Origin of the sequence: Burkholderia sp. SRS-25 (assembly GCF_004343765.1) — a bacterium.
GTDB lineage: Bacteria > Pseudomonadota > Gammaproteobacteria > Burkholderiales > Burkholderiaceae > Burkholderia > Burkholderia contaminans.
Genome location: NZ_PTXM01000033.1, coordinates 1 through 57671, shown reverse-complemented (window position 1 = coordinate 57671; position 57671 = coordinate 1). Strand labels below are relative to the sequence as shown.

The 57671-nt window shown below is 67.3% G+C and carries 48 protein-coding genes and 2 pseudogenes (1 of these 50 running past the window's edge); 25 read left to right on the top strand and 25 right to left on the bottom strand.

All coding sequences use genetic code 11. From position 1 onward, the window contains the following. Window positions 1-267: the 3' portion of a 5-methyltetrahydropteroyltriglutamate--homocysteine S-methyltransferase gene (metE, locus tag C5O79_RS34705; protein WP_122476860.1), read on the top strand. Its footprint begins 2028 nt before the window's first position; only the last 267 of its 2295 coding nucleotides appear in the window; the start codon falls outside the window, past its left edge; its stop codon occupies window positions 265-267. 89 nt (window positions 268-356) lie between these two features. On the opposite strand, the gene C5O79_RS34700 is transcribed toward metE, so the two are convergent. The 3 genes from C5O79_RS34700 to speB form a co-directional block, all read right to left on the bottom strand. Beyond that, on the bottom strand, window positions 357-905 hold the full coding sequence (locus C5O79_RS34700) for a hypothetical protein (RefSeq protein ID WP_226238295.1): 549 nt from the start codon (window positions 903-905) through the stop codon (window positions 357-359). 171 nt (window positions 906-1076) lie between these two features. Then, window positions 1077-2402: an MFS transporter gene (locus C5O79_RS34695; protein WP_046549765.1), complete on the bottom strand. Its 1326-nt coding sequence runs from the start codon at window positions 2400-2402 to the stop codon at window positions 1077-1079. 54 nt (window positions 2403-2456) lie between these two features. Next, entirely contained in the window at window positions 2457-3413 is a 957-nt protein-coding gene (gene speB, locus C5O79_RS34690) for an agmatinase (RefSeq protein ID WP_047849445.1), read from the bottom strand. A gap of 138 nt (window positions 3414-3551) precedes the next feature. Between speB and C5O79_RS34685 the strand changes: the two genes are divergently transcribed. Beyond that, entirely contained in the window at window positions 3552-4463 is a 912-nt protein-coding gene (locus C5O79_RS34685) for a LysR family transcriptional regulator (RefSeq protein WP_046549796.1), read from the top strand. 131 nt (window positions 4464-4594) lie between these two features. On the opposite strand, the gene C5O79_RS34680 is transcribed toward C5O79_RS34685, so the two are convergent. Then, the gene (locus C5O79_RS34680; protein WP_122476857.1) at window positions 4595-5059 is read right to left on the bottom strand and encodes an Lrp/AsnC family transcriptional regulator; all 465 of its coding nucleotides are present in this window, start codon (window positions 5057-5059) and stop codon (window positions 4595-4597) included. A 134-nt stretch (window positions 5060-5193) separates the two neighbouring features. On the opposite strand from C5O79_RS34680, the gene C5O79_RS34675 reads away from it, so the two are divergent. The 3 genes from C5O79_RS34675 to C5O79_RS34665 all read left to right on the top strand — a co-directional run bounded on the left by C5O79_RS34675 (window position 5194) and on the right by C5O79_RS34665 (window position 9416). Then, the gene (locus C5O79_RS34675) at window positions 5194-5820 is read left to right on the top strand and encodes a LysE family translocator (protein ID WP_122476855.1); all 627 of its coding nucleotides are present in this window, start codon (window positions 5194-5196) and stop codon (window positions 5818-5820) included. Between the two features lie 248 nt (window positions 5821-6068). Beyond that, complete coding sequence (locus C5O79_RS34670) at window positions 6069-7664, top strand: S53 family peptidase (RefSeq protein WP_122476853.1); 1596 nt, start codon at window positions 6069-6071, stop codon at window positions 7662-7664. Window positions 7665-7739: 75 nt separating this feature from the next. Further along, a complete protein-coding gene (locus C5O79_RS34665) occupies window positions 7740-9416 on the top strand; it encodes a peptidase S1 (RefSeq protein WP_122477525.1) in 1677 nt (558 codons plus the stop codon). A 75-nt stretch (window positions 9417-9491) separates the two neighbouring features. Here the strand turns inward: C5O79_RS34665 and nadE are convergent, their stop codons facing one another. From nadE to C5O79_RS34650, 3 genes are all read right to left on the bottom strand, one after another. Then, window positions 9492-10340: an ammonia-dependent NAD(+) synthetase gene (gene nadE / locus C5O79_RS34660; RefSeq protein ID WP_039339729.1), complete on the bottom strand. Its 849-nt coding sequence runs from the start codon at window positions 10338-10340 to the stop codon at window positions 9492-9494. Window positions 10341-10580: 240 nt separating this feature from the next. Further along, window positions 10581-11450 (bottom strand): DMT family transporter, encoded by an 870-nt coding sequence (locus tag C5O79_RS34655; RefSeq protein ID WP_122476850.1) that lies wholly within the window; start codon window positions 11448-11450, stop codon window positions 10581-10583. 180 nt (window positions 11451-11630) lie between these two features. Further along, window positions 11631-11816, bottom strand: coding sequence for a hypothetical protein (locus tag C5O79_RS34650; RefSeq protein WP_006480515.1), 186 nt, complete (start codon window positions 11814-11816; stop codon window positions 11631-11633). Between the two features lie 208 nt (window positions 11817-12024). On the opposite strand from C5O79_RS34650, the gene C5O79_RS34645 reads away from it, so the two are divergent. Further along, window positions 12025-12783: a DeoR/GlpR family DNA-binding transcription regulator gene (locus tag C5O79_RS34645; RefSeq protein WP_122476848.1), complete on the top strand. Its 759-nt coding sequence runs from the start codon at window positions 12025-12027 to the stop codon at window positions 12781-12783. Between the two features lie 105 nt (window positions 12784-12888). Beyond that, window positions 12889-14670: a phospholipase D-like domain-containing protein gene (locus C5O79_RS34640; RefSeq protein WP_122476845.1), complete on the top strand. Its 1782-nt coding sequence runs from the start codon at window positions 12889-12891 to the stop codon at window positions 14668-14670. Between the two features lie 75 nt (window positions 14671-14745). On the opposite strand, the gene C5O79_RS34635 is transcribed toward C5O79_RS34640, so the two are convergent. From C5O79_RS34635 to C5O79_RS34625, 3 genes are all read right to left on the bottom strand, one after another. Then, window positions 14746-15420: a TetR family transcriptional regulator gene (locus C5O79_RS34635; RefSeq protein WP_039339701.1), complete on the bottom strand. Its 675-nt coding sequence runs from the start codon at window positions 15418-15420 to the stop codon at window positions 14746-14748. 116 nt (window positions 15421-15536) lie between these two features. Beyond that, a complete protein-coding gene (locus C5O79_RS34630; protein ID WP_122476843.1) occupies window positions 15537-16805 on the bottom strand; it encodes an FAD-binding oxidoreductase in 1269 nt (422 codons plus the stop codon). A 156-nt stretch (window positions 16806-16961) separates the two neighbouring features. Next, complete coding sequence (locus C5O79_RS34625) at window positions 16962-18542, bottom strand: amino acid permease (protein ID WP_046549756.1); 1581 nt, start codon at window positions 18540-18542, stop codon at window positions 16962-16964. Window positions 18543-19174: 632 nt separating this feature from the next. Here C5O79_RS34625 and C5O79_RS34620 point away from each other — a divergent pair. Further along, the gene (locus C5O79_RS34620) at window positions 19175-20686 is read left to right on the top strand and encodes an aldehyde dehydrogenase family protein (protein WP_039339689.1); all 1512 of its coding nucleotides are present in this window, start codon (window positions 19175-19177) and stop codon (window positions 20684-20686) included. Between the two features lie 163 nt (window positions 20687-20849). After that, complete coding sequence (locus C5O79_RS34615) at window positions 20850-21344, top strand: hypothetical protein (RefSeq protein WP_082139589.1); 495 nt, start codon at window positions 20850-20852, stop codon at window positions 21342-21344. A 117-nt stretch (window positions 21345-21461) separates the two neighbouring features. Here the strand turns inward: C5O79_RS34615 and C5O79_RS34610 are convergent, their stop codons facing one another. Next, window positions 21462-23906, bottom strand: coding sequence for a DUF3772 domain-containing protein (locus C5O79_RS34610; RefSeq protein WP_039339686.1), 2445 nt, complete (start codon window positions 23904-23906; stop codon window positions 21462-21464). Between the two features lie 450 nt (window positions 23907-24356). On the opposite strand from C5O79_RS34610, the gene C5O79_RS34605 reads away from it, so the two are divergent. From C5O79_RS34605 to C5O79_RS34585, 4 genes are all read left to right on the top strand, one after another. Further along, window positions 24357-25775 carry an MFS transporter gene (locus C5O79_RS34605; RefSeq protein ID WP_122476837.1) on the top strand — a complete coding sequence of 473 codons (1419 nt, stop codon included), beginning with the start codon at window positions 24357-24359 and terminating at the stop codon, window positions 25773-25775. Window positions 25776-26163: 388 nt separating this feature from the next. Next, window positions 26164-27453, top strand: a complete 1290-nt coding sequence (locus C5O79_RS34595) for a hypothetical protein (RefSeq protein WP_122476831.1) — start codon at window positions 26164-26166, stop codon at window positions 27451-27453. Window positions 27454-27613: 160 nt separating this feature from the next. Beyond that, window positions 27614-28726: a porin gene (locus C5O79_RS34590; RefSeq protein WP_047849456.1), complete on the top strand. Its 1113-nt coding sequence runs from the start codon at window positions 27614-27616 to the stop codon at window positions 28724-28726. Window positions 28727-28736: 10 nt separating this feature from the next. Further along, window positions 28737-29789, top strand: a complete 1053-nt coding sequence (locus C5O79_RS34585) for a nucleoside hydrolase (protein ID WP_046549749.1) — start codon at window positions 28737-28739, stop codon at window positions 29787-29789. Between the two features lie 6 nt (window positions 29790-29795). On the opposite strand, the gene C5O79_RS34580 is transcribed toward C5O79_RS34585, so the two are convergent. Next, window positions 29796-30707 (bottom strand): LysR family transcriptional regulator, encoded by a 912-nt coding sequence (locus tag C5O79_RS34580; RefSeq protein ID WP_071331953.1) that lies wholly within the window; start codon window positions 30705-30707, stop codon window positions 29796-29798. A 94-nt stretch (window positions 30708-30801) separates the two neighbouring features. Between C5O79_RS34580 and C5O79_RS34575 the strand changes: the two genes are divergently transcribed. From C5O79_RS34575 to C5O79_RS34565, 3 genes are all read left to right on the top strand, one after another. Continuing rightward, complete coding sequence (locus C5O79_RS34575; protein WP_131932163.1) at window positions 30802-32151, top strand: NCS2 family permease; 1350 nt, start codon at window positions 30802-30804, stop codon at window positions 32149-32151. A gap of 46 nt (window positions 32152-32197) precedes the next feature. After that, a complete protein-coding gene (add, locus tag C5O79_RS34570; RefSeq protein WP_122476825.1) occupies window positions 32198-33298 on the top strand; it encodes an adenosine deaminase in 1101 nt (366 codons plus the stop codon). Between the two features lie 151 nt (window positions 33299-33449). Then, complete coding sequence (locus C5O79_RS34565) at window positions 33450-35357, top strand: WG repeat-containing protein (RefSeq protein WP_122476823.1); 1908 nt, start codon at window positions 33450-33452, stop codon at window positions 35355-35357. A 46-nt stretch (window positions 35358-35403) separates the two neighbouring features. On the opposite strand, the gene C5O79_RS34560 is transcribed toward C5O79_RS34565, so the two are convergent. Together C5O79_RS34560 and C5O79_RS34555 are read right to left on the bottom strand one after the other, a co-directional pair. Next, complete coding sequence (locus C5O79_RS34560; RefSeq protein ID WP_122476820.1) at window positions 35404-37632, bottom strand: transglycosylase domain-containing protein; 2229 nt, start codon at window positions 37630-37632, stop codon at window positions 35404-35406. 193 nt (window positions 37633-37825) lie between these two features. Then, window positions 37826-39340, bottom strand: coding sequence for a PLP-dependent aminotransferase family protein (locus tag C5O79_RS34555; RefSeq protein ID WP_122476818.1), 1515 nt, complete (start codon window positions 39338-39340; stop codon window positions 37826-37828). Between the two features lie 122 nt (window positions 39341-39462). Between C5O79_RS34555 and C5O79_RS34550 the strand changes: the two genes are divergently transcribed. Further along, window positions 39463-40101: an FMN-binding negative transcriptional regulator gene (locus tag C5O79_RS34550; protein ID WP_046549743.1), complete on the top strand. Its 639-nt coding sequence runs from the start codon at window positions 39463-39465 to the stop codon at window positions 40099-40101. A 55-nt stretch (window positions 40102-40156) separates the two neighbouring features. Here C5O79_RS34550 and C5O79_RS34545 read toward each other — a convergent pair whose 3' ends face one another. After that, window positions 40157-40738: a thioredoxin family protein gene (locus tag C5O79_RS34545; RefSeq protein ID WP_122476815.1), complete on the bottom strand. Its 582-nt coding sequence runs from the start codon at window positions 40736-40738 to the stop codon at window positions 40157-40159. Between the two features lie 221 nt (window positions 40739-40959). On the opposite strand from C5O79_RS34545, the gene C5O79_RS34535 reads away from it, so the two are divergent. Beyond that, the gene (locus C5O79_RS34535) at window positions 40960-41700 is read left to right on the top strand and encodes a response regulator (RefSeq protein WP_122476812.1); all 741 of its coding nucleotides are present in this window, start codon (window positions 40960-40962) and stop codon (window positions 41698-41700) included. Further along, a complete protein-coding gene (locus tag C5O79_RS34530; RefSeq protein ID WP_122476810.1) occupies window positions 41697-43019 on the top strand; it encodes an ATP-binding protein in 1323 nt (440 codons plus the stop codon). Before C5O79_RS34535 ends, C5O79_RS34530 begins: the two co-directional genes overlap by 4 nt. A gap of 120 nt (window positions 43020-43139) precedes the next feature. On the opposite strand, the gene C5O79_RS34525 is transcribed toward C5O79_RS34530, so the two are convergent. Then, entirely contained in the window at window positions 43140-43751 is a 612-nt protein-coding gene (locus C5O79_RS34525) for an alpha/beta fold hydrolase (protein WP_122476807.1), read from the bottom strand. 53 nt (window positions 43752-43804) lie between these two features. Beyond that, window positions 43805-44539, bottom strand: coding sequence for a metallophosphoesterase family protein (locus C5O79_RS34520; RefSeq protein WP_046549739.1), 735 nt, complete (start codon window positions 44537-44539; stop codon window positions 43805-43807). Window positions 44540-44628: 89 nt separating this feature from the next. Between C5O79_RS34520 and C5O79_RS34515 the strand changes: the two genes are divergently transcribed. Next, a complete protein-coding gene (locus C5O79_RS34515) occupies window positions 44629-45681 on the top strand; it encodes an RNA-guided endonuclease TnpB family protein (RefSeq protein WP_122476804.1) in 1053 nt (350 codons plus the stop codon). A 141-nt stretch (window positions 45682-45822) separates the two neighbouring features. On the opposite strand, the gene C5O79_RS34510 is transcribed toward C5O79_RS34515, so the two are convergent. Together C5O79_RS34510 and C5O79_RS34505 are read right to left on the bottom strand one after the other, a co-directional pair. Further along, on the bottom strand, window positions 45823-46359 hold the full coding sequence (locus C5O79_RS34510; protein WP_047850992.1) for a GNAT family protein: 537 nt from the start codon (window positions 46357-46359) through the stop codon (window positions 45823-45825). Between the two features lie 12 nt (window positions 46360-46371). Further along, window positions 46372-47004, bottom strand: coding sequence for a LysE family translocator (locus C5O79_RS34505; protein WP_046549737.1), 633 nt, complete (start codon window positions 47002-47004; stop codon window positions 46372-46374). A gap of 305 nt (window positions 47005-47309) precedes the next feature. Between C5O79_RS34505 and C5O79_RS34495 the strand changes: the two genes are divergently transcribed. From C5O79_RS34495 to C5O79_RS34485, 3 genes are all read left to right on the top strand, one after another. Beyond that, complete coding sequence (locus tag C5O79_RS34495) at window positions 47310-48503, top strand: porin (RefSeq protein ID WP_122476802.1); 1194 nt, start codon at window positions 47310-47312, stop codon at window positions 48501-48503. Between the two features lie 100 nt (window positions 48504-48603). Beyond that, the gene (locus tag C5O79_RS34490; protein ID WP_046549735.1) at window positions 48604-49035 is read left to right on the top strand and encodes a GFA family protein; all 432 of its coding nucleotides are present in this window, start codon (window positions 48604-48606) and stop codon (window positions 49033-49035) included. A 457-nt stretch (window positions 49036-49492) separates the two neighbouring features. Further along, a complete protein-coding gene (locus tag C5O79_RS34485; protein ID WP_122476799.1) occupies window positions 49493-51415 on the top strand; it encodes an SMP-30/gluconolactonase/LRE family protein in 1923 nt (640 codons plus the stop codon). A 43-nt stretch (window positions 51416-51458) separates the two neighbouring features. On the opposite strand, the gene C5O79_RS34480 is transcribed toward C5O79_RS34485, so the two are convergent. The 4 genes from C5O79_RS34480 to C5O79_RS34465 form a co-directional block, all read right to left on the bottom strand. Beyond that, window positions 51459-52394, bottom strand: a complete 936-nt coding sequence (locus C5O79_RS34480) for a c-type cytochrome (protein WP_122476796.1) — start codon at window positions 52392-52394, stop codon at window positions 51459-51461. Then, window positions 52391-53074, bottom strand: coding sequence for a c-type cytochrome (locus tag C5O79_RS34475; RefSeq protein ID WP_122476793.1), 684 nt, complete (start codon window positions 53072-53074; stop codon window positions 52391-52393). The genes C5O79_RS34480 and C5O79_RS34475 overlap by 4 nt, the downstream gene beginning before the upstream one ends. Before the next feature lie 68 nt (window positions 53075-53142). Continuing rightward, window positions 53143-54201, bottom strand: a complete 1059-nt coding sequence (locus C5O79_RS34470; RefSeq protein WP_122477523.1) for a substrate-binding domain-containing protein — start codon at window positions 54199-54201, stop codon at window positions 53143-53145. Between the two features lie 8 nt (window positions 54202-54209). Further along, complete coding sequence (locus C5O79_RS34465; RefSeq protein ID WP_122476791.1) at window positions 54210-55001, bottom strand: transcriptional initiation protein Tat; 792 nt, start codon at window positions 54999-55001, stop codon at window positions 54210-54212. A gap of 386 nt (window positions 55002-55387) precedes the next feature. Between C5O79_RS34465 and C5O79_RS34460 the strand changes: the two are divergent. Together C5O79_RS34460 and C5O79_RS34455 are read left to right on the top strand one after the other, a co-directional pair. Further along, window positions 55388-55822: pseudogene (locus C5O79_RS34460) on the top strand (LysR family transcriptional regulator); the annotation flags it as partial. 82 nt (window positions 55823-55904) lie between these two features. Then, window positions 55905-56362 (top strand): annotated as a pseudogene (locus C5O79_RS34455) (transposase); the annotation flags it as partial. A gap of 106 nt (window positions 56363-56468) precedes the next feature. On the opposite strand, the gene C5O79_RS34450 reads toward C5O79_RS34455, so the two are convergent. Both C5O79_RS34450 and C5O79_RS38890 read right to left on the bottom strand, forming a co-directional pair. Beyond that, entirely contained in the window at window positions 56469-56957 is a 489-nt protein-coding gene (locus C5O79_RS34450; protein WP_131932161.1) for a DUF6714 family protein, read from the bottom strand. Next, a partial coding sequence (locus C5O79_RS38890; protein ID WP_276321209.1) for an RHS repeat-associated core domain-containing protein occupies window positions 56936-57671 on the bottom strand: 736 nt, incomplete at its 5' end. The genes C5O79_RS34450 and C5O79_RS38890, both read right to left, overlap by 22 nt.

The following is a 57671-nucleotide window of genomic DNA, read 5'->3' as shown; positions in this document are numbered from 1 at the left end:
CGCTCGGACATGGAGCTGCTCGATGCGTTCGACGATTTCAAGTATCCGAACGAAATCGGGCCGGGCGTGTACGACATTCATTCGCCGAACATCCCGACGCAGGAGCACATCGTCGGCCTGATGAAGAAGGCGGCCGAGCGGATTCCGGCGGAACGCCTGTGGGTGAACCCGGACTGCGGGCTGAAGACGCGCCAGTGGGCGGAAGTGATTCCGGCGCTGACGAACATGGTCGCCGCCGCGAAAACGCTGCGCAACCCGGTGCAATAACGCGCGACGGTCGCGTGCCGGCCGCGGCGATCGATGATCGGGCGGGGCGGCCGGCGGCGTGATTCATTCCGTGACGGGCTGGCCCCGTGTCACGGGCAATGCGCGATGATCGATGCACCGCGCGCGCGGCGCGTCGGCCGGATCGGCACGATCGAATCGGCGTCGGTCAGTACGGTCAGCATCGCGCCGTACGTGTTGAGCGCGATGATCGGCAGGAAGCCGACCAGCGAGACGATCGCGATCAGCTTGCCGAGGCCCGGCATGAGTGACGTGCCGACGTCGTTCATCGCGACCAGCGCATCGGCCGCGTGCAGCTTCTGCGCGAGCCACGTGCCGAGGCCGATCATCCAGGTGCCCGATAGCGACGCGCCGGCGAAGATCACTGCGATCAGCTTTGCACGGTTCGGGTTTTTCGCAGATAACGCGAATGGTCCGACACATACGGTGCATACGAAATGTTGTAGCTCGAAGCCGATCGAGATCGTGAAGAAATGGAAGTTGCCGAGGAACCAGAACGGCCCCTGGCTCGCGAGTTTCGCGTGGCGCTCGTGTTCGGGAATGTAGTCGATCGAGTGGTGCTCGATCGCGAGGCCAGCCGATTCGGTGCGGCCGAGATCGAGGGTGTCCGGGCGGGGCATGATGGCTTGTCTCCTTGGTCGTGCGCGGTTCGGCAGTGCGACCGCGTGCGCCGGCCTGCCGCGACGCCTTCGTGGCAAGCGATGAATGGATTGGAGCGGGAGGCGGTGCGACGCACCGCCGGGGCGCGCAATGAAAAACGGGCAGGCGAGGTGCCTGCCCGTTGCGGGACGTTACGCGGCGCGTACGCCGCGCGGCAGTGTTTCTTCCGTCCGGTTCGCGGACCCCGCATCGTCGATGCTGACGCGGCGCGAGATCAGCCACACGCACAACGACGACAGGATCGCGGCGCTCGTGTACTGGAGCGCGAGCGGCCACCATTGCGGTGCGGTGTTCTGCGCGATGATGGTCGCGACGAGCGGCGTGAGGCCGCCCGCGAGCGCGCCGCACACCTGATACGCAATCGAAATCGCCGTGTAGCGGATGCGTGCGACGAAGATGCCGCTGACGAAGCCCGCGACCACCGAGTAGTAGCCCGATTCCGCGAGCGTCGCGAGGCCGACGCCGACCGTGATCGACAGCGGCGTGCCCATGTGAACGAGCGGCAGCATGACGAACGGGACGATCGCGGCCCATGCGCCGGTGATCAGCAGCACGCGCGTGGTGCCGAAGCGCTGCGCGAGGAACGCGGCCGCGAGCTGCACGACGAACTGCAGCACGGCGACGATCGTCATGCAATGCAGCACCATCGACCGGTCGAGCGACAGGAACTGCGTCGCGTAGCTGATCATGAAGATGTTGCTGAAATACACGCCGGCGATGCCGTACACGTTCGCACCGATCGCGAGCAGCAGCAGCGGCCAGTACTTGAGCGCTTCGCGCAGCGGTTTCTGCGCGATGTTGCCGCTCTTCTTGACTTCCTCGAACTCGGGCGATTCCGACACGCTCGCGCGGATCACGAAGCCGACGATCAGCAGTACGGAGCTTGCCAGGAACGGCACGCGCCAGCCCCAGCTCATCATGTCGTCCTTCGACAGCGTGCTGATCGCGCCGAATGCGAGCATCGACAGGATCAGGCCGCTCGCGCTGCCGAGCTGCGCGAACGACGCGAAGAACGTGCGCTTGCCTTCCGGCGCGTGCTCGCCGGCGAGCAGCACCGCGCCGCCCCATTCGCCGCCGACCGCGATGCCTTGCAGCACGCGCATCAGCACGAGCAGGATGGGGGCGATCACACCGGCTTGCGCATGAGTCGGCAGCAGGCCGATCGCGACGGTCGACACGGCCATCAGCATCAGCGTCGCGAGCAGCGAGCGCTTGCGGCCGAAGCGGTCGCCGAGGTAGCCGAACATCACGCCGCCGAGCGGCCGCGCGAAGAAGCCGACCGCGAACGAGCCGAACGACGCGAGCAGGCTGATGAAGCGGTTTTCGCCGGGGAAGAACAGCGGCCCGAACACGATGGCGGCGGCGGTCGCGTAGCTATAGAAGTCGTACCACTCGATCGTGGTGCCGACGAACGACGCGAGCGCCGCCCGCTTGGGTTGCTTGACGGAAGTCCCCATCTTGATTCGTGCTCCTCTGAATTCTCTGATTTGGAATAGATGTCGGCGCGGGGATCAGTCGCGGTATGCGACGCCCGGCAGCACGCACAGCAGCTCGTACGCGAGGTTCGCGCCGAGCAGCGCCGTGGTGCCGAACGGGTCGTACGGCGGCGCGACTTCGACGAGGTCGCAGCCGACGATGTTCAACCCCTTCGCGCCGCGGATGATCTCGAGCGCCTGCGGCACCGTGAGGCCCGCGATTTCCGGCGTGCCGGTGCCCGGTGCGTAGGCCGGGTCGATGCCGTCGATGTCGAAAGTGATGTAGACGGGCGTGTCGCCGATGCGCGCGCGCACTTCTTCCATCAGCGGCGCGAGCGACTTGTTCCAGCATTCCTCGGCCTGGACGACGCGGAAGCCCTGCTCGCGGCACCAGTCGAAATCCTCGGCGGCGTAGCCCGTGCCGCGCAGGCCGATCTGCGTGACCTTGTCGCCGTGCAGCAGGCCTTCCTCGACCGCGCGGCGGAACGGCGTGCCGTGCGCGATCTTTTCGCCCATCATCGTGTCGTTCACGTCGGCGTGTGCATCGACGTGGATCAATGCAACCTTGCCGTGCTTGCGGTGGATCGCGCGCAGGATCGGCAGCGCGATCGTATGGTCGCCGCCGAGCGTGATCGGCTTGCAGTCGTGCTCGAGAATCGCGTCGTACGCGGCTTCGATGCGTGCGATGGAATCGTGCAGGTTGTACGGATTGATCGCGACGTCGCCGACGTCGGCGATCTGCAGCGAGTCGAACGGTGCCGCGCGCGTGGCCATGTTGTACGGGCGCAGCAGCACGGATTCGGTTCGGATCTGGCGCGGGCCGAAGCGCGCGCCGGTGCGGTTGGAGGTGCCGAGATCGAACGGCACGCCGACGAAACAGGCGTCGAGGCCTTCGGCGCTCGCCACGTGCGGCAGGCGCATCATCGTCGCGATGCCGCCGCAGCGCGGCATTTCATTGCCGCCGAGCGGCTGGAAATGGGTGTGGTCGTTCATGGGCTGTCTCTTCCGATGTGGGGTGCCGTATCATGCGACGCGGCTTGGCGCACAGTTTTACGCGCTCCGCCGGGAAAGAAGAATGCGAAGATATCGACGTAAACATCGATTTTCATCGATGTATGGAAGGGGATGAGCGTGCTGGGGAATCTGTCGACCCTCGATCTGCGGTTGATCCGCGTATTTCTCGCGGTCACGGAAGCGGGCGGCGTATCGGCCGCGCAGGCCGTGCTGAACGTCGGGCAATCGACGATCAGTGCGCAGCTGTCGTCGCTCGAGACGCGGCTCGGCTACCGGCTCTGCGAGCGCGGCCGCAGCGGTTTCCGGCTCACGCCGAAGGGCGAGCGGTTTCACGCGATGAGCCGCAAGCTGCTCGCGGCGCTCGACGAATTCGGGATGGCCGCGCGGCACATGGACCGCCAGCTGGTCGGCACGCTGCACATCGGCCTGATCGGCCACACACCGGTGAGCCAGAACGCACGGATCGCCGAGGCGATCGCCGCGTTCCGCACCCGCGACGAGGCCGTGCGTTTCTCGATTTCCGTGCGCGCGCCGGGCGATCTCGAGGAGAAGCTGCTGAGCGACGAGATCCAGATCGCGGTCGGCTACTTCTGGCACCGGGTGCCGACGCTGCACTACACGCCGCTGTTCATCGAGCGCCAGGTGGCGTACTGCGGGCGCGGCCATCCGCTGTTCGACGGCGCCGGCGCGCTGACGCCGGCCGACGTCGCGGGCTTCGAATGGGCGTGGCGCTCGTATCCGCTGCCCGAAGCGCAGATGTCGACGACGCCCGACCGCGTGACCGCGACCGCCGACAACATGGAGGCCGTTGCGCTGCTGATCCTGTCCGGCCACCACCTCGGCTATCTGCCGCAGCACTTCGCGGCACCGTACGTCGCGCAAGGGCTGCTCACGCCGCTCAATCCGGAGCAGCTGCGCTACGACGTGACGTTCCACATGGTCGTCGCGCGCAACGGGCGCGGCAATCCGCTCGTGGAAGCGTTTCTCGAGGATCTCGAACACGCGCACCAGCCGCCCGACCTCGCGTAGGCCGCCGGCTTCAACAACGTGAACGAGTGTTTCGGCGGCACGGCTCGACCCAACGCGGCCCACATCGATCGGCATCGAAGTGACGAACCGGGCGACGCGTTCGGCTTGCGCGTGCCGTCCGCCCGCCGGCATCAAGGCATCGGCAGCCCCGCGTCATGCTTGACCTCGCGCAGCGACAGCGCGGATTCGATCGACGTCACGCCCGGCAGCATCCGCAGCGACTCGCGCAGGAACGTGCCGTAGTCGTCGAGATCGCGCGCCACGACCTGCAGCAGATAGTCGGCCGTGCCCGCCACGTTGTGGCACGCGAGGATCCGCTCGATGCCGAGCACCTCCCGCTCGAAGCGGTCGGCGGTCTTGCGATCGTGCGTCGCGAACCGCACGAGCACGAACGCGACGACACCGAAACCGAGCGCCTGGCGCGACAGCTGCGCGCGATAGCGCTCGATGTAGCCGTCGTTTTCGAGACGCTTCAGGCGCCGCGCGCACGGGGTCTCGGAGAGGCCTACGGAATCGGCGAGGCGCGCGATCGGCAGGCGGCCGTCGCGCTGCACCGCGGCAAGGATGGCGCGGTCGGTTTTATCGAGTTCGGTCATGTTGGCGGAATCCGTTTGTGGATTCAGTAATTGTGGCGGATTCCCCTACTGATCGCCAATCCTGAACCAAAGATGGCCAATAATCCCTCGCACTCCGGCGGCAACATATCGCCGTAGGAGGAGAGGGGCAGACCATGATTTCCACGCATTTGCTGTTGATTTATCTCGCCGCGCTGGCGGCCATTTACGCGGTGCCGGGGCCGGACATGGCGCTGGTGCTGCAGACCAGCATCGGCCGCGGCGTGCGGCCGGGGATGGCGGCGGCCGCCGGCCTGTCGCTCGCGCGCACCGCGCACGTGACGCTGTCGGCCTGCGGCGTCGCGGCGCTGATCCGCAGCGCGCCGTGGCTGTACGAAGTGATCCGCTACGGCGGCGCGCTCTATCTCGCCTATGTCGCGATCCAGGTGTTCCGTTCGCCCGTGTTCGCGCTCGGCGACGGCGATGCTGCAGCGACGGCGGGCGAGCTGAGCCAGTCGTTCGTGAAGGGCCTGCTCACCAACCTGTTGAACCCGAAGGCGCTGCTGTTCTGCTCGGTGCTGCTGCCGCAGTTCGTGCGTCCCGAGGCCGGGCCGGTCGTGCTGCAGATGTTCGAGCTGGGCGCGCTGCTGGTGGCGGCCGGCGTGTGCTTCGACCTCGCGTGCGTGTTCGGCGCGTCGCGGATCGCCGCGTGGATGCGCGCGCACCCGCTCGCGCAGACGGTGCAGCGCTGGACGTTTTCCGCGGCGCTGATCGGCTTTGCGCTGCGCCTGTCGATGGACTGAGTGCCGATGCGGCGGCGCGCCGGCGCAGGTTGCGCGGCGCGTCGCCGCGCCCGAGGCAGGCCGCGCACAACGCCGGCCCGCGCGTGCGCCCCGTCGCAGAAGGGCGTGCGCGCAAATCGTCTGACTGTTCTAAACTCCCTGTTACTTCGCGCTGCGCGAACCCGACCGACCGAACGGAACCGTCTCCCGCCGGCCCTGTCCGATTTCCTGGCTGTTCCGTGCAACGCGGTACCAAGGAGGGTCTGAACATGGCAAGGCATCTTCACGCCGACCGTGAACCCCGAATCGTCGCCGAGTCCAAGTGCCTCGGCCCGTGCGATCCGGCAGAACGCATCCACGTCACGATCATGTTGCGGCGGCAGGAAGAAGGGCAACTCGATACGCTGCTTCACCAGCTCGCCACCGGCGACGCGCAAGCGAAACCGGTGTCGCGCGCAACTTTCGCGCAACGCTTTTCCGCCGATCCCGACGACATTCGCAAGGCCGAGGACTTCGCACGTCGTCACCAGCTGACGGTCGATCGCGTCGATCCCGTTGAAAGCGTCGTCGTGCTGTCCGGCACGATCCAGCAGTTCGAGGCGGCATTCAGCGTCAAGCTCGAGCGCTTCGAGCACAAGTCGATCGGCCAGTATCGCGGCCGCTCCGGCCCGATCGCGCTGCCCGACGATCTCGGCGACGCCATCACGGCCGTGCTCGGCCTCGACAGCCGTCCGCAGGCGCGGCCGCACTTCCGGCTGCGACCGCCGTTCAAGCCCGCGCGCGGCGGCGTGGCAGGCGTCACGTTCACCCCGATCCAGCTGGCATCGCTGTACGGCTTCCCGGCCGGCGACGGCGACGGGCAATGCATCGCGATCGTCGAGCTCGGCGGCGGCTACCGCGCGGCCGACATCCAGCAGTATTTCCGTGGGCTCGGCATCACGACGCCGCCGACGCTCGTCGACGTGAACGTCGGCACCGGCCGCAACACGCCGACCGGCGACCCGAGCGGTCCGGACGGTGAAGTCGCGCTCGACATCGAGATCGCCGGCGCGATCGCGCCCGCCGCGAAGATTGCCGTCTACTTCGCGCCGAACAGCGACGCGGGCTTCATCCAGGCCGTCAACGCGGCCGTGAACGACACGACCAACAAGCCGTCGGTGATCTCGATCAGCTGGGGCGGCCCGGAGGCGATCTGGCAAGCGCAGTCCGCGCAGGCGTTCAACCGCGTGCTGCAGGCGGCGGCCGCGCAGGGCATCACGGTGTGCGCGGCATCGGGCGACAGCGGTTCGGGCGACGGGCTGCAGGACGGCGCCGATCATGTCGACTTCCCGGCATCGAGCCCGTACGTGCTCGGCTGCGGCGGCACGCAGCTCGATGCGCTGCCTGGGCAGGGCATCCGCAGCGAGGTCACGTGGAACGACGAGGCGGCCGGCGGCGGCGCGGGCGGGGGCGGCGTCAGCACGCTGTTCGACCTGCCTGCGTGGCAGCAGGGGCTGAAACTCACGCGCGCCGACGGCAGCAGCACACCGCTCGCGAAGCGCGGCGTGCCGGATGTGGCGGGCGATGCGTCGCCGCAGACCGGCTACGAAGTGTCGATCGCGGGCACGGCCACGGTGATGGGCGGCACGAGCGCAGTCGCGCCGCTGTGGGCTGCGCTGATTGCACGGATCAATGCGGCGGCGGGCGGTGCGACTGCCGGCTGGATCAATCCGGTGCTCTACAAGAATCCGGGTGCGCTGCGCGACATCACGCAAGGATCGAACGGTACGTACGCGGCCGCGCAGGGCTGGGATGCGTGCACGGGCCTCGGCAGCCCGAACGGCGCGCAGCTCGCCGCGATCCTGACGCGCAAGCCGTCGAGCTGACGGCCGCGGTACACGTCTTTCCGTATGGCGCGGGCTTCCTGCCCGCGCCTTGTTCTCACCTCCAGGAGCAGCATGATGGGCATCGATTCCGCATCTTCCGGCGGCGTGTATCCGCTGCATCACGGCGACCACAACTCGCATGGCGTGCCGCCGACCGTCAACCCGGTCGCGCTCAGTCATGGCCGCGACCAGCCGTTCTTCGATCCGGTCGCGTACGGCAACGGTCCCGACGACTCGGTAACCGACACGACCGAGGCGGCCGCGATCACGCATCACACGATCCTGATCGACGGGAAGCGCATCGCGTACACGGCGACGGCCGGCCACCTCGTGACGGTCGACCCGAGCAGTTCGCAGCCGGCCGCGAAGCTCTTCTACGTTGCATTCACGGCCGACGGCGCGAAGGAAGAAACGCGTCCCGTGACTTTCTTTTATAACGGCGGCCCGGGCTCGTCATCGGTGTTCGTGCTGCTGGGGTCGTTCGCGCCGAAGCGCATCAAGACGTCGATGCCGGGGTTCACGCCGCCCGCGCCGTACCAGATCGAAGACAATCCGGACAGCATGATCGACCATAGCGATCTGGTGTTCATCAACCCGGTCGGCACCGGCTATTCGGCGGCGGTCGCGCCGAACAAGAATCGCAACTTCTGGGGCGTCGACCAGGATGCGGATTCGCTGAAGCAGTTCATCAAGCGCTACCTGACGAAGAACAACCGCTGGAATTCGCCGAAATACCTGTTCGGCGAATCGTACGGCACCGCGCGCAGCTGCGTGCTCGCGTACAAGCTGCATGAGGACGGTGTCGACCTGAACGGCGTCACGCTGCAATCGTCGATCCTCGACTACCGGCAGGCCGGCAACCCGGTCGGCGCGCTGCCCACCGCGGCGGCCGATGCGTGGTATCACAAGAAACTCGGCGTCACGCCGGCGCCGACCGATCTCGGCGCGTTCGTCGAGGAAGTCGCGCAGTTCGCGCGCACCGACTACCTGACCGCATTGCGCAACGTGCCGCATGCCGACCCGGCCGCCGTGAAGAAGCTGTCGCAATACACGGGTATCGACGCGGCGACGCTGCAGACGTGGGGGCTCGACATTGCGGGTTACAACGCGCGCGGCAATTCGCTGTTCCTGACGACGTTGCTGCAGGCACAGGGGCTGGCGCTCGGTTCGTACGACGGCCGCGTGACCGGGATCTCGTCGGGCATCGCCGGCAAGATCGACCCGAACTCCGGCGGCAACGATCCGACGATGACGGCCGTGACGGGCGTCTATACGGCGATGTGGAACAGCTACCTGAACGAGCAGTTGAAGTTCACGTCGAGTTCCGCGTTCACCGACCTGAACGACCAGGCGTTCCAGAACTGGGATTTCCACCACATCGACCCGACCGGCGCGCAGCAGGGCATCGACGCGCAGGGGAACGTGATCCTCTATACGGCCGGCGATCTCGCGGCGGTGATGGCGTTGAACGTCGACCTGAAGGTGCTGTCGGCGAACGGCCTCTACGATTTCGTCACGCCGTTCTACCAGACCGTGATCGACCTGCAGCAGATGCCGCTCGACGATCAGAAGGTGCGGCAGAACCTGTCCGCGCGTTTCTATCCGTCGGGGCACATGGTGTATCTCGACGGCGGCTCGCGCACCGCGCTCAAGCGCGATCTCGCGGCGATGTACGACGCGACGGTCAGCGATACGGGCGCACGGATGCGGATTCGCGCACTGCAGGCGACGAAGAAGGGCGGGCACGCGTAGCGGCGCCCGTCGGCAGGACGCCGCGCGCAGCCGTGACGGTGCGCGCGGCGTTGTTTTTCAGCGTGGGCGGCTGGCTTATGCGGCCGGCCAGTCGAACATCGTGTACGGCAGCGCGCGCTTGTGGCGCGACGCGTCGTAGAAGCGCAGCACCGTTTCGTATACGTGGTCGGCGACGGGCTTGCCTTCGAGGAAGTCGTCGATCTCGTCGTAGGTGACGCCGTACGCATGCTCGTCGGGGCGCAGCGGACGCAGTTCCTCGAGGTCGGCCGTCGGCACCTTCATCACGATCAGTTCGTCGCCGCCAAGCGCACGGGCCACCGCACGCACGCGACGCTTGTTCAGCCCCGCGAGCGGCAGGATGTCCGCGCCGCCGTCACCGAACTTCGTGAAGAAACCCATCAGCGACTCGGCCGCGTGATCGGTGCCGATCACGATGCCGCGCCGCGCACCGGCCACCGCATATTGCGCGATCATGCGCTCGCGCGCCTTGACGTTGCCGTGCACGAAGTCCTGCTGCGCCGGCGTCTCGAATGCATGGCCGGACGCGACCAGCGCGCCGAGCATCGCGTCGGCGGCCGGCTTCACGTTGACGGTCAGTTCCTCGTCCGCGCGGACGAACGCGAGCGCGCGCTGCGCATCGGCTTCGTCGTTCTGCACGCCGTTCGGCAAGCGCATCGCGATGAAGCGGGCGTCGTAGCCACCGGCGCGCAGCTTTTCGACCGACAGCTGTGCGAGCCGGCCGGCCGTCGACGAATCGACGCCGCCGCTGATGCCGAGCACGTAAGTCCGCAGGCCGGTCGAACGAAGGTATTGCGCGAGGAACTCGACACGGCGGGCAATCTCGGCCTCGGCGTCGAAGTGCGTGGCGACGTTCAGTTCGGCAATGATCGCGCGTTGGCGGCTGGCGTAATCGGCGGATGTCATGAAGAAAGTTCCGGAACGAAATCAAGGCGCCCATCATAAGCGCAATCGCGGCGCGGCGCCGCGCCGGGCGTGCGATCCGGCGATTTCGCGTTGCTTCGGCGAGACGGGCTGCGTCGCCGTGGTGCACGGTGCGCCGGCCGGGTGCAACGATGCCGCGTAACGGGTGTTCGCACGGCCGGCATTCGATGCGCGTGGCGGCCGGCGTGCATGCACCCGCGACCGCGCACACGGGCGGGCACGTCAGCGCCGCGCGAGCACGACGCCCACCAGCGCGAGCGCGAAGCCGGCGAGCTGGATCGCCGCGAGCGTCTCGCCGAACAGCCAGTAGCCCTGCAGTGCCGCCAGCGGCGGCGCGAGAAACAGCAGCGACGTCGCGCGTGCGGCATTGCCGCGCCGTAGCATCCACATCAGCATCGTGACCGCGCCGCCGGACAGGAACACGACACCCCACACGAGCGACACCCACAGCGCCGGTGCGCCGATCCAGCGCGTCTCGTGCAGCAGCGCGACGAAGACGGCCGCGACGATCGCCGCACCGAAGTTCTGGATGGCCACCGCCGTGCGCAGGTCGCTCTGCGCGAGCTTGCCTTTCTGGTACAGCGAGCCGGCGGTGATCGACCCGACCGCGAGCACCGAGACGGCGACGACGAGCCACGCCGGCGCGGCGCCCGGCGGCGGCGCCACACCGCCCATGACCTTCGGCGCCAGCACGAGTGCGACGCCGGCAAGCCCGAGCGCCATCCCGACCCAGCCGCGCGCGGGCAGGCGCTCGTTGAACAGCGGGACGGCGAGCACGGCGGTGACGAGCGGTTGCAGCGCGCCGAGCAGCGCCATGACGCCGGCGTTCAGCCCTTGCGCGACGGCCCAGTAGCTCGCGCCGAGATAGACGCCCTGCAGCAGCGCGCCCGCGATCAGGTGGCGTGGCCATTCGCGCCGGGCCGGCCACGGCGCGCGAGAAACGAGCGCCACCGCGCCGAACAGTGCGGCCGTGCCCGCGAAACGCGCGAGCAGGAACAGGTTGGGATCGGCGTAGGGCTTGATTGCCCGCGCAACGATGAAGCCGGTGGACCAGAGGGCGACGAAAGCGGCGGCGACGAGCGAGGTCAGCATGCGTGGCGGGCCGCGACGCGGCCGGACGGAATCGTGAAGTCCGCCAGTATCGGGGGAAGCGATGCGGGCGTCTTGTCGAATCCTGCACTCATGCTGCGTGCCGCGCAGGCGGTTGCCTGTGCCGGGAGAGGCGGGGCGCCGCCCCGGGATGCGGCGCGGGCGAGCGTGAGGCCGCGGGGATCAGTCGATCGAGAACGTGTCGAGCGGCTGGTTGGCGCGTGCGTCGGTCGCGAAGCGCGCGGCGAGCTGTTCGTAGAGCCGGCGGGCCTCGTCGAGCGTCAGGTCGATCCAGTACGGATCGCCGGCCGCGTCGTTGAGACGTTCGGGCGGAAACTGGATTTCGATCACACTGCCTTTGCGGTACATGGCGCGAGCCCCTTTGCTTGGTCTGTCGTTCGGCGAAGCGCAAAGTGTAGCAACGGGCGCCGCGCCGATTCGCGCGCATCAGGCAATACAGAATTTCGCTTTCGTGAAACGCGGCCCGGCGGGTTTCCCGGCGCAGTCAAATGCCCGTCAAACGGCCGTAATACAATGGTCGGCTTAGCCATTACCAGTCGCCTCGGGCGCACACGCGATGCTGGCGGAACAACGTCATCAATTCATCCTGTCGGAACTCGGACGGTCGGGCGCATTGTCGGTCGCGGAACTCGTCCGCTCGCTCGACGTGTCGCGCGAGACCGTGCGGCGCGACCTGAACGCACTGGCCGCACGCGGCCTGCTCGTGATGACGCACGGCGGCGCGCTGGCCGCGGATCGCCGCGAGCCGAGCCTGTCCGAGCGCGAAGCCGCGAACGCGGAAGCGAAGCGCACGATCGGGCGGCGCGCAGCCGAGTTCGTGCCCGACGATGCATCGGTGCTGATCGATTCGGGCAGCACGCCGCATGCGGTGGCGCTCGCGCTCGCCGACCGGCATCGGCTGTCGATCTACACGAACGACTGGCGCACCGCGTTCGTGCTCGCGCGGCGCAACGGCAACCGCGTGACGCTGCTCGGCGGCGAGCTGTCCGACGACGAAGATGCGACCTTCGGCCTCGACACGATCCAGCAGCTCGCGCAATACCACGTCGATTTCGCGTTCGTCGGCGCCGGCGGCATCACGCCCGACGGCGAATGCACCGACTACTCGCGGCTCGCGGCAGAGGTGCGCAGCCGGATGATCGCGGCGGCCGGCACCGCGATCATCGTCGCCGACCATTCGAAATTCGGCCGCGTGACGCCGGTGCGGATCAACGGCACGGCCGCCGCCCGCTATCTCGTGACCGAGCGGGCGCCCGACAAGGCCGTGCGCCGTGCGCTGACCGCGCGCGGCATCGAGCTGCTCGTGTGCGACTGACGCGCGTCCGACATACAAGGTTCATCGAACCGTCATCCGCAGGGAAGAACTGCCGTCAAGACTGACCCATTCACCTCGACCGGCCGCCAGGCCAGGGAGCAACGAATGACCGTCAGCGTGCGCAGCTATCTTTCCCCCACCTTGGTCCTGCTGGCCTTCGACTGGCCCGACGCGGCGTCGCGGTCCGATTTCCTCGGCTTCGCGATCCGGCGCACGCCGGGCTTCTGGTCGGCCGACGGCAAGACGCGCGCGCCCGACAGCTGGCTGCCGAACCGCCTGACGTTCGATGGCCCGGCCGCGCACACGCAGGGCGATGCGCCGACCGACCAGGCGCCGATCCAGAAATTCATGTGGTGGGACGCGCGCATCGATCCGCAGGATCGCGGTGCGGCGTTCCGCTACGACGTGTATCCGGTCGTCGGCACGCCGGCGAACCTGCAGGTGCTCGACGCGCAAGCCGGCGTGTGCGATGTCGTGCTGCCCGCGCACATCGAGGACGGCATCGGCACGTGGTTCAACCGCGCGGTGGTCAGCTCGCAGGCCTTCGCGAAGCAGGTGGCGGCGCTGGGCCTCGCGCCGAATGCGGCGCCGAGCGCCGCGCAGGCGCTGAAGCTGCGTACGTGGCTCGCGAACGACATGGAGCAGGTGTTCGCCGAGATGCTCGACCCCGCGTCGCGCGCGGCATCGGCCGTCTATCACCTGACCGACACGCTGTGGGCGTTGCCCGCGTTCGAAGCGTTCGGGCGCCAGCACGGCGAAGCGTCGCTCGCGATCGTCTACGACGCGCACACGACGGCGCGCAAGGGCAAGCCACCGCTGCCGTCGCCGAACCAGCCGGCCGTCGACGCGCTGCAGGGCCTCGCGACGCTCGCGCCGCGCGACAAGACGCACATCATGCACGACAAGTTCATCGTGACCGATGCGTCGTCGAGCGCGGTGCCCACGCGCGTGCTGACCGGCTCCGCGAACTTCACGACCGAGGGGCTCACGGAGCAGGCGAACGTGTTGCACGCGTTCGATTCGCCCGCGCTCGCCGCGCTGTACAACGATCGTGCGCATGCGCTGGCCGGGAATCCGTCGATCGCGGACACGGCGAAGCTGTCGCCGGGCTGGTCGGCGCCGATGACGATCGGCCGTGCGCAGGTGCGGCTCGCGTTTTCGCCGGAGCCGGCGGGGCAGCGCACCGAGATCGACACGATCGTCGCCGCGATCGCGGCCGCGAAGCATTCGGTGTGCTTCTGCCTGTTCATGCCGACCGACGCGGCGCTGCGCGACGCGTGTTTCGCGGCCGGCGACCGCGGGCTGATGATGTTCGGGCTGGTGAACAAGATCAACGTGGGCAGCGCGACGAAGGCCGACGCCGGCCAGCAGGCGGGCCAGACGCTCGATGCCGCGACGCTCGCGAACCTCGAGCTGTATCACCGCAACCGCGACAACCACGACGTGATCGACGCCGAGTACTTCTCGCCAGCCACCGTGCCGCAGGGTTTCGAGCCGGAATTGCGGTTGTTTCCGGGTGAACCGGCACCCGCCTTCCCGCCCGTCGTGATCCATCACAAGTTCATCGTGATCGATGCGGAGGGCGCGAATCCCGTCATCTATACGGGTTCGGCGAACATGAGCCGCAACTCGGAGCAGTACAACGACGAGAACCTGCTCGAGATCCGCGACCAGCGGATCGCGGCGATCTATCTCGCGGAATTCCTGCGGCTTTACGAGCACTATCGCACGCGGGCATTGACGATCAATGCGAAGCAGCACGGCACGGGCGCGCATGCGCAGCTCGCGCTTGCGCCCGATTCGAGCTGGGCGAAGAAGTATTACGTGGCGGGAAGCCCGGAAGAGAAGGCGCGGATCGCACTGGCGTCGACCGCGCCGACGGATTGACCCACGAGAGAATGACGGGCGCGGAGGTCGCGCGCCCGGCGTGAGTCCGGCAGGGAAACCGGCTGCTGCCGCTGCTTACGCGGCGACGTAGCGCAGCACGGCGTCGGCAATCGTGTCCCGGTGCCGTGCGCGCAGGCGCGGCGCCGACGGATCGCGGCCGAATGCGGCGCCGAACGTGTAGCGGTTCGACACGCGGTGGAAGCAGAACGAGCTGATCAGCAGGTGCAGGTCGAACGCGTCGATGTCCTTGCGGAACGCGCCGCTCGCCGCGCCGCGCTCGACCAGTTCCTCGAGCGTCTTGATGATGCTGACGTTGCGGTTCTTGAACGACTTCAGCTGTTCGAGATACTTCGCGCCGTGGATGTTCTCGATCGACACGAGGCGAACGAAGTCGCGATGCTTGTCGTGATAGTCGAACGTGAATTCGACGAGGCGGCGCATGCCCTCGCGCGGCTCCATGTCGCCGACGTGCAGCTCCTGCTCGAGCGCGCGGATATCGCCGTACACCTTCTCCAGCACGGCCTCGTACAAGCCTTCCTTGCTTTCGAAGTAGTAGTAGAGCATGCGCTTCGTCGTGTTCGTGCGCTCGGCGATGGCATCGACGCGCGCGCCGGCGAGGCCCATCGCGGAGAATTCCTGCGTGGCGACGTCGAGGATGTTGCGCTTGGTTTGCTCGGGATCGTATTTGCGCCGCGCATCGGACGGAAGCGCGCGGGTGTCGGGCGTGGCGGCCTTGCTTCCTGCTTTCATGTGGACTTATTGTGGCTTCGGCGGCTTGGAAAAGCCATTCTAGCATGTGGGAAATCACCGCCCGGCAGACCTTCCGCTCTAATCGGCAGGGCGGTTTCGGCCGCCGTGGCCGCCGCTCAGCGGCGGCAGGACGCGAGCGCGTCGCGGGCCTGGTACGCCGTGTACGTGAGCTGGGCGGCAGCGAGGCCCGCCAGCCCGAACGTGCGCGTGAGCCCGAACGCGTTGAAGCCTTCCGGCACCGGCCGGCCTTCGGCCAGCGTGGCCGCGAGCACTTCGCCGGCAACCGTGGTCGGCGCCATCCCGTGGCCGCCGAACGCGATCGCGTGCCACACGCCGTCCGCGTCGCGGCCAATCTGCGGCATTTTGTGCCGCGCATAGCTCATCAGCCCGCCCCACGCGTAGTCGACCTTCACGCCTTCCAGTTGCGGATACACGCGCAGCAGGTCGCGCCGCAGCAGGCGCGCGATCGCATCGGGGCCGCGGTCGAGCACGGAGATCCGGCCGCCCCACAGGATGCGCGTGTCCTTCAGCGGACGGTAATAGTCGAACGCGAAACGGGTGTCGTAGATCGGGTACGGCGCGTCGATCGCGTCCGGCAGGCGCGCGCCGAGCGGTTCGGTCGCGATCACGTAGGTCGCGATCGGCAGCACCGCGCGCTCGATGCGCGGCGACACGCCGCGCGCGTAGCCGCCGCCCGCGAACACGACGTCCTTCGCGCGCACCGTGCCCTGCGCCGTGCGCACGACGTACCCGGCACCTTCTCGCGCAATGCCGAGCGCGGCCGAGCGTTCGTACACGCGCGCGCCGCCGCGCGATGCGGCCGCCGCGACGCCGAGCACGTACTTGAGCGGATGGAAGTGGAAGGCGTTCGGCTCGAACAGGCCGCCGTAATAGCGCTGCGTCTTCAACCGCTTGCGCAGCGCGTCCGTCGAAACGGGTTCCCAGTCGACGCCGAGTTCGTCCTTCATCAGCGTGCGCACGCTGTCGAGCCGGGACGGATCGTCGAACCAGTTCGCCAGCATCACGCCCTGGTCGACGATGTCGCAGTCGATGCCGTAGCGCGCGATCCGCGCGCGGATCAGGTCGACCGCGTCGACGGTGAGCCGGTACAGCCGGCGCCCTTCGTCGCGGCCGAGCGTGCGCAGCAGGTCGGCGTTGTCGAGGCTGTAGCCGCCGAAGACGAAGCCGCCGTTGCGGCCCGATGCGCCGAAGCCGACCCGTTCGCTGTCGAGCACGACGACGTCACGCACGCCGCGCTCGACGAGGCCGAGCGCCGTGCACAGGCCGGCGAGGCCGCCGCCGACGATGCAGACCTGCGTGTCGATCGTGCCGGTCAGTTGCGGGTAGGGCTGGCGGGTAACGGTGGCTTCGTAGAAGTTCTGCATGCGATTTCGTTGACTTTTGACGGCGGAAAAACAGACGGCGCGCGTCGATCTTGCCTGAACGTGCGCGCCGCGTCGAATGGCGGTTGTCCGGGCGCCGGCCGCCGCACTCGCGTGGCGGCCGGCGCGGTCCGGGGTGATCCGGGCCGAGCCGCGCGATCAGGCGCCCGGCGTCGGGTTGGCCGGGCGGGCGACGTAGCCCGCGTAGCCGGGTTCAGCTTGGGCGGCGGGTTCGGGCGTCGCGTTGCGTTCGATCCATGGTGCGATCTCCATGTCTTCGTAGCGCACGAGGCGGCATTTGCGCACGATCGCGTAGCCGAGCCAGATCGCGAGGAAGAACGGCAGGCCGATGTAGGTCGCGGCGACGCCGACCCAGTCGATCTTGTCGGAGAGGAACGCCTGGTAATCCTGGCCGAGCGCGATAACCGCGCATAGCGCGAACGCGAACAGCGGGCCGAACGGGAACCACTTCGACCGGTACGGCAGCTGGTCGAGCCGGTAGCCCTGCTTCAGGAAGCCCTTGCGGAAGCGGTAGTGGCTGACCGCGATGCCGAGCCACGTGATGAAGCCGGCCATGCCCGACGTGTTCAGCAGCCACAGGTACACGGTCTTGTCGCCGTACAGCGACGTGAGGAAGCACAAGGCGCCGACGGCCGTCGTCGCGTACAGCGCGTTGCGCGGCACGCCGCCGCGCGACAGCTTCGCGAAGATCCTGGGCGCACGGCCTTCGACGGCGAGGTTGTAGAGCATCCGCGTGGACGCATACATGCCCGAGTTGCCGGCCGACAGCACGGCCGTCAGGATCACCGCGTTCATCACGCCGGCCGCGAACGCGAGGCCCGCGTGGCGGAACACGAGCGTGAACGGGCTCACGCCGATGTCGGTCACGTCGCTCTTCAGCAGGCTCGGGTCGGTATAGGGAATCAGCACGCCGATCACGAAGATCGCCAGCACGTAGAACAGCAGGATGCGCCAGAAGATCTGGCTCACCGCGCGCGGAATCGTCGTGCGCGGATTTTCCGATTCGCCGGCCGCGACGCCGATCATTTCGGTGCCCTGGAACGAGAAGCCCGCGATCATCGCGACGCCGAGCATCGTCGCCCAGCCGCCGGCGAACGGCGCGTCGCCGATCGTGAAGTTGCTCCAGCCCGCGCTCGGGCCGCCCTGCATGATCCCGAAGATCATCATCAGCCCGACGCCGACGAACGCGAGCACCGTCAGCACCTTGATCAGCGCGAACCAGTATTCGGCTTCCCCGAAGCCGCGCACCGACAGCGCGTTGAGCGCGAAGATCAGCGTGAGGAACAGCGCGCTCCACCAGACGCCCGGCACATGCGGGAACCAGTAGTTCATCACGAGTTGTCCGGCGACGAGCTCGACGGCCAATGTCACGGCCCAGCTGTACCAGTAGTTCCAGCCGAGTGCGAAGCCGAAGCCTTCATCGACGAACTTCGCGCCGTAGGTCGCGAACGAGCCCGACACGGGCATGAACGCGGCCATCTCGCCGAGGCTCGTCATCAGGAAATAGACCATCAGGCCGATCACCATGTACGCGAGCATTGCGCCGCCGGGGCCGGCCTGCGAGATCGACGCGCCGGATGCGACGAACAGGCCCGTGCCGATCGAGCCGCCGATCGCGATCATCCGCAGATGGCGTGCCTGCAGTGCACGGTGGAGGGACGGCTTCGCCGGCGGCGAGCCGGAGGGGCGGGGCGAATCGGGGCGGGCATCTGAATGCATGGCGGGCGCTGGGCACTGTCTCCGGGATTGTTTTTCGGTGACGAAGCGCGACGCGTTGCCGGCCGCGGGCCGGGCAGCGGTGATGCGGTGCTGAAACGGACCGGATGAACCGGGCCGCGATGCGTGCGCCTTCGTCTGTCGTCCGACAGCCGTGATGGCGGCCGGCGGCGCGCCGGGTGCGTTGCACCTCGACGTCGCAACGATTGTGTGTGCCCCGTGCGCGGGCGGCAAACGATATTTCCGAACAGGGTGATGCGGGTTTGTCATCAACTTGTTCCCCGTCACGACGTGGCGAATGGCTTGGTCACGGGCCTTGGACAAGTCCCATATCCGCGACGAAACGCACTGTGTCATCCCGCCCGGGTGTTGCGTTTTCGGAATGAAGTCGTGAGTTAATATCAATAGCGGCCCGACTTGTGGCCACCGACAATGTGTTTCATGGATCGTGCCCTGCGAGGCGGGAGCGCGCCGTCCGGCGGGCTTCCGGCGGCGGCGCAGCGCGATGCGCCGCACGGCGCACCGGGCCTGCCGCGCGGCGCATCCGCTTGCACAGGGCGCGCGAACGCGCTCCAATCGAATCACGCGGGCGGCGTTGCCGCCGCACCGATCAATCTGTCCCTGAAGAGGAAGTGATGCAATTCAACGACATTCTTGCCGCGCTCGATATCGATCTCGCCCAGTGGAAAGGCAATGCGCTGACCGCGCGTTCGCCGCTCGACGGCGCGACGCTCGCGACGCTGGCCGTCGACACGCCCGCCGACGCCGAGCGCAAGATCGACGCCGCGCACGACGCATTCCTCAAGTGGCGCACGGTGCCGGCGCCGGTGCGCGGCGAACTCGTGCGCGTGTTCGGCAACGTGCTGCGCGAGCACAAGGCCGAGCTCGGCCGTCTCGTCACGCTCGAAGCCGGCAAGATCACGTCGGAAGGCCTCGGCGAAGTGCAGGAAATGATCGACATCTGCGATTTCGCGGTCGGTCTGTCGCGCCAGCTTTACGGCCTCACGATCGCCTCCGAGCGCCCGGGCCACCGGATGATGGAAACGTGGCACCCGATCGGCGTGTGCGGTGTGATCTCGGCGTTCAACTTCCCGGTCGCGGTGTGGGCGTGGAATGCGGCGCTCGCATTCGTGTGCGGCGATTCGGTCGTGTGGAAGCCGTCCGAGAAGACGCCGCTCACCGCGATCGCATGCCACGTGCTGCTGCAGAAGGCGATCCGCGAATTCGAGAAGACCCACCCGGGCGTCGCGCCGGCGGAACTGAGCCAGCTGGTGCTCGGCATGCGCGATGTCGGCGAGGTGCTGACGGCGTCGAAGAAGGTGCCGGTGGTCAGCGCGACGGGCAGCGTGCGGATGGGCCAGGAAGTCGCGAAGGTGCTGAGCCAGCGTCTCGCGCGCGGCATCCTCGAACTCGGCGGCAACAACGGGATGATCGTCGCGCCGAGCGCCGATCTGGATCTCGTGGTGCGCGCCGTCACGTTCGCGGCGGTCGGCACGGCCGGCCAGCGCTGCACGACGCTGCGCCGCCTGATCGTGCATCGCAGCCTGGTCGACCAGCTGCTGCCGCGCATCGAGAAGGCCTACACGTCGGTGAAGGTCGGCAACCCGCTTGAAGAAGGCACGCTGGTCGGCCCGCTGGTCGATCGCGCGTCGTTCGACGCGATGCAGAAGGCGCTGGGCGATGCACGCGAGCAGGGCGGTGAAGTGAAGGGCGGCGAGCGCGTCGACGTCGGCCACGCGGATGCGTACTACGTGCGTCCGGCCATCGTGCGGATGCCGAAGCAATCGGCGGTGGTCGAGCGCGAGACGTTCGCACCGATCCTGTACGTGATGGTCTACGACAACTTCGACGACGCCATCGAACTGCACAACGCGGTGCCGCAAGGCCTGTCGTCGGCGATCTTCACGAACGACATGCGCGAGGCCGAGCAGTTCATGTCGGCAGCGGGCAGCGACTGCGGGATCGTCAACGTGAACATCGGCACGAGCGGCGCGGAGATCGGCGGCGCGTTCGGCGGCGAGAAGGAAACGGGCGGCGGCCGCGAGTCGGGTTCGGATGCGTGGAAGGCCTACATGCGCCGCGCGACGAACACGATCAACTACAGCCGTCAGCTGCCGCTGGCGCAGGGCGTGAAGTTCGACGTTTGATGCGGAGCGCCCGGGAGGGCGCTGCGTAGAGGGAGAAAGGGCCGGCTGCCGCGTTGCGGTGCCGGCTCTTTATGTTTGGAGCTGGGAATACGGTATCGTGTGCGTAGGCGTCGATTGGGGCGATTGGCGCGGGTGATTAATCGATGACCGGCCGGGAACGCGTATGGGCGACACGTCGACAGACTCTTTCTCGGGCAAAACGGATCAGCCGGCCCCGGTTGATGGTACCGAGATCGTGAACGGAAAAGAGCTTCTCGAGAGGCTGGCGATGTTGTCGCCGGTCGGGATGCAAGTCTATGCGTCTTCGTGTTTGCGTCGCTATTGCGACGCAAACGGGTTTTCGCACGCGGCCATCGACGCGCTTCTCGCTCATCTCGATTCCATCGCTGTCGCCGGAAGCTTGCCCGAGTGGGAGTGCAGCGGAGCTTTGCTCGAACTCAACGGCAGAGGCGATCCCGTTCCGGCAGGAATCGAATCGGCACTGCCGGAGGGCGAGTTGCAAAGATTCATGACGTTGGTCGAAGCCGTCGTCGAAGTCGGGATCGTCGATTTGTACGGCACGAGAACCGATCAGCCGCTGGCCTTTCTTCGCAAGACCATCGCCGTCCTGGAGCAGGGCGAGATTCCCTTGCCGCCATTGACGAATGCGTCAGGTTGATTGGCATCCGGCCAAATACCGGCAAACCAACCGCAGGCGAGCGGGACGATATCGCGAACCTTCGCACCGCCTGCGGACAGCTCGCCTAGCGTGAATGCGCGCGGCGCGGAACGTGCATCACTGCTCCGCCGCCGGCATGTTCTGCACGACCAGCATCTGCGGGCTCGACAGCGTGATTCCTGCCGCGCGCAACTGCTTCAGGATCTCGAACAGCAAATCGCTCTTCGTCGAACCGGCGATCCGCGGGCTCGACACGTAGCCCGTCACGCTCAGCGTGATGCCGTCCGGCGTGAGCTGGCTGAACGTGACCGACGGCGCCGGCTTCTCGAGAATCGCCGCATGCGAACGATAGGCGTCGAGCAGCAGGTCGCGCACCTGCTCGGGATCGGTGTTCAGCGGGAACGTCAGCACCAGCGTCGCGACGCCTTGCGTGCTGTTGCCCATCGTCACGTTGCGCAGGTTCTGCGAGATCAATTGCGAGTTCGGCACGATCACGGTCGAGCGGTCGCTGAGCTGGATCTCGGTCGCGCGCACGTTGATGCGGCGAATGTCGCCTTCGACGCCCGCGATGCTGATCATGTCGCCCACCTTCACCGGGCGCTCGGTCAGCAGGATCAACCCCGACACGAAGTTCTTCACGATCTCCTGCAGGCCGAAACCGATACCTACCGACAACGCACTGACGATCCACGCGAGGTTGTTCCACCGGACGCCGAGCAGCCCGAGCGTCATCAGCACGAGCAGCACGTAGCCGACGTTGGTGAACAGCGTGATCAGCGACACGCGCATCCCGGTATCCATGCCGAGCGCGGGCATGAACTCGCTGTCGAGCCAGCGGCGCAGCGAGCGCAGCAGGTAGAAGCCGATCGCGAACCCGATCACGGCGTTCATGATCCGGTCGGGCATGATGTTCAGGCTCTGCAGCCGCTGGCTGCCGATCATCGCGACTGCACTGTCCATCAGGTCGCCCGGCGTCGTGCCGAAGCCGCCCGTCAGCAGCGCGATGGCCGCGATCAGCATCAGCAGGCTCGTGCCGAAGCCGGACAGGACCGTGCGGGCCTGGTCGAGGTGACGATCCTCGAGTGCGAACAGGTGCTTGATCTGCTGGCCCGTCGTCAGGCTCGACGAGAACAGGCTTTCGCTCGCGTCGCGCGTCAGCTGGATCAGGATGTAGGTGGCGCCCAGCACGATCTCGAACCACACGAGCTCATAGGTGATGAAGCGCGCGACCGTGATGTAGCCGATCAGGAGTGCGATCAGGGTCGCGATGATGGCGAGCGTGACGGCGGCATGGATCAGCCCGGCGAGCGTCGAGCGCTGCTCGGGCGCTTCGCCGGCGGCCGCGAGCGCGCTGCGCGCGCGGTTCGAGCGCAGCAGCGACGCACCGACCGTCACCGCGACGACGAGCGATACGATCCCGCGGCCGAACAGCGTGACCGACAGGCTGGTGTCGACGATCCGGTTGATCGATTCGAGCGTGCCGGACACCAGCAGCAGTGCGGCCAGGATGCCGGGAAACGGCTTCATCGCGAGCGCGACCGGATCGGCGAGTGCGGGCAGGCGCCACGACGGATGCTTCGTGCACAGCAGCGCACGGCCGAGCCCGGCGATCAGGGCACAGGTTGCGGCGAGCTTCGCGAACTGGTCCCACAGATCGTTCAGCGCCGGCGTGAGGTCGTAATGGCGCGCGACGGCGAGGTAAAAGATCTGGACGGCGATGGCGGTTGCCAGCAGCGTCGCCAGCGCGGTCGACAACGCCAGCGCGCTGCGGCGCAAACGGGTGGCCGGCAGGCGGTTCACGCAGAACCACGCGAGCCCGCGCTCGATGAGCCGGCGGCCGCCGATCCATGCCGCGAATGCGGCAACCAGCAGCAGCACCGTGATCGCCTTTTGCCCGGGCACCCACGACGAGCGCAGCATGTCGAGCATTTCCTCGTCGAAATCCCCGAGCCGCTGGGCGTCGTCCGGTGAAAGATGGAACAGCGGCAGCCAGAACTGCGCGCTGAAAATGCCGCCCGAACGGAACGCGAGCTGGTTCTTCAGCAGGCCGCGATGCAGCTTCGCGAACTGCTCGTTCAGGTTCGTGAGGCTGGCCTTCTGGTCGGCGGCCTGCTTCAGCGCTGCATCGATCTGCGTCTTGCGCGCGTTCAGCGTGGCCCGCTGCTTCGCGACGGCAGGCGTTTCCGGGGCGGCACCCTCGGCAGGCGGGGGGCCGAGCACGTCGAGCTGCCCCTGGATCTGCGCACGCTGAGGAACGAGGTCGCTCTGCAGCTTCTCGACATCGGTGCTCAGCTCCTGCGTCGAGTCGCTGAGCCCGTCCAGCTCCTTGCTGTTGGACGCGTTCGAGGTCTGCTGCTTGATGCGGTCGAGTTCGGCCTGCATCTGCTTGAGCTGCGCGACGGCGTCGTTCAGCGAGATGGCCGGGACGGGCGCGCCGACGCCGCTCGCGTTCGGGGCCGACGCGGCCGCCGGAAACGCCGACGCAGTCGCGATTGCCGCGAACTGCAGCAACGCGATCAGGGCGATCCGGCGAGCGTAGGTGGATAGTCGTTGTATGGACATGGAATGCTTACGATTTGCCGACAATTCAGGTCGCCGAAAGGCGCCCGGAAGCCGGTGGTTGGCCCGGTAGCATGTTACCGGGGTGTGGAACGCGTGGTTGTCCCGATTGCGTACCCCGTTTGTGGCGATTCCGGCGCTGCGTGCCCGCCCGAAACGGCGCACCAGGCCCGGGCGGTGGGGCCGGCGCCGCCGCAGCATGGCGACAGATTGCGGTTCTGGCGCGTTTTCAGTACCCGACAGACGGTTACGCAAGTTACACATTATCTGGCGCAAAAATGGGGTGTCCGAAGCGGTTCCGGGCCGGTGCGTGGCCGGCCCGTCGTCGCGTTCCGGATATCGGGGCCGTGTGCGCGCGCCGGACGGACGCGCCGGTACAATGCACCGATTCGCCCGACGGCGGCTCGCCGGCCGCCGGACAACAACACGACACGATCAGGAGACGCGCCCACGATGGCCTCAACGGACAGCCTTTCGCAGGCATCTGCCCAATCCTCACCCGTCGACCCCGGCTCCATCTCGGCCCGTCTCGACCGCCTGCCGCCAACCCGCACCGTCTGGAAGCTTGTCATCCTGCTGAGCCTCGGCTTCTTCTTCGAGCTCTACGACCTGCTCTATAGCGGCTACGTCGCCCCCGGCCTCGTGAAAAGCGGGATCCTGTCGGCGACGACGCACGGCCTGTTCGGCACCACGGGCGTCGCGAGCTTCATCGCCGCGCTGTTCTCCGGGCTCTTCATCGGCACGATCGCGTGCGGCTTCCTCGCCGACCGCTTCGGCCGCCGCGCGATCTTCACGTGGTCGCTGCTGTGGTACACGGCCGCCAACGTCGTGATGGCATTCCAGGACACCGCGGCCGGGCTGAACTTCTGGCGCTTCGTCGTCGGTCTCGGCCTCGGCGTCGAGATGGTGACGATCGGCACGTACATCTCCGAGCTCGTCCCGAAGCAGATCCGCGGCCGCGCATTCGCGTGCGAGCAGGCGGTCGGGTTCGTCGCGGTGCCGGTGGTCGCGTTCCTCGCGTACCTGCTCGTGCCGCATGCCCCGTTCGGCCTCGACGGCTGGCGCTGGGTCGTGCTGATCGGTGCACACGGCGCGCTCTTCGTGTGGTGGATTCGCCGCGAACTGCCGGAAAGCCCGCGCTGGCTCGCGCAGCAGGGGCGGGTCGAAGAAGCCGATCGCATTATGCGCACGCTCGAGGCGAAGGTCGAAGCCGAATTCGGGCGGCCGCTGCCGCCGCCCGCGCCCGCCGAGCCCGTACCGCCGCGCGGCAGCTTCCGCGACATGTGGGTGCAGCCGTATCGCAGCCGCACGATCATGATGACGATCTTCAACGTGTTCCAGACGGTCGGCTTCTACGGCTTCGCGAACTGGGTGCCGACGCTGCTGATCAAGCAGGGCATCACGATCACGTCGAGCCTGATGTATTCGAGCGTGATCGCGCTCGCCGCGCCGATCGGCCCGCTGATCGGCCTCGTGATCGCCGACCGCTTCGAGCGCAAGTCGGTGATCGTCGCGATGGCGGCGGCGATCGTCGTTTGCGGGCTGCTGTTCAGCCAGACGACGGTGGGCGCATTCCTGATCGTGCTCGGCATCGGCCTCACGCTCGCGAGCAACATCATGTCGTACAGCTTCCACGCGTATCAGGCCGAGCTGTTCCCGACGTCGATCCGCGCACGGGCGGTCGGCTTCGTCTATTCGTGGAGCCGCTTCTCGGCGATCTTCTCGTCATTCGTGATCGCGGCCGTGTTGAAGGGCTTCGGTACGTTCGGTGTATTCGCGTTCATTGCGGGCGCGATGGTGATCGTAATGGCCGCGATCGGATTCATGGGGCCGCGCACTAAGGGCATCGCGCTCGAATCCATCTCGAAGTAATCGGTGGTCGCGCACGCGTGTCGCGCCGTTCAGGCGGCATGCGTGCGATGCTATGGCGATTGCGTCGCGCGTACGGCGTGTGCCGCATATCTCGAATGATCCGGTATCCGAATCGATTTGAAGATGCAGTCGTGCCCTGGCGAAACACACCGCAATCTGAATCGATCTCGAACGCCCAACCAGCAAGCCTGCCACGCAATGAAAACGCGAGCGGAAACGAGTTGAAACAAAGCGTGACGAAGCGCAAAACCACGACTTTCCGCCCTGCCGATTCCTGTACGGACGCGTAAAATGAAGGGCCTGACGACTCATTAGCCGCCATCGGACCGACCGCGTTGCAACAGCGCCCGGCTCCGCCGCGAAGAGGCGTCGGCGCCGGGCGCACTCGATGCGCCGGACGTGTCGATGGCTCGCGCGGAAGATGCGCCGCTCGCAACAGCAGCATGCGGCGGCCGGATCGGCCGATGGCTTCGAACATATGATGCCTTCCAGCTTCACGCGGCGATTTGCGAAACCGCGTTGTCTTTCCCGTGCCGCCGCTGCATGTATCTGGCTTGCTGCGACACTGCCGATCTCCGTGCTGGTCGAGCGGTCTGCGTTTGCGGCGTCCGACGCATCGTCGCCCGTCGCTACTTCATCCTCATCAGTCGAATCACCCGCATCGGCAGCTTCTCGAGCGCATCCCGCGTCGGCGGCCCAGCCCGCGCCTGCCGCATCGCACACGCATCCGGAGCCTGCCAGCCCAGCATCGGGCGCATCGAGTGCATCGGGCACATCCGCAGCCTCCGCAGCTTCCGCTGTCGCACCTGCATCAGCCGCTTCCGCCACGCCCGCCAGCGAGGCCGAAGCCCCCGCACCGACACCGCCGCGCCAGCATCCGCCCCTGTCCGCCGAAGAGGCGAAAAATGCGACGGCGCGAGCGATCGACATGCGCAAGCGCTTCACGCAGGAAGTCACGCGGCGCCTGACCGTACCCGCGAGCGAACAGCGCGCGTACGGCGAGCGGCTCCAGAAGGCGCTTACCGATGCGGACCTCGGCAACCTGGCCGGCGAATACGTCGCGATGGTCGACCGCGCACCGAACGTCCAGGCGCTCTTCATCTATTTCCGCGCGACGCCAGCCAACGCATGGCTGATGATCGGTGCATCGCCGGTCGGCACCGGGCTGCCGGGCAAGTACGACCATTTCCTGACGCCGCTCGGTGTGTTCCACCACTCGCCGGACAACATGGATTTCCGCGCGGAAGGCACGACGAACGAGAACGGCATTCGCGGCTACGGGCACCGCGACATGCGCATCTACGACTTCGGCTGGGTGGACGGCGAGCGCGGCTGGGGCAAGGGCGGTGTATCGCAGATGCGCTTCCAGATGCATGCGACCGACCCCGATCGCCTCGAATCGCTGCTGGGCATCCGGCACTCGAAAGGGTGCGTGCGCATTCCCGCGTCGCTGAACACGTTTTTCGACCAGCACGGCCTGCTCGACGACGATTACCAGGCGCGCGTCGAAGCGGGCAAGTCGCTGTGGGTGCTGCGTCGCGATCGCGACATCACACCGATCGCGGGCCGCTACCTGGTCGTGATCGACAGCGCACGCAAGACGCGGCCGGCGTGGTCGCCGTTGCCGGGGCGCAAGGCGTGGTCGAAGCTGCCGAAGGGTGGCGACACGGCGGACTGACGGCCGGTGCGTCGGGCATGGGAGCGATCTGGATGAGAATAAATCCGTTTTATTGAACCATAATAAAAGCAAACTTTTATTATCCGATCCGGGTTCGTATAGTCGAGGCCAGTTTCGCGGAACCCTGCCGCGCCTGGACCACCACCGATCACACGACCCGATGAAAACTCTCTACAAGCTCGCTCCGCTCGCGATGCTCGGCGCCTTCGCGACGCATGCCTGTGCGCAAAGCAGCATCACGCTGTACGGTCTCATTTCGGCTGGTGTCGGGTTCGCGACCAACCAGGGCGGCAAGAACGCCTGGCAGGCGTTGTCCGGCACGAACCAGAACCCGCGCTGGGGGCTGAAGGGCAAGGAGGATCTCGGGCAGGGGCTGTCCGCGATCTTCCAGCTGGAGAACGGCTTCAACGTGATGACGGGCACGGCCGCGCAGAACGGCCGCGAGTTCGGTCGGATGGCCTATGTCGGCCTCGCCGACCGCACCTACGGCTCGCTGACGTTCGGCCGCCAGTACGACGCGATCCACGACTACATCGGGCCGGTGATCATCGCGAGCAACGGCGTGAACATCGGCGACAACGACAACGGCTACAACGACATCCGCGTGCAGAACTCGGTGAAGTACGTGAGCCCCGTCTACTACGGCCTGAAATTCACCGCACTGTATGGCTTCAGCAACGCGACCGGCTTCGCGAACAACAGTGCATACAGCTTCGGGCTCGGCTACGAGCAGGGCCCGCTGCGCTGGAGCGCGGTCTACGCGCAGTACAACCATCCATACAGCGCGACGAACCAGGACGGCGCGATCGCGAACGACTATGCGTCGCCGCTGCTGATCTTCAGCAAGAGCGCGATGTCGCCCGCGGCCTACGCGAGCCGGCAGCGGATCGCGGGCACGGGCGGCTTCTACACGATCGGCCGCGCGCAGTTCGCGGCGATGTTTACCGACGTGCGCTACGATTACCTCGACAACACGCACCTGCACCTGCAGAACCTCGGCGTGAACGTCGTCTACACGATGACGCCGCAGCTCTTCCTCGGCGCCGCGTATGCGTTCACGAACGGCAAGTACGACGTGATCGACAAGCGGCCGAAATGGCACCAGGTGAACCTGCAGGCCGATTACTTCCTGTCGAAACGCACCGATGTCGCGCTGACGGTGATCGCGCAGCAGGCGGCCGGCGACGCCGACCATGCGCAGATCTTCGCGTACGCCCGGTCGACCGGCACGCGCCAGATGATGGCGACGCTCGGCGTCCGGCACGTTTTCTGAGCGCACGACCATGACCCATCCGATCGCATCCCGCCGCACCTTCCTGAAACTGTCCGCCGCGCTGGCCGGCACCGCGCTGCTGCCCGAAACGGGCGCATTCGCAGCCGGCGGCGAGGCCGCGCGCCGCACGGTGATCATCGATACCGACCCGGGGCAGGACGACGCCATCGCGATCCTGTTCGCGCTGGGCGCGCAGGACCGGCTCGACGTGCGCGCGTTGACCGCCGTCGCGGGCAACGTGCCGCTCGACCTGACCGAACGCAATGCGCGGATCATCCGCGACTGGGCCGGCCGCACGAAGACGCTGCCCGTCTACGCAGGCTGCCCGCGTCCGCTCGTTCGAGACCTCGTGACGGCCGCGAACGTGCACGGCAAGACGGGGCTCGAAGGCGTCGAACTGCATGAGCCGCGGGCGCCGCTTGCCGCCGGTCACGCGGTGTCGTATCTCGTCGATGCGCTGAGCCGTGCAGCGCCGGGTAGCGTGACGCTGTGCGCGCTGGGCCCGCTGACGAACCTCGCGACCGCGTTGGTCGAAGCGCCGCAGATTCGCGGCGCGTTGCGCGAAATCGTGCTGATGGGCGGCGCGTTCTTCGAGCGCGGCAACATCACGCCGGCTGCCGAATTCAACATCTACGTCGATCCGCAGGCGGCCGAAGTCGTATTCGGCAGCGGCGTGCCGATCGTCGTGCTGCCGCGCGATGTCGCCGTGAAAGCGCCGATCACGCCGGCGCGCGTCGCGCCGTTCCGCGCGCTCGGCAACCGCTGCGGCGCGATCGTCGCGGACATCATGGATGCCGAGCTCGCGTACAACAAGAAGCGGCGCGGTGTCGAAGACGCGCCGATGTACGACCCGACCGCGGTCGGCTATCTCGTCGATCCGACGCTGTTCGGCGGGCGCAAGGTGAACGTGATGGTCGAGACGACCGGGCAGTGGACGCTCGGCGAGACCGTCGTCGACTGGAGCGGACGCAGCGGCCGTACGGCGAACGCGACGTGGATCAACGAGGTCGACGCGGACCGCTTCTACGCAGCGCTCGTCGAGCGCATCGCGAAGCTGCCCTGAAGGTAATCAGATGTGCTTCGCAATCCACTCGCGGCACGTACGCACGTGCGGGCCGCGATCGTCGCCGGCGAGCGAGATCAGCGAGATCGCACGCGTGACGCGCGGCTTGTCGACGCGCAGCGCGACGAGTTCGGGATCGTGCAGATGCATCGTGTAGAGGCTCGGCAGCACGGCGGTGGCGAGGCCGTTGCGCGCAAGCGCGTAGAGCGGCTCGGTGTATTCCATCCGGTACGTGACGTTCAGGCGCAGCTTCTCGGCGCCGCCGGTGCGATGGAGCGATTCGCTGACGCTGCCGCGCACGAACACCGCGAGCTCGCGATCGACGAGCCTGGCCCACGTGACGCTCTTCGCGCGGGCGAGCGGATCGTCATGCCGCACGACGATCACGATCTCGTCCTCGAAAAGCTGCCGGTAGCGCAGCGTGCCGTCGTCGCTGTCCGGTTCGCGCACGCCGATGCCGAGATCCGCGACGCTGTCGCGCACGGCTTCGACGAGCGCGCTGTTCGGCAGGTCGGTGAGGGTGAAGCGCAGCGTCGGGTGCGCGTCGCGCAGTGCATTGAGCGCGGGCAGCAGGCGGCCCGCGACCGACGGGATGAACGCGATGCGCACGGTCTGGATGCGTTCGCCGATGAGCCGCGTCATGTCGTCGAAGGTGCCGCGCGCCTGGTTGAGCAGGCGTTCGGCGAGCGGCAGCACGGCTTCGCCCGCGGAGGTGAGCGTGAGCCGGTGCGCGGAGCGCGCGAACAGGCGCCCGCCGAGCAGGAACTCGATCTGGCGGATCGACGCGGTGAGCGCGGGCTGCGTGAGCGACAGCGCCTGCGCGGCCTGCGTGAAGCTGCGTGCGTGGGCGAGCACGACGAAGTGCTGGACCTGCCGCAGCGTGAGCGCGGGCAGCAGCGACGAGCGGTCGGACGACATCGGGCAATAACGGTCGGGATGCGGTACGCGGCAGTATAAGACCGCGCTGCGTGAATCGGCACAGGACAATATTCGGAATCACAGGAGAACCACCATGTCAGCGACTGACACGATGCCGGCGCGCGCGCCGGCCAGCTGGCTCGAACGCCGCTTCGCGCTTGCCGCGCGCGGCACGAGCGTGCGCACGGAGGCGATCGCGGGCGTCACGTCGTTTCTCGCGGCCGCGTACCTGCTCGTCGTGATCCCGTCGCTGCTCGCGACGGGTGGGATGGAGCGCGGCGCGGCGACGACCGCGACGATCATCGTGTTCGTGCTGTTCACCACGCTGATGGGGCTCTACGCGAACCTGCCGTTCCTCGTCGGCCCCGGCATCGGCGGCTCGGTGATCATCGGCGTGACGCTCGCGACGACGGAACACGTCGGCTGGCAGACGGGCCTCGGCATCGCCTGCGTATCGGGCGTGCTGTTCTTCCTGCTGACGATCCTCGGCGCGCGCGGCGTCGTGGTTCGGCAGATTCCCGTGCAGATCAAGCTCGGGCTCGGCGCGTCGATCGGCCTGTTCGTCACGATGCTCGGGCTGCGCAACGCGGGGATGGTCGTCGCGAACGCGAAGACCAACGCGTTCGCGCTCGGCGACTTCTCGCGGCCGGGCGCGCTCGTCGCACTGATCGGCCTCGCGGTCGCGATCGTGCTGCAGGCGCGCAAGGTGCCCGGCGCGATCCTGATCGCGATCCTCGTCGCTGCCGCGGCCGGCGTGCCGCTCGGCGTCACGCACCTGCCCGCGTCGTTCGTGTCGCTGCCGCACAGCATCGCGCCGATCGCGTTCAAGCTCGACATCGGCAGCGCGTTGAGCCTCGCGGCCGCGCCGTACCTGTTCGCGTTCTTCGCGGCGGAATTCTTCTCGACGCTCGGCACCGCGCTCGCGGTCGGTGCGAAGGCGAACCTGCTCGACGAACAGGGCAACCTGCCGAACATCAACCGGCCGTTCCTCGTCGATTCGCTCGCGGCGACGCTTGGGCCCGTGTTCGGCATTCCCGCGCTGACCGCGCTGATCGAATCGGCGGCGGGCGTCGAGGCCGGCGGCCGCAGCGGGCTGTCGTCGCTGGCCGCGGCCGTGCTGTTCGCCGCGATGCTGCTGTTCGTGCCGGTCGCGCTCGCGATCCCGAAAGAGGCGACCGCGCCGGCGCTGATCCTCATCGGGCTGTCGATGTTCGCGACGATCCGCCATACGCACTTCGACGACTTCACCGATGCATTGCCCGTGATGTCGATGGTGCTGCTCACGCTGATGTCGAACAGCTTCGGCACCGGCATCGCGGGCGGCCTGCTGTGCTACGTGCTCGTCAAGCTGCTGGCGGGCCGCTGGCGCGACGTGTCGTGGGGGCTCGTCGTGCTCGCGCTGCCGCTCGGCTATTACTTCTGGACCGTCGTGAAGCCGAACTGAGAGACGGCATTCGCGACGCATCGGTACTACCAAGAAAGAGACTGCAATGAAGGGAACACCAGGCAACGTCCCGGCCGCGCGCACGGGCATCGAGATCACGCCGGCCCATCGGGCCTTCTTCCACGCGATGCCGAAGGTCGAGCTGCATTGCCACCTGCTCGGCGCGGTGAGGCACGACACGTTCGTCGCACTCGCGGAGCGCAGCGGCGCGCCGATCGAGCGCGCGGAAATCGACGCGTTCTATGCGCGCGGCGAGAAGCCGGTCGGCGTGCTGCACGTGCTGCGCGCGCTCGACCAATATCTGCTCACGCGGCCCGACGACCTGCGGCGGATCGCCTACGAGTATCTGGAGGATGCCGCCGCGTACAACGTGCGGCATGCGGAGTTCTTCTGGAATCCGACGGGTACGGTGCATGTGTCGGGTATCGCGTATGCGGATGCGCAGGCCGCGATCGTGACGGGTATTCGCGACGCCGCGCGCGACTTCGGGATCGGCGCGCGCCTGATTCCGAGCATCGACCGCGAGCAGGATCCCGACGAAGCGGTGGCGATCGTCGAATGGATGAAGGCGAACCGCGCGGACGAAGTCGCGGGGCTCGGGATCGATTATCGCGAGAACGACCGGCCGCCGGAGCTGTTCTGGAAGGCTTACCGCAATGCACGTGCGGCGGGCTTTCGCACGACCGCGCACGCGGGCGAGTTCGGGATGCCGTGGCGCAACGTCGAGACGGCCGTCGATCTGTTGCAGGTCGATCGCGTCGATCATGGTTATACGATCGTCGACAACCCGGAGCTGTGCGCCCGCTATGCGGAACGCGGGATCGTGTTCACCGTCGTCCCGACGAATTCGTACTACCTGCGCACGCTGCCGCCGGAGCAATGGGCGGAACGGCACCCGATGCGCAAGATGCCGGGCCTCGGGCTGAAGATCCATCCGAACACCGACGATCCGACGCTGCACAAGGTCAACCCGTCGGAGGCGTGGGAGCTGATGTTCAGCCATTTCGGCTTCACCGTGGCCGAGCTGAAGCAGTTCATGCTGAACGGGATCGACGGCGCGTGGGTGGACGACACGACGAAAGCTGCATGGCGTGCGGCGTGGGCGCCGGAGTTCGACGTGCTGGCGGCCACGCTCGCGGCGGGCTGAGCGCGGCTGCGTTGTAAGCCGGCCGGTGCTTCAACCGTCCGGCGATTCCCGGCGCGGGGCGCCGCATCGGCAACCGCCTTCGTCATCGTGCGCTCCTATAATGAGCGCCGACACGACAACAGCAACAATAAAGACGAGGGCAACCCTTCCAATGGGCAATCGAGCATGGCTCTATCTCCAGGCCGGTGATGGAGATGACGCGCGGACGATCGAGTTCGCGGAATCCAACAATCACTTTCCGCTGCTGTGGCGCGTCCTGCTCGCCGACGGCGGTGCGGGCGACGCGATCACCGATCAGCGCGTATTCGGCGATGCGGGCACGCCGAATCTCACCAGCGACGCGCGTGCGGCGCTAGCGCGACTCAGCCGGCTCGCGTCGTTCGTCGCCGCGTATTCGCTGCCCGGCGACGATCCGGCGCTCGCGCGCCAGTTCGATGCGGTCGTGCGTCATCTCGGCGAATCGATCGATGCGCTCGGCGATGCGCACGGCGCACCGCGGTTTTCCGCGAATCTCGACGAGTTGTCGTGGCTCGACGGCGGCGATCCGAACGACTACATCGACGAGGAACGCGATACCTGCACGCGCCTGTGGTGGCAAGTCGCGAACTGCATGGATTTCCGCGACGTGCGCGGCGTGCGCGATGCGCTCGAGATCGAGTCGCCGCGCGACTGGGCGTGGGGCTTCGGGTTCGGCGGCGTGTCGCATCACTATTTCGTTCGCCAGGAGCCGCCGCGCGGCGTGACGTTTGCCGAGATGTTCGATGCCGGCGAAGTGCACGGCAACCGGCTCGGCTACGGCACGTTCAGCTTTCGCGCACGCAACGGGCTGTGGGGCGTGCGACGTGAAACCCACGATGCGTGGCACGTGATCGTGCCGCCCGAGTGGACGAACCTGTGGACGAGCGGCGCGCGTGACGACCGGCTGCTGTGGGCCGCGCGCGACGGGAAGGTCGGCCTGCTGTTCGCCGATGGCGATATCGACCGTGACGGCGACGAGATGCGGATCGTGCGCGAGCCGTCATTCGACGCCGTGTGGGATTTCAGCGGCGACGTCGCCTGCGTGCGCGTCGACGAGCGGTTCGGGCTCGTGCGCACGGACGGCACGTGGGCGCTCGAACCGTCGCTCGACGATTTCGGCGATTTCACGGGCGGAGTCGCATCCGCGAGCCTGGACGGCCGCTGGGGCTTCGTCGACACGCACGGGGCGTGGGCGATTCCGCCTCGATTCGACGATGCGCACGAGTTCGAGAGCGGCACCGTCGCGGCGGTATCCGAAGGCGAACGGTGGGGGCTGATCGGGCGCGACGGGCAATGGCGCGCGCAGCCCGAGTGGGACGCGCTCGAATGGTCGTCCGAATGCGGCGCCTTCGTCGCGCGGCGCAACGGTCACGTCGGCCTCGTCGATGCGAAAGGCCGCGTCGTCGTCGAGCCGCATTACGCGGAAGTCGCCAGGCTGACCGACGACGAACGGACGGACATGCTGACCGAGCTCGGCGCGATCCGCCATATCGTGCGGCGCGACGACGGGCGTTGCGCGATCGTCGACGGGCAGGGCCGCGTGCTGACGCCGTTCGACTTCGTCAACATGGGGGCGCTGCCGTGGTTGCCCGATGACGAAGCCGTGCCGGGCGAGCTGTTCACGCGTTACGCGATCGGTGTCCTGCCGGGCGAGCCGGTGCAACTCGCGATCTGCGATCTCGAGACGGGCGCGACGGTCATGCAGGGGCGCTACGACGACGTGGCCGGCCTGTTCTGGGGCGCCGATCACGGCTGGCTGGCCAGTGTGGAGGATGAGGGCGGCAACGACGTGCGTGCGACGGTGCTTCGCGCGGACGGCACCGTGCTGCATCCGGCGCGTTACACGCGGATCGGCGACGATGCGCTGTTCGACGACGATCGCGCCGCCGGCGCCGGACACGCGACGCTGATGCCGTGGTTCGTCCGCCGTGTCGCGCTCGCGCAGCGCTGGAGCCTGGGCGAGCCGGTCGCCGCGTTGCGCGACGACGGCGTGCCGGTATGGCTGTACGCGGACGGGCAAGCGACGACGACGCTTCGATAGGCCGAGCCGTTGTCGTGGATGCCGGCGTGGCGCGCCGGCACTCCGGTCAGCGGAAGAACCTCAGCCAGTCGAACAGGCCCGGATGCGGCGTGCGCCGCCGCGGCGCCGGCGCGCTGCGCGGCCGGAAGTCCGGCGAGAACTGCGCGTGCGGATCGATCGCCCGCGCGCGCAGCGCCGCATCGTAGAACGTGCCGACGATCGGCAGCGCGCTGTGCGCGCCCGCGCCCCAGTAGTCGCTGCGCAGCGTCACGCTGCCGTCGTCGAAGCCGACCCACGCACCGGCCACGAGCTGCGGATGCATCAGGATGAACCAGCCGTCCGCGTTGTCCTGCGTCGTGCCCGTCTTGCCGGCGACGTCGACCCGAATTCCGTAGCGCGAACGGATGTCGGCGCCGGTGCCGCGATCGACGACGTCGCGCATCACGTCGACCAGCGTCTGCGCGGCGGGCTCAGGCAACGCACGTTCGGGCGGCGCGCTGCCGAAGGCGGCGAGCACCTTGCCGTCGCGATCCTCGATGCGCGTGATCATCTGCGGCGCGACGTAGACGCCGCGGTTCGCGATCGTGCCGTACGCGGACACCATCTCCTTCAGCGTGACGGGGCTCGTGCCGAGCGCCAGCGACGGCACCGCGTCGAGCGGGCTCTCGCGCACGCCCATCGCGCGGGCGAGCTGCGCGACCTTCGCGGCGCCCTCGTGCTGCATCACCTGCGCGGTGATGCGGTTGCGCGACAGCGCGAGCGCATCGCGCAGCGTCATCGGCTCATCGGTCGGCGGCTCGGCATCGGTCGGGCGCCAGACCGCGCGCCCGTCGATCGGAATCGCCACCGGGCGGTCGACGAACGTATCGCCCGGCCGCATGCCGTCCGCGAACGCGGCGCCATAGACGAACGGCTTGAAGGTCGAGCCGGGCTGGCGCCGCGCCTGCGACACGTGATCGAACGGCTCGCTGCCGAAATCGGGGCTGCCGACCCACGCGCGGATCGCGCCGTTGCGCGGATCGATCGCGACGAAGCCGGCCTGCACCTGCGTCTTGCGCTCGCACAGCGCGCGCACGAAATCGCGATTGGCGCCGAGCCGCTTCAGCGCCGCGACGTCGGTCAGCCCCGTGTCGCGCGCCTGCCGATAGTCGGGCGTCTGGCGGATGAAGCCGCGGAACAGGTCGTTGCGCAGCCCGCAGCCGGACGGGCCGCGCCATGCGCCGTCGGCGATCGCCTGCAGCCGTTCGGTCTGCCGCGTCAGCGCCTGCGTCGCCATGTCCTGCAGCCGCGCGTCGAGCGTCGTGCGCACGACGAGGCCGTCCGAGTAGAGGTCGAAGTTGTTGCGATCGGCCCACGCGATCAGCCATTTGCGCAACTGCACCGCGAAGTGCGGGGCGAGACCGGGCTGCCCGGACTGCGGCTCGAAGTCGACGCGCAGCGGCTGGCGTTGCAGTTTCGCGAGCTGCTGCGGCGTCAGCATGTGCATCTGCGCCATCCGGTCGAGCACGATGTTGCGTCGCTGCACCGCGCGCTCCGGGTTCAGCACCGGGTTGTAGTAGCTGTTGCCCTTCAGCATCCCGACGAGCGTCGCGCTTTCGACGATGTCGAGCTGGTCGGCCGACTTGCCGAAGTAGGTGCGCGCGGCCATTTCGACGCCGTACGCGTTGTACAGGAACGGCACGGTATTCAGGTAGGTCTCGAGAATCTCGTCCTTGCTGTACACCGACTCGATCTTGAACGCGGTGATCAGCTCCTTCACCTTGCGCGTGAGCGTCGGCGCGCGGCCGACCTCATCCGGATACAGGTTGCGCGCGAGCTGCTGCGTGATCGTCGACCCGCCCTGGCGGTCGCCCGAGAATGTGTGCAGCCCGGCTGCGATCGTGCGGCGCAAGTCGATGCCGTGATGCGTGTAGAAGCGGTGGTCCTCGGTCGCGATCAGCGCGTCGACCATGTGCGGCGAGATCTGCTTGAGCGGCACCCATTCGCGGTTGACGGGCCGGAATTCGGCGATCAACTGGCCGTCGGCCGACAGCACGCGCGCGGGGCGGTCGATGCGCGCCTTGCGGATGTCGCCGATGCTCGGCGTGAACGGGACGAACGCGAGCAGCACCAGCAGGCCCAGCACCGGGATCGCGGCGAGCGTCAGCGCGACGCCGCGGCGCGTCGGATGACGCAGGCGATGCAGCGCGCCGGCGCCCAGCGCGCGGAAGCGCGCGCCGCAGGCGGCGGCGAACGGTACGACGCGGGCACGGCAACGGAGCCACGCGTCTCGGAGAAGCGGCACGAAGCGATTCAAGGCGGCAGGAGCGCGGATGGAAGAGGCGCGATCCTAGCAAACGGAACACGTGCGACGCCCGCCAAAACGGCCGTTTGCTTGCAGGATTTACAGACGATTACGTTTGTTGCCCGCCGACAACCTTTTACGGCGCAGCCCGATGCGATTCTTCCGACGAATCGTGGCCGGCCCGCCAGCGTTCGACGCCGTCCGGTCAGCGCGGCAAGGCGTCGTCGGCAGCCATTGCGACCACATCCGCCAGCCGCTGCGCGGCCGCTTCCATCTGCGCGCGGCCGAACCCGCCGAAGCCCAGCACGAGCCCCGGGCGGGCCGTGCCCGGCGCGAACATCGGCGACACGGCACGCACCGCGACGCCGGCTTGCGCGGCGCGCTCCACTACGTCGAGATCGTCGATTCCTTCCGCGAGCCACAGCACGACGTGCATCCCCTGGTCGCCCGGCTGCACCCACGCGCGCTCGCGCGGCAGCCGCGCACCGAGCGTGTCGATCAGCAGCGTGCGCTGTTCCGCATACACGCCGCGCACGCGGCGGATGTGGCGGTCGAGGTGGCCTTCCGCAATGAATGCGGCCAACACGTGCTGGTCGGCGGTCGGTGCGTGGCGATCCATCAGCACGCGGGCGCCGCAGAACGCGGGCACGAGATCGTCGGGCGCGATCACATAGCCGAGCCGCAGCGACGGAAACAGGATCTTGCTGAACGTGCCGAGGTAGATCACGCGGTCGGGGTCGAGCCCCTGCAGCGACGGGAACGGATGGCCTTCGTAGCGCAGCTCGCTGTCGTAATCGTCCTCGACCACCCACGCGCGCTGCCCACGTGCCCATGCGAGCAGCGCATTGCGCCGCGCCATGCTGAGCGGCATGCCGAGCGGATACTGGTGCGACGGCGTGACGAATGCGACCCGCGCATGCGGCGCGAGACGGATGCCGGCGTCGACGTCGAGGCCGTCGGCGTCGACCGGCACCCGCACCATCGCGTCGCGCTGCCCGGTGCTGTCGAGCAGCGCGGTGATGCCGCGATAGGCCGGATTCTCGACCCATGCCTGATCGCCCGCGCCGAGGAGCACCTGGCTCGCGAGATGCAGCCCCTGCTGTGTGCCGCTCGTGATCACGACCTGGTCGGCATGGCAGCGCACCGAGCGCGAGCGGCGCACGTAGTCGGCGATCGCTTCGCGCAGCGGCAGCGCGCCTTGCGGATCGGCATAGCCGGACGGCGCGCCGGCGCCGCGTGCGCGCAGGCGGTTGCCGAGCCGGCGCCAGATGTCGTCGGGCGCGGTGAGGCCGATCGGCACCGAGATCGCGAACGGCATGGCCGGCAGCGGGCGGAATTCGCCGGCGATCCTCGCGAAGGTGGCGGCCGGCTCGGGCAGGCCTGTATGCGCCGGCGGGTGGCGCCGCGCAGGCGGTTCGGGAGCGTCGACGGGCGGCGGCCCGGCGAGCGCGAGCGCATTTGCGACGCGCGTGCCCGCGCCGCCGCGCGATTCGAGAAAGCCTTCGGCGACGAGCTGCGCATACGCATCGACGACAGTGCCGCGCGCCACCTGCAGCGACGTGGCGAGCCGCCGCGTGGACGGCAGCACGTCGCCCGGATGGACGTCGCCGCGCCGCACGGCGTCGCGCAGCGCCTGCGCGAGCTGGCGGCTCAGGTCGCCGGCCGCGCGATCGAGCGCGCCGAGCGACGGGATATCGGCGTTCCGGGCCGTTCTTGCCATGATTCTGGTCTGCTGAAATTGTTCCAAACCGGCTCTACAGCATAAACCAGTTTGACGCCACAATCGGCGCATGACGGGCCAGCGCCCGATCCGTTCCCACCCCGCACGACCGTGGAGCCGACATGTACGTCCCCGCCGATTTCAACGAACCCAACCCCGACGCGCTGCGCGAGCTGATCGTGCAGCATCCGTTCGGCAGCCTGATCACGCACGGCACCAGCGGGCTCGACGCGAACCACATCCCGTTCGAACTGCTACCCGGCGACGGCGGCCTCGGCGAACTGCATGCGCACGTCTCGCGCGCGAATCCGGTCTGGCAGGACGTTGCGAACGGCGACGAGGTGCTCGTGATCTTCCGCGCGGGCGACGCGTATATCTCGCCGACCTGGTATCCGAGCAAGCATGTCGCGCACCGGCAGGTGCCGACGTGGAACTACGTGGTCGTGCATGCGCACGGCCGCATCACGGTGCGCGACGACGCGAAATTCGTGCGCGGCGTGGTCGCCCGGCTGACGCGCACGCACGAGGCGTCGCAGCCGGTGCCGTGGAAAATGGGCGACGCGCCGGCGGATTATCTCGACGCGATGCTGCAGGCGATCGTCGGGCTGCAGATCGAGATCACGCGGCTCGTCGGCAAACGCAAGCTCGGGCAGAACAAGGACGCGGCCGATATCCGCGGCGCGGGCGACGCGCTGGTCGCGAACGGCAACCTCGCGATCGGGGAAGCGATGATCGCGGCGGCCGACGCGAAGCGCGGGTGAGCGCCCGTGACGGGCAGGCATGGGCGGGCAAGCGCCACGCCCGCGCACCGGCCCGTCACTGCGTGCGCGTCGCGCCCTTCGCGCCTTCACCGGCCTGCGCGAGCGCGCTGCGAATCGCGGCTTCGGTCTTGTCGTACCCGCCTTCGCCATAGCGCGTATAGACGACCTTCCCGTTCGCGTCGATCAGGTACAGCGCGGGCCAGTACTCGTTGCCGTACGCGCGCCACGTGTCGTAGCGGTTGTCCTGCGCGACCGGATAGCGGATATCGAAGCGCTTGATCGCATCGGCGACGTTCTTCGCGTCGCGCTCGAACGGATACTCGGGCGTATGCACGCCGACCACGACGAGCCCCTGGTCGCGATACTTCCGGTCCCACTCCTTCACGTACGGAATCGTATGAATGCAGTTGATGCACGAGTACGTCCAGAAATCGACGAGCACGACCTTGCCGCGCAACTGGCCGAGCGTCAGCGGCGGGCTGTTGTGCCAGCGGTCGATGCCCGTGAAATCGGGCGCGGCCGTGCCGGCCTGCGAAGTCGGCATGCCCGCGTCGTCGCGGGTGCCCGCGAAGGCGGCGAGCCCGGCTGTGGCGGCAAGGGCGATGACGAGGGCGGCGATCTTGAGTCGGGGCAGCATGGCGTTCTCCTGAACGGGAGGCCGCCGCGCGGTGGCGGCGGCCGGACGGGTTTCGACAGGCCCCATTAGGCGGCGCCGACGTATCTGCGATGTGTCCGGCGGGCCACGCGTGTGCAATGTTGTGTGTCGTCACGGCGGCGCGATACATTGGGATACAAACACCCGCCCGCCGTGCGGTATAAAAGCGGACATCACCTGCCCGAATACCTCGACACCGACTCATGGACAAGATCGACCACGTGCTGATCGTCGACGACGACCGCGCGATCCGCGAACTGATCGCGGATTACCTGGAGAAGAACGGCATGCGCGTCTCGCTGGCCGCGAATGGCCGCGAGATGCGCAACGTGCTGGACGACGGCGCGCCCGACCTGATCGTGCTCGACCTGATGATGCCGGGCGAGGACGGCCTCACGCTGTGCCGCGACCTGCGTGCCGGCAAGTTCCGCACGGTGCCCGTGCTGATGCTGACCGCGCGCGGCGAGGAAACCGACCGCATCATCGGCCTCGAGATGGGCGCGGACGATTACCTGGCCAAGCCGTTCGCGGTGCGCGAGCTGCTCGCGCGGATCCGCTCGGTGCTGCGCCGCGCGCGCATGCTGCCGCCCGGCATGCAGGTGACGGAAACCGCGGAGATGCTCGCGTTCGGCGAATGGCGGCTCGACACGACCGGGCGCCACCTGCTCGATGTGGAAGGCACGCTGGTCGCGTTGAGCGGCGCCGAATACCGGCTGCTGCGCGTATTCCTCGACAACCCGCAGCGCGTGCTGACGCGCGACCAGCTGCTCAATCTCACGCAGGGTCGGCAATCCGATCCGTTCGACCGGTCGATCGACCTGCTTGTGAGCCGGCTGCGCCAGCGCCTGCGCGACGGTGCGCGCGAGCCGCGCTACATCAAGACGCTGCGCAACGAGGGCTATGTGTTCTCGTCGGCCGTGACTGCCGTCGACGGTACGCAATGAGCGCGCGCATGCCGTGGCACTGGCCGCGCTCGCTGTTCGCGCGGCTCGCGCTGATCCTGTGCGTGGGCCTCGCGCTCGCGCAGACGCTTTCGTTCTGGCTCACCGTGACCGAGCGCGACCAGGCGACCACCAACCTGATGATGGGCTACATCGAGCGCGAGGTCGCGAGCTCGGTCGCGCTGCTCGACCACCTGCCGCCGGCCGAGCGGGCCGCATGGCTGCCGCGCCTCGCGCGGCGCAGCTATACGTTCATCCTCGGGCCCGGCGAGACCGGCACGCCGCCGGAAGCGCGGCTGTCGGCGCGCGTCGAGCGCTCGATCTCCGACGGCATCGGCGGCGACTACCCGCTGACCGCGAACGCGATTCCCGGCGACCGCGAACATCTGCAGGTGCATCTGCGCCTGACCGACGGTTCGCCGCTGACGATCGACATCCATCCGATGTCGACGGTGCCGCTGTCGGGCTGGCTGCCGGTCGTGCTCGCGCTGCAGCTCGCGGTGCTGGCCGCATGCTGCTGGCTCGCGGTACGGCTCGCGACCCGGCCGCTCAAGCAGCTCGCGCAGGCCGCCGATGCGCTCGGCCCCGACCTGAAGGGCGAGCGGCTGAACGAGGGCGGGCCGTCGGAAGTCGCGCGCGCCGCCCGGGCGTTCAACGCGATGCAGGATCGCATCGCGCAGTACATGGCCGAACGCATGCAGATCCTCGCGTCGATCTCGCATGACCTGCAGACGCCGATCACGCGGATGCGCTTGCGCGCCGACATGATGGAGGACGACGCGCAGGGCGCGAAGCTGCGCCAGGACCTGCTCGAGATGGAGCATCTGGTGAAGGAGGGCGTCGCGTATGCGCGGACGCTGCACGGCAACGAGGAAGCCGCGCGCCGTATCGATCTCGACGCGCTGCTCGACAGCATCGTGTGCGACTACACGGATGCCGGGCAGGACGTCGCGCTGCACAGCCGCGCGCCGCTCGCGCTCGTCACGCGGCCGAAGGCGCTGCGCCGCATCGTCGGCAACCTCGTCGACAACGCGCTGAAGTTCGCGGGCGCGGCCGAGATCGACGTGCACGCCGCACCGGACGGCGGCGCGGTGATCGCCGTGCTCGATCGCGGGCCCGGCATTCCGGACGATCAGCTCGACGCGGTGTTCGAGCCGTTCCGGCGCGTGGAGACGTCGCGCAACCGCGAGACGGGCGGCACGGGGCTCGGCCTCGCGATCGCGCGGCAGCTCGCGCTTGCGATGGGCGGCACGCTCACGCTGACCAACCGGACGGACGGCGGCGGGCTCGAGGCGCGGCTGACGCTGAGGAATGCGGGGTGACGGGATGCGGTGCGTGGGCGGCGCGGTTTCGGGTTCGTGGTGAAGCCGAAGCTGACGTTGAAGCCGAAGCCGAAGCCGAAGCCGAAGCCGAAGCCGAAGCCGAAACCGAAGCGCTCGACGTCACCCGCGCTGCAGATGCGCATCGACGAGCGGCGCGAGCGTCGCCGCATGCACGGCCGCGAGATCGTGCCGGCCGCCCGGCACGACGTGCAACTGCGCGTCGGGCAACCGTTCGAGCAGGCGCCGGCCGGCCGCGACGGGGCTGATCGGATCGTCGTCGCCCCACAGCAGCAGCGTCGGCTGCGCGATGCGGCCGATCTCCTGCGACAGGTCGGCACGGAACGTCATGAACCAGTCGGGAAGCTGCGGGTTGGCTTCCGCGAAACCGGTGCGCCAGTCCTGCGCGCCGAGCCTGGCCATGTCGAGTCCGCCGGACGTGACCGTCAGCACGAGATGCGTGATCAGTTCGGGCTTGTCGAGCGCCGCGCGCATCGCGATCACGCCGCCCATCGATTGCGCGATCACGGCGGTCGGCTGGTCGATCGTTTCCAGAACATGACGCACGAGGCTGTCGAAATTGTCGACGGCCGGATCGCGCGGGGTGTCTCCAAAGCCCGGATAGCCGACGATCCGGCGCTCGGCCGGATGCTCGAGAAGGCCGGCGAGCGGTTGCCAGAAGGCGGTGCTGCCCGATGCGCCGGGCAGGAAGAGCAGTTGCGACGGAACAGGCATGACGGTGCGGTTTTCCGGTGAATGAAGTGAATCGGGATGGCGCGGCGCGCGTGTCAGCACCGGCCGGTGCGCAGCGCGACGGTCCAGTCGTCTCGCCCGCGCGATGCCGCGGTGGCGGCCGCCGTGTGCCAGTCGTATTCGACCGCGTGGAATTCGACGTTCCAGCCGGCGGCCGTGCGCGACACCATCGCGTAGCGCGCATGCGGCGAGCCCGTCTCGATGCGGTGCGGATGCGGCAGGTCGTCGGTGTATGCCTGCAGCCCGACGCTGCCCGGGTTGACGATCAGCCGGCCGTCGTCGAGCTTGGCGGTGCGCGGGATGTGCGTGTGGCCGCACAGTATCAGCGATGCAGGTTCGTCGCCCGCGCGCCGCGCGATTTCATCGGGCGTGGCCGCGCGGCAGCCGTCGGGCGTGACCGTTTCGAGGAAATACACGAGGTCGCTGTCGGGCGTGCCATGCACCATCAGCACGTCGTCGCCGAGCGTCATGCGTTCGGGCAGCGCGGCGATCCATGCCAGATGATCGGCGCGCAGCGTGTCGTGCGCCCAGCGATCCGACAGCCGCATCGATTCGCGATCGCCGGTGAGTAACTGACGTTCGTGATTGCCCTTGATGGTCGGCAGGTCGAGCGCGATCAGGCGGTCGGCCGTCTCGGCCGGATGGAGCGCGCCGGACAGGATGTCGCCGAGATTGACGATCACGTCGGCGCCGCGGCGGCGGACGTCGTCGAGCACCGCGTCGAGCGCGGCGAGGTTGCCGTGGATGTCGGACAGCGCGGCGATTTTCATCAGTTGCTCCGAGAAACCCCGTCCTTCAGGACGGGGAGGAAAGGATTGCTGTTGACAGGCAGCTTCTTCGACGGGTTAGGATCACCGGCATGATCCTTGTCTATCGCTACCGGGTGAAATCGCTCAACGGACTGCTTAACAAGCAGAGCCGCGCGGTGAACTACGTCTGGAACTTCTGCAATGACACGCAGAAGCACGCGCTCAAGTGGGGCAAGAAGTGGCCGACGGGTTTTGACCTGAACGTGCTGACGACCGGCAGCAGCAAGGAACTCGGTATTCACTCCGGCACGGTCAACGCGACGTGCGAGCAATATGCGAAGTCGCGCAGCCAACACCGACGCCCTTACCTGCGCTATCGCGGCAGAAAATCGCTGGGCTGGGTGCCGCTGAAGGGCCGTGACCTGAAGCGCGAGGGTGACGCGTTCCGTTTCGCTGGCAACACGTTTCGCGTGTTCAACAGCCGCCCACTTCCCGAAGGCAAGATCAAGGACGGGACCAACTTTGCGCAGGATGCACGCGGCAACTGGTTTCTGAACATCGTGATCGAGATGCCGGATGTTCCGGCCAGACCTATCCGTTCCGGCGTCGGCATCGATCTCGGCCTGAAAGACTTCGCTACACTTTCGACCGGCGAGAGACTGCCTAACGATCGGTTCGGTCGATGCGCGGCCGAGAAGCTGGCGAAAGCGCAACGGGCACGAAAGCACAAGCGGCATATCGCGAAGCTGCACGCCAAGGTGGCGAATGCCCGTGCCGATTTCCAGCATAAACTCGCGCTCGATCTGGTGCGGCGCTTCGATTACATCGCGGTCGGCAACGTGTCGCCTGTCAAACTCGCCAGAATCAGGATGGCGAAGAGCGTCTACGACGCGTCCTGGTCGTCCTTCCGAAACAAGCTCCGCTACAAAGCGATCGTGCACGGGGCCACGTTCGAGGAAGTCGACGAAAGCGGTTCTACCCAGTCCTGTTCGGCGTGCGGGTCGAAAGACAGCACGACGCGGCCGAAAGGTATCGCGGGATTGAGAATAAGAGAGTGGGCCTGCAGTGACTGTGGTGTCGAGCATGATCGTGATATCAACGCTGCGCTGAACATTCTCCGATGCGGACGTGCATCGCCAGGTGTGGGAATCCTCTCCCTTTAGGGAGCGGAGGACGTCAAGGCGGATCGTCGGGGAAGGGAACGGCGATTGTCGCCAATTCGGCGCAGGCCGTCCAATGGCGAGCGCACGCGAAGCGGTGAGCGGTTGTACGTCAAGCCGCGGGTCTGAAGCCGCGGGGCGCGGTCAGTCGGTCGCGAGGCGCGCGTACATCGCGAAATCGCCGGGCGTGCCGCGCACCATCTTGTACGCGCGCAACAGCCCTTCATACCGGTAGCCGCACTTCTGCAGCACACGCGCGGAGCCTTCGTTGCTGGTCAGCACGACGGCCTGCATGCGCATGAAGCCGCCATCGGCGAATGCCCATGCGGTGACGGCCTCGCACAGTGCGCTCGCGATCCCGCGCCCCCAGTGCGACGGCGCGAGATCGTATGCGATCTCCGACGAGCGGTTCACGGTCGATACGGTATGCAGGCCGATCGTCCCGGCGAGGGCGCCCGATGCGTCGTCGATCACGGCGAGACGCCGGATCGAATCGGGGTCCGTCGAATCGATGGCGTCGAACAGCGGCAGCAGATCGTCGGGCGAGCGCAGGTTCCAGCTCGTGTGACGGTAGACGTCGGGATTCGTCAGGTACGCGTACCACGCGTCGAGGTCTGCGCGTTCGATCTGGCGCAGCGACAGGCCGGGAAAGCCGGAGCGGGGCGGCGTAGCGACTCTCATCGGCATCCGCGCCTACGCGGCATGACGCCGATACAGCGCCAGCGACCCGGCGAGCGCGAGCAGCATCGCGCCGCAGGTGCGCTCGAGCCACAGCGCCCCCGCGCGCTTCAGCAGCCGCACCGCGCGCGCGCCGAGCAGCGCGTAGCCGAACATCACGACACCGTCGAGCAGTGCGAACGTGACCGCGAGCGCGACGTATTGCGGCGCGAGCGGCGCGGACGGATCGAGGAACTGCGGCAGGAAGGCGGAGAAGAACAGATAGCCCTTCGGGTTCGTCACCGCGGTGAGGAAACTCTTCGCGAATATCGACGCGTTGCGCCCGGATGCGTCGCCACTGTGCGCGGCGGCGACGTCGAGCGCCCCCTTCGACATCAGCAGCCGGATGCCGACGTAAGCGAGATATGCGGCGCCGAGCCACTTCACCACCGAGAACCAGAACGCCGACGCCATCAGCAGCGCACCGAGGCCGAGCGCGACCGCGACGATTAGCACGAAGTCGGACAGCATCGCGCCCGCGAAGCCGTAGGCCGCGCGGCGCACACCGTAGCGCGAGCCGTTGGTCAGCGCGAGCAGCACGGTCGGGCCGGGAGTCGCGATACCGACGAACGCGACGGCGGCGAAGATCAGCAGGGTCGTTTCATGCATGAAGGCACTCCCGATGGATGGCGCGCGTTCGATTATCGGTTGCGCTTGCCCGGGCTGTACAGGTGCGGCGCGCTGCGCACAAGAGGGCCCGCACGACTATCTCAATTTTGGCAAGAAACTGTTTTCATTATTCCGCTTTCGATGGGAACCGGTTCCATCTACCATGGCGGCCGCAGCGGGCATGCCCGCCGCGTCGTCGCGCGCGGACGCCGCCGGCCTCGCACCGCCGGCGGATCTCGCCGCCCGCGCGCTACTCGCAACTGACAGACAGAACAACGGGTTCAACGCCCGGAGACACGACAACCATGAACAAGCAACTGATCGCAGCCCCGCTGCTGCTCTCGCTCGCGGGCCTCGCCGCCGCGCAAAGCTCCGTCACGCTGTACGGCATCGTCGATGCGGGGGTGACCTACCGCAGCAACGAGCGGGTCGGCTCCGCGGGCGCGTACACCGGCCATTCGAGCGTCGGGCTCACGACCGGCAACCTGTCCGGCAGCCGCTGGGGGATCAAGGGTTCCGAGGATCTTGGCGGCGGAATGCGCGCGCTGTTCGTCCTCGAGAACGGCTTCGACATCGCGAACGGCACGTCGGGGCAGGGTGGCCGCCAGTTCGGCCGCCAGGCATTCGTCGGCGTGGGCAGTGACCGCTACGGCACGATCACGCTCGGCCGCCAGTACACGTCGCTCGACGATTTCGTGAGCCCGGTCGGCCCGTCGTCGTACATCGGCGGCTTCGGCGCGCACCCGGGCGACATCGACGACCTCGACCAGACCGCGCGGGTCGACAGCTCGATCAAGTACACGAGCGCCAGCTACGCGGGCTTCACGTTCGGCGCGCTGTACGGCTTCGGCAGCCAGCCGGGCAGCATGAAGCAGCGCAACACGTGGAGCGTCGGCGCGGCCTACGCGGCGGGGCCGCTGCGGGTCGGCGTCGGCTACGAGCGCTCGGACAACAGCAAGACGGGCGCGACCGACCCGTCGGCCGGCAAGTGGCAGAGCACCGACGACGGGCTGTTCAACTCGTCGATCAACGAAGGCTATGCGAGCGCGCAGTCGCAGCAGATCATCGCGACCGGCGCGACCTACGACTTCGGCCCGGCCGTCGTCGGCGTGAACTACAGCAACGTGCAGTACCGCAGCGGCGGCCAGTCGCTGTTCACGGGCCACGCGACGTTCAACGTCGCGGGCGTGTTCACGCGCTGGAACGTGCGCCCGCAAACGCAACTGTTCGCCGGCTACAGCTACACGCGCGGCAGCGATGTCGACGGCGTGGACGACCGCGCGCAGTATCACAACGTCACGCTCGGCGCCGTGTATGACCTGTCGAAGCGCACCAGCGTGTACCTGCTCGGCGCGTACCAGCATGCATCGGGCATGACGCTCGACGCGCTGGGCCGGCCGGTGGCCGCGACGGCGTCGGTGTCGGACAAGGCGAACGGCCACTCGTCCGATTCGCGCTCGCAGGCCATCGTCAGCCTCGGCCTGCGCCAGAAGTTCTGACGCGCAGCGATCGTTGCGGCCGCAACGTTGCCCGCAGCCGATGCCGGCAACGTTGCACGCAGGCTCCTATACTGTCGCCTCCTTTCCTGGAGGAGATGACATGACCCGAACGCATTCCGCGAGTTGCCTGTGCGGAACCGTCACCGTGACGCTGCGCGGCGAGCCGGCGGCGCGCGCGAACTGCCATTGCGCGACCTGCCGCGATTTCTACGGCACGCCGGTGCTGTCGGCGACCGCGTGGCCGCCGGAGCAGGTTGCCGTCGAAGGCGCAAGCGCGACGTTCCCGCATCCGTCGAAGTCGATGTCGCGCACGTACTGCGCGTCGTGCGGCGAGATCGTGTGCGGCACCAACCGGCTCGGCATGCGTGTCGTGCCGAACAGCCTGGCCGCGCGTGCGCACGGCGGGCAACTGCCCGACGGCCTGCGGCCGACGATGCACCTGTTCTACCGGCACCGCGTGATCGACGTCGTCGATGCGCTGCCGAAATTCCTCGACGGCTGGGACGGCCCGACGCTCGACGAAGCGAACTGAACGATCGCGGCCGCGTGCCGGCACGGCCGGCGCGCGGTGTTCCCTGTCTTTTCCCTTGTTCTCCCTTTCCGCTCGCCGCATGCCGCTGCGCTGAATCGCGACGACGCGATCGCGCCGGATAATATTTTTTTTCTTTCATTTTAATTTCGATTTGTAATCATCGAGCCCATTTCCGGGGGAATGAAAAAAGGCAATGCGGATATTTCAGAAAAAATGACGCATTTGCTTTGAGCGATCCGGAAGAAAATGCCGAGGAAAAAGCACCCAGGCCGTGCGGCCGGCAAGCTGTCGCGGCGTGGTGAGCGGGTTTGACCATCGTTGACGGAAAAGCGCCGGACGGCAAAAAGAACGGCGTGAATAATTCGGGGTGACGGCGAATGCGCTTTAGCCGGAATCACCAATATTTCATGCGCCGCGATTTACAGTGTCGATAATTGAACGTTCGGGAGCATTATTCATGTCAATGAAACAAATTCGGGCGGCGTTGCTGGGAATGTGCATGGCAATGCTGGTGCCGGCGAGTCACGCGCAGGTGACATATTCGACCGACTGGCTCGCGAACACGTACGGCACGCTGGCCCAGCACGTGGGCAATGCCGCGCGCTCGATGTGGGTCGCGCCCGAGGGCGTGATCTACACGTCGTCGCGCTGGGACGAGAACGCGGGCGGCGTCGCGCTCTACCAGAACGGTCAGCCGATGGGCACGATCGGCATCCACGACGAATTCCAGGGCGGCGCGATTACCGGCAACGCGACGTCGATCTTCGTCGCGCTGGGCTACAACCGCAACTTCGGCAGCGGCTCGGTGGGTCGCTACGATCGCAGTACGAACAAACGCGACCTGCGTATCCCGGTCAGCACATGGACGGGCCTCCCGAACCCGGACGTGATCACCGGCCTCGCGACGGCCGGCAACCTGTTGTATGCGAGCGATTTCTACGGCAACCGCGTGCGTGTCTACACGACCGATGGCGTCTGGCAGCGCGACATCGCCGTGACCGGGCCCGGCGCGCTGGCGCTCGATGCGGCGGGCAACCTGTGGGTCGCCCGCATGAGCGCGGGCGTGGTCGCGCAGTACAGCGCGACCGGCACGCTGCTGAACACGATCCAGATGGCGGCCGGCGCGCGGCCGTCGGCGCTGTATTTCGACGCGTCGACAGGACAGTTGCTGGTGGGCGACCAGGGTCCGGACATGAACATCAAGCTCTACAGCCTCGCCGGGGTGCCGCAGCAGATCGGCACGTTCGGCGTGCAGGGCGGCTATCTCGACACGACCTCGGGCATCAAGGGGCAGGTCGGCGACAAGCGCTTCACGCGCGTGGTCGGCATCGGCAAGGATTCGGGCGGGAACCTGTACGTGCTCAACAACGCGTGGGGCGGCGGCTGGGATCTCGGGCGCAACGGCAGCACCGATCTTCATTCGTACAGCCCGACGGGCGTGCTGCAATGGAAGCTGCAGGCGCTGAACTTCGAGGCGATCGCCGCGCCCGACCCGGCAACCGACGGCGCGTTCTTCTACAGTGGCAACAACGTCTATACGGGCTCGGCGGGCGGCACGTTCGTCGCGAACACGGTCGATCCGTTCACCTATCCGAAGGACCCGCGCCTCGACATGAACGACTACCAGCGCGGCCAGCACTTCGGCCAGCTCGTGATGGTGGGCGGCAACCGGATTCTCGTCGCGTCGGGCCAGAACCCCGGCAACTTCAATTTCTACTACTTCACGCCGGCGACCGGCTACATAGCGAACCCGGCCGGCTCGCTGCCTGGCAAGCCGTTCAACACGACGTTGCAGGTCACGACCGGTTTCGACATCGACGGCAACGGCGACGTGTGGGCCGGGCTGAACGGCTCCAATGCGATTACCCGCTACCCGATGACGGGCTTCGATGCGAACGGCAAGCCGTCATGGGGCAAGCCGGTGACGACGCCCGTGCCGAGCACCGTGGCGCCGACCACGCGGATCATCTACCAGGCGGACAGCGACACGATGATCCTCGCACAGGGCCTCGCGAACAACTGGGACTGGACCGCGATGAACGGGCACATCGAGGTCTATCACGGCTGGAAGAACGGCAACACGACCGCGCCGAACCCGGTGATCAATTTGACCAGCGCGAACCCGAAGTCGATCGCGGCGGCGGGCCACTACCTGTTCGTCGGCTACGTGCACACCGTGCCGAACGTCGACGTGTTCGACCTCAACACGGGCGCGCTCGTGACGACGCTGACCAACTCGAACGCGCCGGCGATGGACGTCGGCAACGATGTCGACTCGATGTACGGGATCCGCGCGTACCTGCGCTCGACCGGCGAATACGTGATCACGAAGGACAACTACAACGGCACGAGCATGATCGTGTATCGCTGGCATCCGTGAACGTGCAGGCCGTGCGGGCCGGATGGCCGGCACGGCGCCTGCGTCACGGCGCGCCGAGCACGCGCCCGTTCACGCTGAGTCCGTACATCGAATCGGGCGAATCGTGGAACTTCGCGCGCGTGTCCTGCACCGAGCCCGTGAAGCGCGGGTCCTGCGGACGTTCGTGGCTGTCCATGAAGGTTGCGACGTCCCACGCCTCCTGATCGGTCAGCGTGCCGCCGAGCCCGAGCGGCATGTTGGCCTTGATGAAGCCGGCCGCATTGCGGATGTCGCCCATCCCCGCCCCCCAGTTGAACGACCGCACGCCCCACAGCGCCGGGAAGACGGCCTTGCCGCCGCTCGACTGCCCCTGGCCGTCCGCGCCGTGGCACAGCGCGCAGTGCTGCGTGTAGACGGCGGCGCCGCGCGCATAGTCGGCCTTCTGCGCGGGCGGCGGCAGTTTCAGGAAACCCTGCCCCGGCAGCTTCGTCCCGACCGGCGCGCCCTTCGCGAGCCAGTACGAATAGGTTTCGAGCGCAACGAGGATCGGGTCGCCGGCCGGCGGCGCCTTGCCGTTCATGCTGTAGCGGAAGCATCCCTGCAGGCGCTCGGCGAACGTGTTCACGTGGCCATTCTTGCTGCGATACGCCGGATACAGCAGGTACGCGGCCCACATCGGGCTCGAATCGGGCCGGCGGCCCGCGTCGAGGTGGCAGCTCGCGCAGGTCAGCTTGTTGCCGACGTACTTGCCCGCGAACTCGGGCGTGTGCAGGAAGATCTGCTCGCCGAGCTTCACGGTCTTGCCGAACTCGTCGGCGGGTATCGCGGATTCGGCGGGCGGCGCGAACGGCCTGGCGGCAGTCGCTACTGAGGCAGGCGCGGGTGCGGAAGCGACGGCCGGTGCGTCCTGCGGGGCGGCCGCGCACGCGAGCGCGGGCATCCAGGCCGCGCCGAGCAGGGCCGCGCGGACGCGGCGGATCAGCGTCGTGCGGTCGATCATTGCTTGTCTCCCTGCGCGGCGCCGCCGCGCGCGTAATAGGCGGCTACCGCGTCGATGTCGGCGTCGGACAGCTTGCCGGCGATCGCCGGCATCAACGCCATCGGCCCGGGCGGGCGCGTGCCGTGTTTCCAGCCGTTCAACTGGCCGGCGATGTAGGCGGCAGGCTGGCCCGCGAGCGGTGGAAACGCGGTGCCCACGCCGAGGCCGCCGGGGCCGTGGCACTGGGCGCACGCGGGCAGACCTTGCGACCAGCGGCCGCGCGTCGCGAGCCACGCGCCGGTGTTCGCCGGATCGATCGACGTGTCGTTGGCGGCGACGATGCCGGCCGGTGCGGGCAGGCTCGCGAAGTATGCGGATACCGCGTCGCGCTCGTGCGGTGTCAGCATTTTCGAGAGCGGCTGCATGACCGGGTTCTGGCGGCTACCGTCCGCAAACGCGGCAAGCTGCGCGGACAGATACGCGGCGTGGGTGCCCGCGAGGCGCGGGAAGCCGGCCGCCGTGTTGCCTTCGCCCTGGCTGCCGTGGCAGCCGATGCACGCGGCGACGCCCGCCGTCGTGCCGTGTGTCGCGATCGTCTTGCCGAGCGTCGCGTCGTCCGCGCGCGCGTGGCCGGCCAGCAGCGCCGCCGCCGCCAGCAGCCGCGCGAACCGGCGTCGCGGTGTGTCCACCGTATCGTTCACGTGTCCCCTCCTTGTTGTCGTTCGCGGGCGCACCGCCGGACTGCCGGCGCGGCCGCGCGGCCGCGCGGTCAGCCCGCGTCGGGCTGCTTCTGCTCCGGTGCGAGATTCTGCGCCGGTGTCGCCGCATCGTATCGGCCAAAGCCGTAGCGCTGGAAAATCCGGAACGCCTCCGGCGACCGGATGAACGCGAGCCAGGCGCGGGCGGCTTCCGGATGCGGCGCGTCCTTCACCATCGCCCCCGCATAGATTGCCGTCGTATTCTGCTCGGCCGGAATGTCGATGTGCATCAGCGGATGCCCGACCTGTTCCTGGAACGCCGCTTCGGATTGCCACAGCACGCCCGCGTCCGCGCGACCCTGCATCAGGAACAGCGCGGTTTCCCGATGGTGGATGTGCGTGAGCTCGGTCGTGCCGGTGCGCACCTTGTCGTCGTAGACGGTACGTGCGAGCGTGTCGCCGCCGGCCTTCACGAGCGACGCGCGGATCTGCCGCGCGACACCTTCGAAGGCCGGATTGGGCATCGCAAGCTGCACGTCCGGCCGCGCGAGGTCGCTCAGCGACGCGATCCGCTTCGGATTGCCGGCGCGCACCATGATCGTCAGCTGGTTCGTCACATAGGGCACGGCCGGCCCGGTGAGCGTGCCGTCCGCGATCAGCCCGTTGATCTTGCCGAGCCCCGCGAAATACGCATCGGGCTTGACCGTCCACGTCATGTTGCCGACGGTGATCGTGCCGCCTGCCTGGATCTGCTTCACGAGCAGGCCGGGCGGGATCGTTTCCCAGTAGATGCGGCCGCGGTATTCGGGATGGTCTTCCTCGAACTTCGCGACGAGCGGCGCCATCGCGAAGAAGTAGTTGCCGCCGACGAACAGCACGAGCTTCGGCGCAGTGAGGTCGCCGTGGAAATCGGCGAGCACATCGACCTGCGGCACCGTGAATTCGAGGCCACGGTGCGCCGCGTCGTTGTTGCGGCCGTCCTGCCAGGGCGGAAAGACGGTCTCGGCGGGGCCGGTGGGCGCGGCGAGCGACAGCACCGATGCGCAGCACAGCCACGCGGCCAGCACGGCGCGCAGCGCGCGCCGACGACGGCGCGATGGCGATGGCGGTTGCAGGGGGATCGATGTCATCGCGAGGCTCATTTTGCGTACGTGAAGCCGGCCTGCTGCAGTTCGGGCAGCGTGCCGACCGCGCCCGGCGTGACGATGGCCGACGGGATCACCTGGTTGGTCAGGTCGGCCGCAAGCGCATCGAGCGGCAGCTTGTCGGGATTCGCGTTCGCACCGTCGAGGCGTTCCGCGAGTTCCCAGATCGCGTTGTGGCACGACAGGAACACGACACCGCGCTGCTGCAGCGCGGCGACGCTGTTGTCGTGCGACGAGAACGCGCCGTCGGGCAACTCGTGGTCTTGCGCGCCCTTCGATTGCGCGGGCTTCGCGTCGAGCAGCGTGTTGGTCGGGAACGCGGCGCCTGCGAATTTCGCGAGGCCGTATTTGTCCCACGCAGCCTGGTCGAACAGCGCGAGATGCGCGCTGCCGTGCGTGGCCGATACGACGAGGAAATCCGGATGGCGGTACGACCAGATCTGCGCGTTCAGCGAATTGCGCATCAGGTTCAGCCACGGGCCGCCGAGCTCGGTGTTGTCCCACACCTGCTTCGGGCCGCCGCGGTAGCCGGTCACTTCGGCGAGTGCCGCGTGATCCCACTGGTCGGGGCGTTCGAGGATCATCGGCACCGTCTTGAAGTCACGCCGTCGCGGTGCGGCCGCGAGGCGGCGTGTGAGGTCGGCGAGGTGCGTGGCGCCGCCGGGCAGCAGCGCGCCGGCTTCGGGCGCGGCGGCGTGAGCGGGGCGCGCGGCGGCGAGCAGCGCGGTGCCGGCCGCGAGGCCGAGTGTCTTGAGCGCGCCACGGCGCGCATGCCGGTCGGACATGGCTTATCTCCCGGAATTGTTTTCGTGGGGGCGTGTCGCGTTGCCGTACGACGATGCGGCGTCGCGAGTGTGTAGCCAGTCTAGCGGCGCGCGCTCGATGCGGAAAATCGCGATATCGGATGGGAGATATTCGAGGGTCTGATGATTCGGGGGAGGGCGGGGGCGGAGGGATCGCCGCAACGACCGTCGGGGCGAGTGTTGCATCCGACCTTCTTCGAAGCGCCGGGTCGTTGGGGGGCATCCCGAAGACGGTTCCGGTTTCGGTCGGTGAATTGACCGGAACATTGATATGGATGACTGATTATGTGGAGTAGGGAGTCGGGGGCGGCTTGTATAATTGCTCCCCGTCGAATGCACACATGCTTTACCGAGAGAGAACGTTAACCATGAACTGGGACGATGCACGCGTTTTTCTGGCAGTTCATCGCGCCGGGACGCTGCGCGAGGCCGCAGTCGTGCTCGATGTCGATCAGGCCACCGTCGGGCGACGCCTGACGGCGCTGGAGAAAGCGCTGGGCGCGAAGCTGTTTCTCAAGACGTCGTCCGGCTATGTCGTGACGCCGATCGGCGAGCATTCGCTGCAGGCCGCGGAAGCGATGGAGCAAGCGGCGAGTGACTTCGAGCGGCGCGTCCACGGCTCGGACGACCGGCTCGAAGGCGAGGTTCGGGTGACGACGACCGATTCGCTGGCGATGGATTTCGTCATTCCCGCGATCCGGGTGTTGCGACGGACATGCCCCGCGATACACGTGATCCTGACGACGTCCGTGCAGGTGCTGAACCTGACCCGGCGCGATGCGGATCTCGCGATTCGAACCGTGATTGATCCGCATTAGGAATCCTGGACCGATTCGAGAGTGAGTTTTGCGGCAAACTTGACCCTGAACCAGAAGGAGGTTTGCCATGAAACGCAAGCGCTTTTCGATCGAACAGATTGTGGCCGTGCTCAAGCAGGCAGAGTTGGGCATGCCGGTGGCCGATGTGATCCGGCAGGTCGGTATTTCGGAACAGACGTTCTATCGGTGGAAGAAGCAATACGCCGGCATGCAGTCAGATCAGGTACGCGAGCTCAAGCAGTTGCAGGACGAGAACGCGCGGCTCAAGAAGCTGGTTGCTGAACTGAGCCTGGACAAGGCCATCCTGCAGGACGTTGCATCAAAAAAGTGGCCCGGCCCGCGCTGAGGAGAGACGTGGTGGATTACGTGGTAAGCCACTACGGATTGACGATGAGGCGGGCCTGTCGGCTCGTGAAGCAACCGCGCAGCGTTCAGTACTACAGAAGCGTCAAGGATCCTCGTCCAGAGCTGCGTGCCCATACGCGTGTGCGCTACGGCTATCGGCGACGGTTCCTCATACTTCGGCGTCCCCGTCAGCACCACCATCACGCGCAGCAGGTTGTCCGTCCCGCGCTGGCTACGCATCAGGTTGAAAATGGACTTACACCTGGCTGGACTTAAAAAGACACATTCAGCAGAGAAACTTACCCCAGAATGAATCTAACGCATCTTTCGCATCCCCTTCACCGTAGACTTCATGCATGAACTTTAGAACCTTTGCAACCGCCCGCATCTTCGCTCCTCCTAATGAACTAATCTGATAAAAATCATCCATGATCGCATACGTTTTTAGCCTTCCAGGTAATCCCTGGGATATTACATCCCCTTCGTAATACTGCTCACACGCAATCAATAGGTACGCCGGTAGATAGTAATTTCTACCCGCTGGCGACATAAATGAGAGGCAGGCGGATCCATCGCCCACATAATCCTTCTCAAGAGATTCCAGTGTTATATTTCGCCAATTTTTCCCCGCGAAGAAATTCATGATTTGTACCGGCTCAAGATAATGAGAATTGATCAAATCACTCGCCTTGGGCGGCTGCTCCATACCGAAACATTTTTCAATATCAAATCGTAATTTCCGTAATTCGTCAGCTAGCGAATCTGTTTTTCGCATCTCGCGACTCCCTCCCAGGCTTTAATGGCTTCATCTCTGTGATTTTGATCTCCGCCAGCATAGCAACGATTATTTATTGAGTCGCGCGCCATTGCACATTGTCTGTTGACCTCTCTAAAAATCATTGCTTGCATGGGGTCTGTGTTTGCGTTACAGGAACGTCGTCCACCCTTGCAGTGACGGTCAACTTCATCCTGCATACGCTTCTGGTCTCTCGGAGAGCAGTTGCCGGGTGGTTTCATGGTTTCTGCCATTGCGCTTACTTTTCGACCCGCTTTGTCTCGAATATCATTGTCTGATATCGCTGTATCACCGGGGGTACTCAATATCGCCGTAACTGCTACGCCGCCCACCAATGTTCCAATCAGCGCGCCCGCACCGCAACCAATTGGGCCACCAGCCCAAGCCCCCGCCGCGCAACCAACTGCTGGATTCAATCCCATCGAATCCATGTAAGTGAGCGGATTGCCAAAAGCGTACTCGTACGTATTAAGCCCGCCCATCAACCCAATCGGATCCTGATTGATATACCGCCCCACTTGAGGATCGTAGTACCGATGCCGGTTGTAATGCAGCCCCGACTCATGGTCATGGTACTGCCCCTGGAAGCGGATGGGATTGGCGAACTGAGCCTTCCCTGACGCCTTCCTGATCGCCTCCTGCGCAACACCCCACGCGCGGTACTCCGCACTCCACGCAATCTCGCTGTGCTCG

Coding starts and splice junctions, on each gene's coding strand:
- C5O79_RS34700 (WP_226238295.1), bottom strand. CDS start 905: ATGCCCCGCCCGGACACCCTCGATCTCGGCCGCACCGAATCGGCTGGC.
- C5O79_RS34695 (WP_046549765.1), bottom strand. CDS start 2,402: ATGGGGACTTCCGTCAAGCAACCCAAGCGGGCGGCGCTCGCGTCGTTC.
- speB (WP_047849445.1), bottom strand. CDS start 3,413: ATGAACGACCACACCCATTTCCAGCCGCTCGGCGGCAATGAAATGCCG.
- C5O79_RS34680 (WP_122476857.1), bottom strand. CDS start 5,059: ATGACCGAACTCGATAAAACCGACCGCGCCATCCTTGCCGCGGTGCAG.
- C5O79_RS34675 (WP_122476855.1), top strand. CDS start 5,194: ATGATTTCCACGCATTTGCTGTTGATTTATCTCGCCGCGCTGGCGGCC.
- C5O79_RS34670 (WP_122476853.1), top strand. CDS start 6,069: ATGGCAAGGCATCTTCACGCCGACCGTGAACCCCGAATCGTCGCCGAG.
- C5O79_RS34665 (WP_122477525.1), top strand. CDS start 7,740: ATGGGCATCGATTCCGCATCTTCCGGCGGCGTGTATCCGCTGCATCAC.
- nadE (WP_039339729.1), bottom strand. CDS start 10,340: ATGACATCCGCCGATTACGCCAGCCGCCAACGCGCGATCATTGCCGAA.
- C5O79_RS34655 (WP_122476850.1), bottom strand. CDS start 11,450: ATGCTGACCTCGCTCGTCGCCGCCGCTTTCGTCGCCCTCTGGTCCACC.
- C5O79_RS34650 (WP_006480515.1), bottom strand. CDS start 11,816: ATGTACCGCAAAGGCAGTGTGATCGAAATCCAGTTTCCGCCCGAACGT.
- C5O79_RS34645 (WP_122476848.1), top strand. CDS start 12,025: ATGCTGGCGGAACAACGTCATCAATTCATCCTGTCGGAACTCGGACGG.
- C5O79_RS34640 (WP_122476845.1), top strand. CDS start 12,889: ATGACCGTCAGCGTGCGCAGCTATCTTTCCCCCACCTTGGTCCTGCTG.
- C5O79_RS34635 (WP_039339701.1), bottom strand. CDS start 15,420: ATGAAAGCAGGAAGCAAGGCCGCCACGCCCGACACCCGCGCGCTTCCG.
- C5O79_RS34630 (WP_122476843.1), bottom strand. CDS start 16,805: ATGCAGAACTTCTACGAAGCCACCGTTACCCGCCAGCCCTACCCGCAA.
- C5O79_RS34625 (WP_046549756.1), bottom strand. CDS start 18,542: ATGCATTCAGATGCCCGCCCCGATTCGCCCCGCCCCTCCGGCTCGCCG.
- C5O79_RS34620 (WP_039339689.1), top strand. CDS start 19,175: ATGCAATTCAACGACATTCTTGCCGCGCTCGATATCGATCTCGCCCAG.
- C5O79_RS34615 (WP_082139589.1), top strand. CDS start 20,850: ATGGGCGACACGTCGACAGACTCTTTCTCGGGCAAAACGGATCAGCCG.
- C5O79_RS34610 (WP_039339686.1), bottom strand. CDS start 23,906: ATGTCCATACAACGACTATCCACCTACGCTCGCCGGATCGCCCTGATC.
- C5O79_RS34605 (WP_122476837.1), top strand. CDS start 24,357: ATGGCCTCAACGGACAGCCTTTCGCAGGCATCTGCCCAATCCTCACCC.
- C5O79_RS34595 (WP_122476831.1), top strand. CDS start 26,164: ATGCGCCGGACGTGTCGATGGCTCGCGCGGAAGATGCGCCGCTCGCAA.
- C5O79_RS34590 (WP_047849456.1), top strand. CDS start 27,614: ATGAAAACTCTCTACAAGCTCGCTCCGCTCGCGATGCTCGGCGCCTTC.
- C5O79_RS34585 (WP_046549749.1), top strand. CDS start 28,737: ATGACCCATCCGATCGCATCCCGCCGCACCTTCCTGAAACTGTCCGCC.
- C5O79_RS34580 (WP_071331953.1), bottom strand. CDS start 30,707: ATGTCGTCCGACCGCTCGTCGCTGCTGCCCGCGCTCACGCTGCGGCAG.
- C5O79_RS34575 (WP_131932163.1), top strand. CDS start 30,802: ATGTCAGCGACTGACACGATGCCGGCGCGCGCGCCGGCCAGCTGGCTC.
- add (WP_122476825.1), top strand. CDS start 32,198: ATGAAGGGAACACCAGGCAACGTCCCGGCCGCGCGCACGGGCATCGAG.
- C5O79_RS34565 (WP_122476823.1), top strand. CDS start 33,450: ATGGGCAATCGAGCATGGCTCTATCTCCAGGCCGGTGATGGAGATGAC.
- C5O79_RS34555 (WP_122476818.1), bottom strand. CDS start 39,340: ATGGCAAGAACGGCCCGGAACGCCGATATCCCGTCGCTCGGCGCGCTC.
- C5O79_RS34550 (WP_046549743.1), top strand. CDS start 39,463: ATGTACGTCCCCGCCGATTTCAACGAACCCAACCCCGACGCGCTGCGC.
- C5O79_RS34545 (WP_122476815.1), bottom strand. CDS start 40,738: ATGCTGCCCCGACTCAAGATCGCCGCCCTCGTCATCGCCCTTGCCGCC.
- C5O79_RS34535 (WP_122476812.1), top strand. CDS start 40,960: ATGGACAAGATCGACCACGTGCTGATCGTCGACGACGACCGCGCGATC.
- C5O79_RS34530 (WP_122476810.1), top strand. CDS start 41,697: ATGAGCGCGCGCATGCCGTGGCACTGGCCGCGCTCGCTGTTCGCGCGG.
- C5O79_RS34525 (WP_122476807.1), bottom strand. CDS start 43,751: ATGCCTGTTCCGTCGCAACTGCTCTTCCTGCCCGGCGCATCGGGCAGC.
- C5O79_RS34520 (WP_046549739.1), bottom strand. CDS start 44,539: ATGAAAATCGCCGCGCTGTCCGACATCCACGGCAACCTCGCCGCGCTC.
- C5O79_RS34515 (WP_122476804.1), top strand. CDS start 44,629: ATGATCCTTGTCTATCGCTACCGGGTGAAATCGCTCAACGGACTGCTT.
- C5O79_RS34510 (WP_047850992.1), bottom strand. CDS start 46,359: ATGAGAGTCGCTACGCCGCCCCGCTCCGGCTTTCCCGGCCTGTCGCTG.
- C5O79_RS34505 (WP_046549737.1), bottom strand. CDS start 47,004: ATGCATGAAACGACCCTGCTGATCTTCGCCGCCGTCGCGTTCGTCGGT.
- C5O79_RS34495 (WP_122476802.1), top strand. CDS start 47,310: ATGAACAAGCAACTGATCGCAGCCCCGCTGCTGCTCTCGCTCGCGGGC.
- C5O79_RS34490 (WP_046549735.1), top strand. CDS start 48,604: ATGACCCGAACGCATTCCGCGAGTTGCCTGTGCGGAACCGTCACCGTG.
- C5O79_RS34485 (WP_122476799.1), top strand. CDS start 49,493: ATGTCAATGAAACAAATTCGGGCGGCGTTGCTGGGAATGTGCATGGCA.
- C5O79_RS34480 (WP_122476796.1), bottom strand. CDS start 52,394: ATGATCGACCGCACGACGCTGATCCGCCGCGTCCGCGCGGCCCTGCTC.
- C5O79_RS34470 (WP_122477523.1), bottom strand. CDS start 54,201: ATGACATCGATCCCCCTGCAACCGCCATCGCCATCGCGCCGTCGTCGG.
- C5O79_RS34465 (WP_122476791.1), bottom strand. CDS start 55,001: ATGTCCGACCGGCATGCGCGCCGTGGCGCGCTCAAGACACTCGGCCTC.
- C5O79_RS34450 (WP_131932161.1), bottom strand. CDS start 56,957: ATGCGAAAAACAGATTCGCTAGCTGACGAATTACGGAAATTACGATTT.